Annotated in this window: 55 protein-coding genes; 34 read left to right on the top strand and 21 right to left on the bottom strand. The window is 57.6% G+C overall.

Translation table 11 applies throughout. The annotated features are described in order from the left end of the window. Positions 1-3: 3 nt before the first annotated feature. The 18 genes from BN1117_RS06920 (at position 4) to BN1117_RS06835 (ending at position 16,008) form a co-directional block, all read left to right on the top strand. Positions 4-2,223 (top strand): chemotaxis protein CheA, encoded by a 2,220-nt coding sequence (locus tag BN1117_RS06920; protein ID WP_040095992.1) that lies wholly within the window; start codon positions 4-6, stop codon positions 2,221-2,223. Between the two features lie 32 nt (positions 2,224-2,255). After that, complete coding sequence (locus tag BN1117_RS06915; protein ID WP_040095990.1) at positions 2,256-3,371, top strand: protein-glutamate methylesterase/protein-glutamine glutaminase; 1,116 nt, start codon at positions 2,256-2,258, stop codon at positions 3,369-3,371. Positions 3,372-3,373: 2 nt separating this feature from the next. Then, positions 3,374-4,111, top strand: coding sequence for a flagellar motor protein (locus BN1117_RS06910; protein WP_040095989.1), 738 nt, complete (start codon positions 3,374-3,376; stop codon positions 4,109-4,111). 2 nt (positions 4,112-4,113) lie between these two features. Further along, the gene (locus BN1117_RS06905) at positions 4,114-5,034 is read left to right on the top strand and encodes a flagellar motor protein MotB (protein ID WP_040095987.1); all 921 of its coding nucleotides are present in this window, start codon (positions 4,114-4,116) and stop codon (positions 5,032-5,034) included. Positions 5,035-5,038: 4 nt separating this feature from the next. Continuing rightward, positions 5,039-5,833 carry a ParA family protein gene (locus BN1117_RS06900; RefSeq protein ID WP_005353663.1) on the top strand — a complete coding sequence of 265 codons (795 nt, stop codon included), beginning with the start codon at positions 5,039-5,041 and terminating at the stop codon, positions 5,831-5,833. After that, on the top strand, positions 5,830-6,702 hold the full coding sequence (locus BN1117_RS06895; protein ID WP_040095985.1) for a chemotaxis protein CheW: 873 nt from the start codon (positions 5,830-5,832) through the stop codon (positions 6,700-6,702). The genes BN1117_RS06900 and BN1117_RS06895 overlap by 4 nt, the downstream gene beginning before the upstream one ends. 69 nt (positions 6,703-6,771) lie before the next feature. Continuing rightward, positions 6,772-7,260 (top strand): chemotaxis protein CheW, encoded by a 489-nt coding sequence (locus tag BN1117_RS06890; protein WP_040095983.1) that lies wholly within the window; start codon positions 6,772-6,774, stop codon positions 7,258-7,260. A gap of 28 nt (positions 7,261-7,288) precedes the next feature. Then, positions 7,289-7,666 carry a DUF2802 domain-containing protein gene (locus BN1117_RS06885; RefSeq protein WP_040096058.1) on the top strand — a complete coding sequence of 126 codons (378 nt, stop codon included), beginning with the start codon at positions 7,289-7,291 and terminating at the stop codon, positions 7,664-7,666. A gap of 197 nt (positions 7,667-7,863) precedes the next feature. Continuing rightward, positions 7,864-8,508 (top strand): cytochrome c biogenesis heme-transporting ATPase CcmA, encoded by a 645-nt coding sequence (gene ccmA, locus BN1117_RS06880; RefSeq protein ID WP_040095982.1) that lies wholly within the window; start codon positions 7,864-7,866, stop codon positions 8,506-8,508. A gap of 4 nt (positions 8,509-8,512) precedes the next feature. Continuing rightward, positions 8,513-9,181, top strand: a complete 669-nt coding sequence (gene ccmB / locus BN1117_RS06875; RefSeq protein WP_040095980.1) for a heme exporter protein CcmB — start codon at positions 8,513-8,515, stop codon at positions 9,179-9,181. A 170-nt stretch (positions 9,182-9,351) separates the two neighbouring features. After that, positions 9,352-10,092: a heme ABC transporter permease gene (locus tag BN1117_RS06870; RefSeq protein ID WP_040095979.1), complete on the top strand. Its 741-nt coding sequence runs from the start codon at positions 9,352-9,354 to the stop codon at positions 10,090-10,092. 2 nt (positions 10,093-10,094) lie between these two features. Beyond that, positions 10,095-10,301: a heme exporter protein CcmD gene (gene ccmD, locus BN1117_RS06865; protein WP_040095977.1), complete on the top strand. Its 207-nt coding sequence runs from the start codon at positions 10,095-10,097 to the stop codon at positions 10,299-10,301. Then, positions 10,298-10,789 carry a cytochrome c maturation protein CcmE gene (gene ccmE, locus BN1117_RS06860; protein WP_040095976.1) on the top strand — a complete coding sequence of 164 codons (492 nt, stop codon included), beginning with the start codon at positions 10,298-10,300 and terminating at the stop codon, positions 10,787-10,789. Before ccmD ends, ccmE begins: the two co-directional genes overlap by 4 nt. Positions 10,790-10,871: 82 nt before the next feature. Beyond that, on the top strand, positions 10,872-12,827 hold the full coding sequence (locus BN1117_RS06855; protein ID WP_040095974.1) for a heme lyase CcmF/NrfE family subunit: 1,956 nt from the start codon (positions 10,872-10,874) through the stop codon (positions 12,825-12,827). Next, positions 12,824-13,354: a DsbE family thiol:disulfide interchange protein gene (locus BN1117_RS06850; RefSeq protein WP_040095972.1), complete on the top strand. Its 531-nt coding sequence runs from the start codon at positions 12,824-12,826 to the stop codon at positions 13,352-13,354. The genes BN1117_RS06855 and BN1117_RS06850 overlap by 4 nt, the downstream gene beginning before the upstream one ends. Before the next feature lie 11 nt (positions 13,355-13,365). Beyond that, a complete protein-coding gene (locus BN1117_RS06845; protein WP_040095971.1) occupies positions 13,366-13,845 on the top strand; it encodes a cytochrome c-type biogenesis protein in 480 nt (159 codons plus the stop codon). Then, complete coding sequence (gene ccmI / locus BN1117_RS06840) at positions 13,842-15,110, top strand: c-type cytochrome biogenesis protein CcmI (protein WP_040095969.1); 1,269 nt, start codon at positions 13,842-13,844, stop codon at positions 15,108-15,110. Before BN1117_RS06845 ends, ccmI begins: the two co-directional genes overlap by 4 nt. An 85-nt stretch (positions 15,111-15,195) precedes the next feature. Next, positions 15,196-16,008, top strand: a complete 813-nt coding sequence (locus BN1117_RS06835) for an MlaA family lipoprotein (protein ID WP_040095968.1) — start codon at positions 15,196-15,198, stop codon at positions 16,006-16,008. A gap of 113 nt (positions 16,009-16,121) precedes the next feature. Here the strand turns inward: BN1117_RS06835 and sodB are convergent, their stop codons facing one another. Continuing rightward, positions 16,122-16,706 carry a superoxide dismutase [Fe] gene (gene sodB / locus BN1117_RS06830; RefSeq protein ID WP_040095966.1) on the bottom strand — a complete coding sequence of 195 codons (585 nt, stop codon included), beginning with the start codon at positions 16,704-16,706 and terminating at the stop codon, positions 16,122-16,124. Positions 16,707-16,994: 288 nt separating this feature from the next. On the opposite strand from sodB, the gene BN1117_RS06825 reads away from it, so the two are divergent. Further along, the gene (locus BN1117_RS06825; protein ID WP_040095964.1) at positions 16,995-17,339 is read left to right on the top strand and encodes a Grx4 family monothiol glutaredoxin; all 345 of its coding nucleotides are present in this window, start codon (positions 16,995-16,997) and stop codon (positions 17,337-17,339) included. A 67-nt stretch (positions 17,340-17,406) separates the two neighbouring features. On the opposite strand, the gene BN1117_RS06820 is transcribed toward BN1117_RS06825, so the two are convergent. Beyond that, complete coding sequence (locus BN1117_RS06820) at positions 17,407-18,618, bottom strand: RsmB/NOP family class I SAM-dependent RNA methyltransferase (RefSeq protein WP_040095963.1); 1,212 nt, start codon at positions 18,616-18,618, stop codon at positions 17,407-17,409. Positions 18,619-18,841: 223 nt separating this feature from the next. On the opposite strand from BN1117_RS06820, the gene BN1117_RS06815 reads away from it, so the two are divergent. The 9 genes from BN1117_RS06815 (at position 18,842) to BN1117_RS06775 (ending at position 29,747) form a co-directional block, all read left to right on the top strand. Continuing rightward, the gene (locus tag BN1117_RS06815; protein WP_040095961.1) at positions 18,842-20,824 is read left to right on the top strand and encodes a reprolysin-like metallopeptidase; all 1,983 of its coding nucleotides are present in this window, start codon (positions 18,842-18,844) and stop codon (positions 20,822-20,824) included. Further along, positions 20,821-21,150: a hypothetical protein gene (locus BN1117_RS06810; RefSeq protein WP_040095959.1), complete on the top strand. Its 330-nt coding sequence runs from the start codon at positions 20,821-20,823 to the stop codon at positions 21,148-21,150. Before BN1117_RS06815 ends, BN1117_RS06810 begins: the two co-directional genes overlap by 4 nt. A 250-nt stretch (positions 21,151-21,400) precedes the next feature. Continuing rightward, positions 21,401-23,365 (top strand): reprolysin-like metallopeptidase, encoded by a 1,965-nt coding sequence (locus BN1117_RS06805; RefSeq protein WP_040095958.1) that lies wholly within the window; start codon positions 21,401-21,403, stop codon positions 23,363-23,365. After that, positions 23,344-23,682, top strand: a complete 339-nt coding sequence (locus BN1117_RS06800) for a hypothetical protein (protein ID WP_040095956.1) — start codon at positions 23,344-23,346, stop codon at positions 23,680-23,682. The genes BN1117_RS06805 and BN1117_RS06800 overlap by 22 nt, the downstream gene beginning before the upstream one ends. Positions 23,683-23,898: 216 nt before the next feature. Beyond that, the gene (locus BN1117_RS18940) at positions 23,899-26,082 is read left to right on the top strand and encodes a reprolysin-like metallopeptidase (protein ID WP_082032556.1); all 2,184 of its coding nucleotides are present in this window, start codon (positions 23,899-23,901) and stop codon (positions 26,080-26,082) included. 177 nt (positions 26,083-26,259) lie between these two features. Further along, the gene (gene pdxH, locus BN1117_RS06790) at positions 26,260-26,898 is read left to right on the top strand and encodes a pyridoxamine 5'-phosphate oxidase (RefSeq protein WP_040095955.1); all 639 of its coding nucleotides are present in this window, start codon (positions 26,260-26,262) and stop codon (positions 26,896-26,898) included. A gap of 36 nt (positions 26,899-26,934) precedes the next feature. Further along, the gene (locus BN1117_RS06785; protein ID WP_040095953.1) at positions 26,935-27,549 is read left to right on the top strand and encodes a glutathione S-transferase family protein; all 615 of its coding nucleotides are present in this window, start codon (positions 26,935-26,937) and stop codon (positions 27,547-27,549) included. Further along, positions 27,549-29,195, top strand: coding sequence for a GNAT family N-acetyltransferase (locus tag BN1117_RS06780; RefSeq protein WP_040095951.1), 1,647 nt, complete (start codon positions 27,549-27,551; stop codon positions 29,193-29,195). The genes BN1117_RS06785 and BN1117_RS06780 overlap by 1 nt, the downstream gene beginning before the upstream one ends. Positions 29,196-29,207: 12 nt before the next feature. After that, entirely contained in the window at positions 29,208-29,747 is a 540-nt protein-coding gene (locus BN1117_RS06775) for a GNAT family N-acetyltransferase (RefSeq protein WP_040095949.1), read from the top strand. A gap of 105 nt (positions 29,748-29,852) precedes the next feature. On the opposite strand, the gene BN1117_RS06770 is transcribed toward BN1117_RS06775, so the two are convergent. The 3 genes from BN1117_RS06770 to BN1117_RS06760 are packed head-to-tail and all read right to left on the bottom strand — an operon-like array spanning position 29,853 to position 33,206. Continuing rightward, positions 29,853-30,797 (bottom strand): PfkB family carbohydrate kinase, encoded by a 945-nt coding sequence (locus BN1117_RS06770; protein WP_040095948.1) that lies wholly within the window; start codon positions 30,795-30,797, stop codon positions 29,853-29,855. 1 nt (position 30,798) lies between these two features. Continuing rightward, on the bottom strand, positions 30,799-32,181 hold the full coding sequence (locus tag BN1117_RS06765; RefSeq protein WP_040095945.1) for a purine-cytosine permease family protein: 1,383 nt from the start codon (positions 32,179-32,181) through the stop codon (positions 30,799-30,801). 2 nt (positions 32,182-32,183) lie between these two features. Further along, the gene (locus BN1117_RS06760; RefSeq protein ID WP_040095943.1) at positions 32,184-33,206 is read right to left on the bottom strand and encodes an ADP-ribosylglycohydrolase family protein; all 1,023 of its coding nucleotides are present in this window, start codon (positions 33,204-33,206) and stop codon (positions 32,184-32,186) included. 150 nt (positions 33,207-33,356) lie between these two features. Between BN1117_RS06760 and BN1117_RS06755 the strand changes: the two genes are divergently transcribed. Continuing rightward, a complete protein-coding gene (locus tag BN1117_RS06755; protein WP_052441438.1) occupies positions 33,357-34,124 on the top strand; it encodes a GntR family transcriptional regulator in 768 nt (255 codons plus the stop codon). A gap of 55 nt (positions 34,125-34,179) precedes the next feature. Here BN1117_RS06755 and BN1117_RS06750 read toward each other — a convergent pair whose 3' ends face one another. The 11 genes from BN1117_RS06750 to rimO all read right to left on the bottom strand — a co-directional run bounded on the left by BN1117_RS06750 (position 34,180) and on the right by rimO (position 47,987). After that, entirely contained in the window at positions 34,180-35,310 is a 1,131-nt protein-coding gene (locus BN1117_RS06750) for a ribosomal protein uL16 3-hydroxylase (RefSeq protein ID WP_040095941.1), read from the bottom strand. A 139-nt stretch (positions 35,311-35,449) separates the two neighbouring features. Then, positions 35,450-36,820, bottom strand: a complete 1,371-nt coding sequence (gene purB, locus BN1117_RS06745; RefSeq protein ID WP_040095940.1) for an adenylosuccinate lyase — start codon at positions 36,818-36,820, stop codon at positions 35,450-35,452. 129 nt (positions 36,821-36,949) lie between these two features. Beyond that, complete coding sequence (hflD, locus tag BN1117_RS06740; RefSeq protein ID WP_040095938.1) at positions 36,950-37,564, bottom strand: high frequency lysogenization protein HflD; 615 nt, start codon at positions 37,562-37,564, stop codon at positions 36,950-36,952. A gap of 369 nt (positions 37,565-37,933) precedes the next feature. Continuing rightward, a complete protein-coding gene (gene mnmA, locus BN1117_RS06735; RefSeq protein WP_040095937.1) occupies positions 37,934-39,040 on the bottom strand; it encodes a tRNA 2-thiouridine(34) synthase MnmA in 1,107 nt (368 codons plus the stop codon). Between the two features lie 157 nt (positions 39,041-39,197). Beyond that, positions 39,198-39,689, bottom strand: a complete 492-nt coding sequence (locus BN1117_RS06730; protein ID WP_040095935.1) for an NUDIX hydrolase — start codon at positions 39,687-39,689, stop codon at positions 39,198-39,200. Continuing rightward, entirely contained in the window at positions 39,689-40,618 is a 930-nt protein-coding gene (locus BN1117_RS06725) for a pseudouridine synthase (RefSeq protein WP_040095934.1), read from the bottom strand. Before BN1117_RS06725 ends, BN1117_RS06730 begins: the two co-directional genes overlap by 1 nt. A 104-nt stretch (positions 40,619-40,722) precedes the next feature. Beyond that, positions 40,723-41,490 (bottom strand): PTS sugar transporter subunit IIA, encoded by a 768-nt coding sequence (locus tag BN1117_RS06720; protein WP_040095932.1) that lies wholly within the window; start codon positions 41,488-41,490, stop codon positions 40,723-40,725. Then, the gene (locus tag BN1117_RS06715) at positions 41,490-41,795 is read right to left on the bottom strand and encodes a PTS fructose transporter subunit IIB (RefSeq protein WP_040095930.1); all 306 of its coding nucleotides are present in this window, start codon (positions 41,793-41,795) and stop codon (positions 41,490-41,492) included. Before BN1117_RS06715 ends, BN1117_RS06720 begins: the two co-directional genes overlap by 1 nt. Before the next feature lie 218 nt (positions 41,796-42,013). Beyond that, the gene (uhpT, locus tag BN1117_RS06710; protein ID WP_040095928.1) at positions 42,014-43,420 is read right to left on the bottom strand and encodes a hexose-6-phosphate:phosphate antiporter; all 1,407 of its coding nucleotides are present in this window, start codon (positions 43,418-43,420) and stop codon (positions 42,014-42,016) included. Between the two features lie 548 nt (positions 43,421-43,968). Further along, positions 43,969-45,879 carry a PTS fructose transporter subunit IIABC gene (locus BN1117_RS06705; protein ID WP_040095926.1) on the bottom strand — a complete coding sequence of 637 codons (1,911 nt, stop codon included), beginning with the start codon at positions 45,877-45,879 and terminating at the stop codon, positions 43,969-43,971. A gap of 779 nt (positions 45,880-46,658) precedes the next feature. Then, entirely contained in the window at positions 46,659-47,987 is a 1,329-nt protein-coding gene (gene rimO / locus BN1117_RS06700) for a 30S ribosomal protein S12 methylthiotransferase RimO (protein ID WP_040095924.1), read from the bottom strand. A 292-nt stretch (positions 47,988-48,279) separates the two neighbouring features. Between rimO and BN1117_RS06695 the strand changes: the two genes are divergently transcribed. After that, entirely contained in the window at positions 48,280-49,404 is a 1,125-nt protein-coding gene (locus BN1117_RS06695) for an HD-GYP domain-containing protein (RefSeq protein ID WP_040095922.1), read from the top strand. A gap of 163 nt (positions 49,405-49,567) precedes the next feature. On the opposite strand, the gene BN1117_RS06690 is transcribed toward BN1117_RS06695, so the two are convergent. The 5 genes from BN1117_RS06690 to BN1117_RS06670 all read right to left on the bottom strand — a co-directional run bounded on the left by BN1117_RS06690 (position 49,568) and on the right by BN1117_RS06670 (position 52,859). After that, positions 49,568-49,753, bottom strand: a complete 186-nt coding sequence (locus tag BN1117_RS06690; RefSeq protein WP_005338109.1) for a hypothetical protein — start codon at positions 49,751-49,753, stop codon at positions 49,568-49,570. Positions 49,754-49,795: 42 nt separating this feature from the next. Continuing rightward, a complete protein-coding gene (locus tag BN1117_RS06685; protein ID WP_040095920.1) occupies positions 49,796-50,377 on the bottom strand; it encodes a NifB/NifX family molybdenum-iron cluster-binding protein in 582 nt (193 codons plus the stop codon). Further along, a complete protein-coding gene (locus BN1117_RS06680; RefSeq protein ID WP_040095918.1) occupies positions 50,374-50,688 on the bottom strand; it encodes a DUF134 domain-containing protein in 315 nt (104 codons plus the stop codon). Before BN1117_RS06680 ends, BN1117_RS06685 begins: the two co-directional genes overlap by 4 nt. A 236-nt stretch (positions 50,689-50,924) precedes the next feature. Beyond that, complete coding sequence (locus tag BN1117_RS06675) at positions 50,925-52,115, bottom strand: dicarboxylate/amino acid:cation symporter (protein ID WP_040095916.1); 1,191 nt, start codon at positions 52,113-52,115, stop codon at positions 50,925-50,927. Positions 52,116-52,307: 192 nt separating this feature from the next. Next, positions 52,308-52,859 (bottom strand): hypothetical protein, encoded by a 552-nt coding sequence (locus BN1117_RS06670; RefSeq protein ID WP_040095914.1) that lies wholly within the window; start codon positions 52,857-52,859, stop codon positions 52,308-52,310. Between the two features lie 785 nt (positions 52,860-53,644). On the opposite strand from BN1117_RS06670, the gene mntA reads away from it, so the two are divergent. The 4 genes from mntA to rfbD form a co-directional block, all read left to right on the top strand. Continuing rightward, on the top strand, positions 53,645-54,037 hold the full coding sequence (gene mntA, locus BN1117_RS06665; protein ID WP_040095913.1) for a type VII toxin-antitoxin system MntA family adenylyltransferase antitoxin: 393 nt from the start codon (positions 53,645-53,647) through the stop codon (positions 54,035-54,037). Continuing rightward, positions 54,034-54,483 (top strand): type VII toxin-antitoxin system HepT family RNase toxin, encoded by a 450-nt coding sequence (gene hepT, locus BN1117_RS06660; protein ID WP_040095911.1) that lies wholly within the window; start codon positions 54,034-54,036, stop codon positions 54,481-54,483. Before mntA ends, hepT begins: the two co-directional genes overlap by 4 nt. Before the next feature lie 238 nt (positions 54,484-54,721). Beyond that, a complete protein-coding gene (gene rfbB / locus BN1117_RS06655) occupies positions 54,722-55,939 on the top strand; it encodes a dTDP-glucose 4,6-dehydratase (protein WP_040095909.1) in 1,218 nt (405 codons plus the stop codon). Then, on the top strand, positions 55,939-56,702 hold a 764-nt coding region (rfbD, locus tag BN1117_RS06650), incomplete at its 3' end, for a dTDP-4-dehydrorhamnose reductase (RefSeq protein ID WP_040095908.1). The genes rfbB and rfbD, both read left to right, overlap by 1 nt.

The following is a 56,702-nucleotide window of genomic DNA, read 5'->3' as shown; positions in this document are numbered from 1 at the left end:
CGCATGGCCTTCGAAGTTGATGAAGACATACTGCAAGACTTTCTGGTCGAAGCATCCGAAATATTGGAACAGTTGTCTGAACAACTGGTCGACTTGGAAAAGCGACCCGATGACAAGAACCTGTTGAATGCTATTTTTCGCGGTTTCCATACCGTGAAAGGTGGTGCTGGTTTTCTGTCGCTCGGTGAATTGGTTGATGTATGCCACGGCGCGGAAAACGTGTTCGACATCTTGCGAAATGGCAAGCGAACAGTTACAGCCGAGCTGATGGATGTGATCCTGCAAGCGTTGGATGCCATCAATGTCATGTTCGCCCAGGTTCAAAATCGCGAAGCGCCAAGCCCGGCTTCAGATGATTTGCTTCATGATCTCCACGAGTTGTGTAAGCCGGAAGGGGAAGAGCAACTGCGCACTGCTACCAGTGCAGCCGTGGCTGTGGAACCTGAACCAGCAGCACCAGTCGTGGAGGTTGTCCCCGAGGTGGTCGAACCCACGGCCATCGGCAACGAGCCAGCTCCAGTCAATGGTGGTGGCTCTATCGATGAGATTTCTGCGGATGAATTCGAGCGCCTGCTAGATGAGCTTCATGGCGCGGCTGGTACCCCTACCCCTACCCAAGCGACAACAACATCTCCTGTTACTGGTGGCTCAGGCGATATTACCGATGATGAGTTTGAGGCTTTGCTGGATCAGCTTCATGGTCAAGGCCAGCATATGGGCGCGCCAGAGGTTAATCCGTTGAAGTCGGTACAAAAAGAGGTGGATGAACTAATCGATGACGATGAGTTTGAGCGCCTGCTTGATGAATTGCATGGTCATGGCCAGGGACCGAAGAGTACCATGGCACCTGCCGCACCTGCCGCACCTGCCGCACCTGCCGCACCTGCCGCACCTGCCGCACCTGCCGCACCTGCCTCAGTGACGCCACCCAAGCCGGCAACCCCTGTAGCTAAGCCCACACCGGCAGCTCCCGCAAAACCCACGGAAGCAGCCAAGGCTCCTGCACCTGCAGCTAAGGCGGCCCCTGCGCCTGCCGAAAATAGTGCGGTGCAGAGTGATACGACAGTTCGTGTCGATACCAAAACTCTCGATGTCATTATGAACATGGTGGGTGAGCTGGTATTGGTGCGTAATCGCCTGGTGAGCTTGGGTGTTGCCAGTAATGATGAGGAGATGTCAAAGGCAGTTGCCAATCTGGATGTAGTCACGGCTGATCTGCAAGGGGCGGTGATGAAAACCCGCATGCAGCCAATCAAGAAGGTATTTGGTCGGTTCCCGCGCGTGGTGCGAGATCTTGCTAGAACCCTCAAGAAAGAGATTGAGCTGGTGATGGTGGGGGAAGACACGGATCTGGATAAAAACCTGGTGGAAGCGCTCGCCGATCCACTGGTTCACTTGGTTCGAAACTCTTGCGATCACGGTGTGGAAATGCCGGATGTGCGTGAGAAAGCGGGCAAACCGCGGCAAGGAACCATCACCCTGAGTGCCTCCCAGCAGGGGGACCATATTCTGCTTTGCATCGAGGATGATGGCGCCGGGATGGACCCGGAAAAGCTCAAATCGATCGCCATCAGTCGTGGGGTACTGGATGCTGATAGCGCAGCCCGCATGAGCGATAACGATGCCTACAACCTGATCTTTGCACCGGGTTTTTCTACCAAGGCCGAGATCTCTGATATTTCCGGTCGTGGTGTCGGGATGGATGTGGTGAAAACCAGTATCGTGAGTTTGAACGGTTCTGTGTATATCGATTCCACCTGGGGTAAAGGTACCCGCCTCGAAATCAAGGTTCCGTTGACGCTGGCCATTCTGCCGACCCTGATGGTGGAAGTGGGTGAGCAGACCTTCGCATTGCCTCTTGGTTGTGTGAACGAGATTTTCCATCTGGATCTGAAAAAGGCCAACATGGTAGATGGTCAGCTTACCATCATAGTGCGCGAGAAGGCGATCCCGCTCTTCTACCTACATAAATGGTTGATTCGTGGCGCCAACAAACGTTCACGCCAGGATACTGGGCATGTAGTGATCGTGCAGATTGGTACTCAACAAATCGGATTTGTGGTAGACAGCCTGATTGGTCAGGAAGAGGTTGTGATCAAACCACTCGATAACCTGCTGCAAGGTACGCCAGGGATGGCTGGGGCAACGATTACCAGCGATGGCGGAATTGCTCTTATTTTGGATGTGCCGAGTCTGCTCAAAGCATATGCGCGTAGACATTAATCGCTCAGGCCCAAGGAGTTAGAAAAATAACAATGGCAGTTAAGGTATTAGTTGTCGACGATTCGAGCTTCTTTCGCCGTCGGGTGAGCGAGATCATCAATCAGGATCCCATGCTGACAGTGATCGATACGGCCCAGAATGGACGTGAAGCGGTAGACAAGGCGATATCGCTGCGCCCTGATGTAATCACCATGGACATCGAGATGCCCGTGATGGATGGCATCAGTGCTGTGCGTGAGATAATGGCCAAGTGCCCAACCCCCATTCTGATGTTCTCCTCCCTGACGCACGAGGGGGCCAAGGCGACGCTGGATGCACTTGACGCCGGCGCTCTCGACTTTTTGCCCAAAAAGTTTGAGGACATTGCCAGAGACAAGGACGAAGCGGTCAGATTGTTGCAACAGCGGGTGAAGGAAATCTCTCGCAAACGCTTCCTGATGACATCAGCTGCCCGTCCGAAAGCCCCAGAGCCGGTTGTTCGATCGCCTCTGGGCAGCACAGTGCCCAGAACGCCAGATCGCCAGTCGGATCTGCAGCGTTCTATTCCAAGTGCTTCCTTCAAGCGAAGTGGCAAGAGTTATCAGTTGGTGGCAATCGGCACATCTACCGGTGGGCCTGTGGCTCTGCAAAATGTGCTGACCAAGTTGCCGGGGGATTTTCCCCATCCCATCCTGCTTATTCAGCATATGCCCGCGACCTTTACTGCAGCATTTGCAGCCCGTCTCAACGGGTTATGCCAGATTGGCGTCAAGGAAGCAGAAGATGGCGATGTGCTCAAGCCGGGGCATGCCTATCTGGCACCAGGCGGTAAACAGATGCTGCTGGAAGGTCGTGGTGCAGGTGCCCGTATTCGGATCGTTGATGGCAACGACAAGGTAAATTACAAGCCTTGCGTGGACATCACGTTTGCCTCGGCGGCCAAGACCTATGCTGACAAGGTATTGGCGATTGTACTGACCGGTATGGGGGCAGATGGCCGTGATGGCGCCAGACTGCTGAAAGAGCAGGGCTCAACCATCTGGGCTCAGGATGAGGCTTCCTGCGTGGTATATGGTATGCCCCAAGCGGTAGCCAAAGCGGGAATTGCCAGCGAATCACTCCCTCTGGATAAGGTGGCCCAGCGTATTCTGGTTGAGTTGGGGCGCTAATCATGGGTCTGCTCGGTCTGCTCCTGGCATTGGGGGCGATTGCTATTGCCCAACTGTGGCATGGCGCCTCCCTGTTGACGCTGGTGGATGGACCCGCTTTTGTGATCGTGTTGGGCGGTACAGTCGGTGCCGTGATATTGCAAACCCCAGCCAAGTACATTCTGCTAGCGTTGCGTCAGTTGTTATGGTTTCTGACCCCTCCTCGGCAAGATCTCTTGACGCAAGCTGAACGGTTGCAATCATGGGCCGTTTTTGCGCGTCAGCAAGGGCTGCTGGCTCTTGAAAATCAGGCAGAGCAGGAGGAGGACAGCTTTACCCGCCAAGGGCTCGGGATGATTGTCGATGGGGTATCTATAGAGGATATCCGGATGCTGCTGGAAGCAGACATCGATATCGAGCAGGAGCGCAATGAACATGCAGCTCGGGTGTTCGAAGCGATGGGGGGATACAGTCCGACCATCGGGATCATCGGTGCAGTACTGGGCCTCATCCAAGCTATGTTTAATCTTGAAGATCCATCGGCGCTAGGGACAGGCATAGCCGTTGCATTTGTGGCGACTATCTATGGGGTGGGTTTTGCCAACCTCATCTACTTGCCGATCGCCAACCGACTGCGCGCATTTCACTATCACTATACACTCTTTCAGGCGATGACCCTGGAAGGGCTATTAGCTATCGCTCATGGTGAAAATGGAGTGCAGGTTGAGCGTCGACTCAGGGCCTATTTGAAAGGAGAGTAGCCATGCGCAAGCGCTATGGGTTGCACTTGCAGGGTCGCGAGCATCTTGACCGCTGGCTGGTCTCCTATGCTGATTATATGACACTGATCTTTGCCCTGTTTGTGGTGCTCTACTCAGTTGCTCTTGTAAACAAAGATAAGTACCAGGCAGTGATCGCTGGTATGAGTCAGGCGTTCAGTGTCATGCAGGCTGGCAGCAATGGCTTGCTGGAAGGGCAGGGTCATTTCCTGCTGGACAATGCGGTCTCTGCGTCACCATCCTTGCTGGAAAGTGCAGCATCCCCTTCCCCTTCACTTGCTCCCATATCTGGTGTGCCAGTGCTGCAAGATGGCACGACACTTGCTGAACTCGATACGCAGTTACAACAGAGCATGGGATCGCTGGTGGATACCGGCATCGTCAAATTGACGCAAGATGAGAACTGGCTGACGGTTGAACTCAGTTCTGGTTTGTTGTTTGGCAGCGGCAGCGCCTTTTTGGGGCCAAATGCAGCGCCGATTATTAATACTCTTTCAAGTATTCTCAAACCGGTCGATAACTACGTAAGGATTCGGGGGTATACCGATAACCAGCAGATAAATAATGAAATTTATCGTTCTAACTGGGCGCTCTCTGCCGCTCGTGCCGAGGCGGTACTCAATGGTTTGATTGCCGATGGTATCGCCCCCCAGCGTCTGGCGTTTGAAGCATATGGCGAGTTTTCCCCCTTTGCTGACAACAGCAGTGAACAGGGCAGATTGCAGAATCGCAAGGTCGTGGTAGCTATCTCCAAGTTTGCCTGGGTGCCACCGCCCCCTGTAGTTGCATCGCCCCCGGTGGTTGCCGAGTCGGCACCTGCTGTGCAGCAGGCGGCGGATGCAGGAGAAATAAAGGTGATCACCTTGCCAGGTGGTGGCATACGCATAACAACAAGGCAGGATTGAAACAGTGATTGTTTGGACGGTTGCCAACCAGAAAGGTGGTGTGGGTAAAACCACCACAGTGGTCTCGCTTGCGGGGATCCTGGCCCAGCGTGGTCAGCGGGTGCTGTTGATTGATACCGACCCCCATGCTTCGCTGACTGCATATCTTGATTTTGATTCAGATCGTCTGGATGGAACCCTTTATGAGCTGTTTCAAGCGGTCAAACCGACCGCTGAACTAGTCAATAAACTGACGCTAAAGACAAAGTTCGAGAATATCAATTTATTGCCAGCGTCTATTACCCTGGCGACCCTTGATCGAGTCATGGGCAATCGTGAAGGGATGGGCTTGGTACTGAAGCGGGCACTACTGCGGATTCAGGAGCAATATGATTATGTGCTGATCGATTGTCCGCCAGTGCTGGGGGTGATGATGGTCAATGCACTGGCAGCCTGTGATCGCATTCTGGTGCCTGTCCAGACCGAATTTCTGGCCCTCAAGGGGTTGGAGCGGATGATGAAAACATTCGAGATAATGCAGCGTTCCAAGCGTGACAAGTTCCGTTATACCGTGATCCCGACCATGTTCGACAAACGCACCCGTGCTTCTCTGATGACCTTGAAATCGATCAAGGATCAATATGGTGATTCGGTATGGAATGCGGTGATCCCTATTGATACCAAGTTCCGGGATGCCAGCTTGCTGCATATCCCCCCGTCTATTTATTCTCCCGGGAGTCGTGGAACCTATGCATACGAAACGCTGCTCAACCATCTTGATGCCCTTGAGCGGCAACGGGTTCATGAGGTGACGGCATGAGAGATACCATTCAAGTTCGGGCGATGGATGACTATTTCCACTCCCTGCTGCTCGATGAGCCGCTGGTGCTGGATGAGGTGGAGGAAGTCCAAGCTGCGCCAGTTTTAGAGTTGCAACGTCAACCCCAGAGTATCCCCGATGTGGTCGCGGCCCCTTACCTTGAACGCGATTCGCGGCTTGCCCAGCTGGGTGAGCTGCTGGCTCAGGTAGGGCAGGTCCAGTTTGAAAATGACGCCTTCACCCAGGAGGTGACCCTTACTGTTCCGTTGGAGATTGTGGCAGAAGAGTCACTGTTGCCGGTGGAGCCTGAATGGCCTGCGGAAGTTTTGCTGCCTGATGTTGCAGAGCCCCATACTACCATCCTGACCGAGACGGCGCTGGAGGTTGCTCCGCTAGAAGCCAGTGAACCTGCCGCTTGGGAAAATATCGATACCGACAAAGAGTTTCAGGCCCTCTTTTTTGAAGTTGCCGGCGTCACTTTCGCCGTGCCGTTGACCGAGCTTGGTGGCATTCATCAACTGGGCGAGATCACCTCCCTGTTTGGCCAGCCGGGCTGGTACAAGGGGATCATGACTTCCCGCGAGCAGAAGATGAATGTGGTTGATACTGCCCAATGGGTCATGCCGGGTCAACATCTAGAGATGGATGATTATAAGTATCTGATTATGCTTGGTGAATCACCCTGGGGATTAGCTTGCCATCATCTCAAAGGGACTGAATTGTTACACCGGGACCAAGTGAAATGGCGCCATCAAGAGGGCAAGCGTCCCTGGTTGGCGGGTATGGTTAAAGAAAAAATGTGTGCCCTGTTACATGTTCGCGAACTGCTCCTGTTGCTGGAGCGTGGGGTTAACATAGAAGGTCGCTGATAACTTCTGCAATCGAGCTGTTTTATTGCTAGTTTTAGCAGTAGACGTTTTTATAAAAGGAATAAAAGCATGACAGAAAAGCGCAATATCGCACAGAATCTGGCCGAAGATGAAGTGCTGCAATGGGTAACCTTCCAACTGGAAAACGAAACCTATGGCATCAATGTGATGCAGGTTCAGGAGGTGTTGCGCTACACCGAAATTGCGCCGGTGCCGGGGGCGCCAGAATACGTGTTGGGCATCATCAACCTGCGTGGCAATGTGGTGACTGTTATCGATACCCGTTCCCGTTTCGGTCTGCCTTCCGGTGAGGTGAGTGAAAACTCCCGCATCGTGATCATTGAGGCCGAAAAGCAGGTGATTGGCATCATGGTTGACAGTGTGGCAGAGGTGGTTTACCTGCGCTCTTCCGAGATTGATGCAGCACCTGCAGTCGGCACTGAAGAGAGTGCCAAGTTTATTCAGGGGGTGAGTAACCGCGATGGGCAACTGCTGATCCTGGTTGACTTGAACAAGTTGCTCTCTGATGAAGAGTGGGAAGATATCGGTTCCCTCTGATAAGTAAGGTGATGGTTTGATAATCGAGATGGTTGCCTTGGGGGTGTCCCTGGTTGCCTTGGCGTTTGCCTCTTATATCTGGTTCAAGAGCAAGCGCAATAAGCAGGAGTCCGAGGCTAGTGTGGTAACGCTGCAAAGTCAGCTTGAGAGCCTGCGCAAGCAGATGATGGAACTCCATACCGGTGCCATTGGCATGGGGCAGCGTCTGCAGTCGGTTGAAGGGGCGATGCAGCAGGTGAATGATCGCCAGCAAGAGCTGACCATGCAGGATCCCGAACGCAGGCTCTACAGCCGAGCGGCCAAGATGGTCGAACTGGGCGCCGATCTTGATGAGGTCATGAGTGAGTGCGAGTTGCCAAAGGCAGAAGCCGAGCTTTTGATATCATTGCGAAAAGGCCGCTCTTGATGATTCAGGAAGGCAATTGCCTTCCTGAATGTTATGGCGAAGCTGCTTTTCCCCCAATTGCGTTGAGCGGGGTATTTCCACCACATTTTTCTTTGTGATCCCGGTCGCCAGTCCGTTCAATTGTTGCCTCTTTGAAAAGACGTATTCCAATACTGTGTTAAGATGCAGACCGCTTCATTTTCTCTGAAAACATCCCCATGCTGCTTCAAGTTAACAATCTGAGCTGCGTGCGCGAAGATCGCACTCTGTTTGAATACCTCTCTTTCTCCGTAGAACCCGGCGAACTGGTGCAAATTGAAGGGCCCAACGGGGTCGGCAAGACCAGTTTGTTGCGGTTGTTGACCGGGTTGTCGCAGCCATTTGCCGGTGAGGTGTACTGGAATGGGGAGAATATTCGTCACTGCCGTGATGAGTATCATGCTCATCTGCTCTATCTCGGTCATCAGCCCGGCGTCAAAGCGGCACTGACCCCTTTGGAAAACCTGAAGTTCTACCAGCAGTTGCATCACCCGCAGCAGGCAGAGAGCGATTTGTGGCAGATATTGGCCAAGGTAGGGCTGGCCGGCTTTGAAGAGAACCCGGCCGGACAACTCTCCGCCGGTCAACAACGCCGCGTGGCTCTGGCCAGACTCTGGCTGTCACAAAAACCGGCGCTCTGGATCCTCGATGAGCCCTTTACGGCCATCGACAAGCAGGGGGTCAAGGTGCTCGAGCAGCTCTTTCTGGCCCACGCCGAGCGGGGGGGCATGGTGATCCTCACCACCCATCAGGATCTGACCCTGATGCAGGGAAAACTGAAGACCATTTCGTTGACCCCCGTTAGCTCGACATTGCAGGAGTAACTTCATGTTGCGCGCTGTTATGCATCTTATTCACCGTGAACTGCTGATAGCCCTGCGTCAGCGTTCCGATATTCTCAATCCGCTCTGGTTTTTCCTCATCGTCATCACTCTGTTTCCGTTAGGCATTGGCCCGGAGCCCAAACTGCTGGCCCGTATTGCTCCGGGGATTATCTGGGTGGCGGCGCTATTGGCGGCCATGCTGTCGCTGGAGCGACTATTTCGCGACGACTTTACCGATGGCGCGCTGGAGCAGATGATGCTGATGCCGTATCCGCTGGGATTGCTGGCGCTGGCGAAAGTGGTTGCTCACTGGCTGCTGACAGGATTACCGCTGCTGCTTATCTCTCCCTTGCTGGCGATTTTGCTATCGCTGGATATGAGCACCTATCTGGCCGTTGTCGCGACACTGGCCCTTGGCACACCGGTGCTGAGCTTGCTTGGCGCGGTCGGGGTTGCGTTGACGGTAGGGCTGCGTAAAGGGGGAGTGCTGCTCAGTCTGCTGATCCTGCCGCTCTATATTCCGGTACTGATTTTTGCCACATCCGCCATTGATGCGGCAGGGATGAGCTTGCCCTATGACGGCCAGCTTGCCATTCTGGCAGCCATGCTGGTGGGGGCCCTGACATTGACACCGCTGGCTGTAGCGGCGGCGTTGCGAGTCAGCCTCAACTGATGGCGGTGAGTTGAATTAGGTTTGGCTCCGAACGGAGTCTTTTTATAAAAAATAATGTTGCGATGGATCAAGGAGAGCGCCGCTTATTGCTTTCGGGGTATTTGATGCAGCCCCGTGGTCGGTATGGTAGGCCTCGCCAAACGATTAATAACAAAAAGGTTTTGTGAGCTATGTGGAAATGGTTGCACCCTTATGCCAAACCGGAGCGTGCCTATCAACTGGCCGGTAACTTGTTACCCTGGTTTGCGGTGATTAGTCTGCTGTCGTTTGTGATCGGTACTGTCTGGGGCCTCGCGTTTGCGCCGGCGGATTATCAACAGGGGGATTCGTTCCGGATAATCTATATCCATGTGCCTTCCGCCATTCTCTCCATGGGGGCTTACTCCACCATGGCGGTGGCTGCCTTTATCGGATTGGTGTGGCAGCTGCGGATGGCGGACATGACGGTTGCAGCCATTGCACCGGTGGGCGCCGTATTTACCTTTATCGCCCTCTTTACCGGTGCGGCCTGGGGTAAGCCGATGTGGGGTACCTGGTGGGTGTGGGATGCGCGGCTCACTTCGGAACTGATCCTGTTGTTTCTCTACCTTGGCGTGATTGCCCTTTACAACGCCTTTAGCGACAAGGTAGTGGCAGGCCGTGCTGCAGGTATTCTGGCACTGGTGGGGGTGATTAATCTGCCGATCATTCACTACTCGGTGGAGTGGTGGAACACCCTGCATCAAGGTGCCACCATCACCAAATTTGCTAAACCCTCCATTTCCCCCGAGATGCTCTGGCCACTGCTTATCATGCTCCTGGCGTTTGCCGCGTTTCTCGGGGCACTGACTCTGATGCGTTTTCGCAATGAACTTTTGCTGCGGGAGTGGCATCGTCCCTGGGTCATCGCTCTTGCCGAGCAGGAGAAGTAAGCATGCACTTTGCCTCTTTCAGTGATTTTATGGCGATGGGCGGTTACGCCTTCTATGTCTGGCTCTCTTTTGGCATGACACTGGTGTGTCTGGTCGGCATTGTCATTTCTACCCGTATGAAAACCCGTAGCTTGCTTGGCGAGTTGCGCAGAAAACAGGCTCGTGAGGCCCGTCGCAAGGCGGCCCGGCAGATGGAGAACACCCTATGAACCCGAGACGTAAAAAACGCCTCACCATCATTCTGGCCATCACCCTGGGTCTGGCCACCGTCAGCGGGCTAGTGCTCTACGCCCTCAGTCAGAATATTGACCTCTTCTATACCCCGAGTGAGTTAGTGGAGGGGAAAGGGCCGGACAAGATTAAGCCGGAAGAGGGTCAACGTCTGCGGATCGGTGGCCTGGTTGTGCCTGGTACGGTCCAGCGTGACCCGACCAGCCTCAAGGTCTCCTTCAATCTGATCGACAATGGTGGCCATCAGGTGGTCGTCCAATTCGATGGCATCCTGCCGGATCTGTTCCGTGAAGGGCAGGGAATTGTCGCTCAGGGCACCCTCAAGGATGCCACCACCGTCGAGGCGTTCGAAGTGCTGGCCAAGCATGATGAGAACTACATGCCACCGGAAGTGGCCGACGCGACCAAGGGGATGCATTTCAAGCCTGAGTATACCGAGGCACAGTTGAAGGGCGCCAAGCAGTGAGCCCTGTAGCGTTTGCCTTTTCTGCTTTGCTTGCCGTGTGTGATGCGGCTGTTGCCATCGTTCAATTGAAAGGAATTTCTTCATGATCCCGGAATTAGGCCAATTTGCGCTGATCCTGGCCTTTGCCACCGCCTTGCTGCTGGGTAGCTACCCGTTGCTGGGTGCCAGTTGGGGGCGCCTTGGCATGATGTCGACAGCCCGTCCACTCGCCTATGCCCAGTTTTTGTTGCTGCTGCTGTCGTTTCTTTGCCTGACCTGGGCCTTTATCGACAACGACTTCACCGTGCAGTATGTGGCCACCAACTCCAACAGCTTGTTGCCGCTCGCCTATCGCATCTCGGCGGTGTGGGGGGCTCACGAAGGTTCCCTGCTGCTGTGGGTCCTGACCCTGGGTGGCTGGACTGCGGCGGTAGCCCTGTTCAGTCGCAGTTTGCCACTTGATGCCGTCGCGCGGGTACTCGGCGTGTTGGGCTTGATCTCGGTTGGCTTTACCGCCTTCGTGCTGTTCACCTCTGATCCTTTTACCCGCACGCTGCCCTACTTTCCGGTCGATGGCCGTGACCTCAATCCACTGCTGCAGGACCCGGGTCTTATCTTCCATCCACCGATGCTCTACATGGGTTATGTGGGTTTCTCGGTGGCCTTTGCCTTTGCCATTGCCTCGCTGATGACCGGCCGTCTCGATGCGACCTGGGCCCGCTGGTCGCGCCCCTGGACCATGGCAGCCTGGGTATTCCTGACCCTTGGCATCGTGCTCGGCTCCTGGTGGGCCTACTACGAGCTCGGCTGGGGTGGCTGGTGGTTCTGGGACCCGGTAGAGAACGCCTCTTTCATGCCCTGGCTGGCGGGTACCGCTCTGCTGCACTCGTTGGCGGTGAGCGAGAAGCGCGCCACCTTCAAGGCGTGGACCGTGTTGCTGGCTCTCTCTGCCTTCTCGCTCAGCCTGCTGGGTACCTTCCTGGTGCGCTCCGGCGTATTGGTATCGGTCCATGCATTTGCCTCTGACCCGACCCGTGGCCTGTTTATTCTCGGTTTCCTGCTGGCGGTGATCGGCTCATCCTTGCTGCTGTTTGCCTTTAAAGGCTCGCAGGTGAAGAGCCACGGCAAACACGAGTTATGGAGCCGTGAGACCCTGTTGCTGGCCAATAACGTCATGCTGGTGGCGGGCCTGTTGACCGTTCTGCTCGGCACCTTGTTGCCCTTGGTGCACAAGGAGCTGGGGCTTGGCAGCATCTCTATCGGTACCCCTTTCTTCAACCAGATCTACAGCTGGCTGATCATCCCGTTTGCGCTGTTGTTGGGGGTTGGCCCGCTGTTTCGCTGGCGTCGCCAGGATCTTGGCGAACTCAAAAGCAAGGTGATAGTGGCACTGGTGCTGAGCCTGGCTGCAGCCCTGCTATTGCCGCTGCTTTTTGCCGAAACCTTCAAACCGTGGGCGGCGGTAGGGATTGGTCTGGGGGCCTGGATCATCGTTACCAGCGTTCAGGAAACCTGGGTGCGTGCCACCCACAAACACCCCTTTGTCATCGGTGTGCGCAAGCTTGGCAACAGCCACTGGGCCATGATCCTCGGTCATGTGGGCCTTGCCGTGAGTATTATCGGCATCGCTTGTACCCAGAACTACAGCATCGAGAAGGATCTGCGGATGCAGGCGGGTGATCGGGTGCACTTTGCCGATTACGAATTTGTCTTTGCCGGGATCAAAGAGCATAACGGCCCCAACTACGATGGCTTCAAGGGGGTGCTGGAAGTGCATCGGGATGGCAAGCAAGTCGCCCTGCTCAAGCCAGAGAAGCGGATGTACAAGGTGACCCGGATGCCGATGACCGAAGCGGCTATCGATGCCGGTATCACCCGCGACCTCTATGCGGCGCTCGGGGAACAGCTCGACAATGGGGCCTGGGCGGTGCGGATCTACTACAAGCCGTTCGTGCGCTGGATCTGGTTTGGGGGTGCCTTTATGGCTATCGGTGGCGTGCTGGCAATGCTGGACAAGCGTTACCGTTTCGGCCGTCGTGAGGAGGAGGCCAAGCCATGAACAGAAAGACCTGGTTGTTTTTAATCCCCTTTATGGTCTTCTTGCTGGGGGCGGTGTTCCTGTTCAAGGGGCTCTACTCCGACCCTACCAAGCTTGAGTCCGTGATGGTGGGCAAAGAGGTACCGGTGTTCACCCTGCAGGATATTTATGATTTGGGTAAACAGCATGACCGCACCATCCTGACCGGTCGTCCCATGTTGCTCAACGTCTGGGCCACCTGGTGCCCGACCTGCTATGGCGAGCACACCTACCTCAAACAACTGGCGGGGCAGGGCATTCCCATCATCGGCATGAATTACAAGGATGAGCGTGACAAGGCGATCAAATGGCTGGCGGAGCTGGGCAACCCCTATCAGGTCAACCTCTATGATCCGGACGGCATGCTGGGGCTGGATCTGGGGGTGTACGGCGCCCCGGAAACCTTCTTTATCGACAGCGAGGGGATCATCCGTTATCGCCACGTGGGGGATATCAACCCCGAGAACTGGGCATCGACCCTCAAACCTATCTTTGATGCCATGAAGTGAGGGGAAGCCTGATGAAACTGTTTATTGCATCCCTGTTGTTGTTGCTGGGATGGGGGGTACAAGCGCCAGCTATGGCCGCCATCGATGTCTACACCTTCGACAACGATAATCAGGAGCAGATCTTTCGCGAACTGACCAAGGAGCTGCGTTGCCCCAAATGTCAGAACCAGGATATCGCCGACTCCAATGCCGGGCTGGCCAAGGACTTGCGCGACAAGACCTACCAGATGGTGCGCGAGGGCAAGGATAAAGGGGAGATTGTGGATTACATGGTGGCCCGTTATGGCAACTTTATCCTCTATAACCCGCCCCTGATGGCTTCCACCCTGATCCTCTGGCTCGGCCCGCTGCTGGTGATCCTGATCGGTGGCACCGTGGTCGTGATGCGAAGCCGCCGGCCCCCTGCGGTAAAAGAACAACGGGATAACGCCCTGAGCGAGGAGGAGCGCCGCCGTTTGGCCGAGCTGCTCAAAGAGGAAGAGAAACAATGACCGCTTTTTGGATAGTGATTGCGGGCTTGCTGGTGCTGGTGAGTCTGGTGTTGGTTGTGCCGCTTTGGCGTGGTGAAGGCAAGCAGAGCATCAGTCGCTCGGATCTCAACAAGCAGCTCTATCGCCAGCGGCTGCTGGAGATTGGTGAAGAGCGCGAGCAGGGGGTATTGGCTGAGGAGTCCGATTCGCTGGTCGAGCTGCAGCGCAGCCTGTTGGATGATATTCCCGATGTGGAGCAGACCGCCCGCAGTGGCAAGAGTCTGGTCTGGATCCCGGGGGCCCTGCTGCTGGTGGTGGTGAGTCTGGGGCTCTACTACAAGCTGGGCTCCTGGCAAGAGGTGGCTCGCTGGCAAGATGCCAGCAGCCGTCTCGGTGAGCTGAGTAACCGCATTTTGGTAGAACGTGATGCCGAGGTGACCGAACAGGACCTGCTGGATTTCATGCTGGCACTGCGCACCCGCCTCAAGGATGAACCGAACGACTACCGTGGCTGGCTGTTGTTGGGACGCTTGGCGCTGGATGGCAATGATCCCGGGATGGCCAGTGAGGCGCTGGAGCGGGCTTACGCGCTTGCCCCCCAGAAATCGCTGGTGGCGGTGCCTTACGCCCAGGCACTGATGATGACGGGGGATGAAGCGCAAGCAGATGCCCTGTTGCAGGCCGCCATTGCACAAGCGCCGGACAATATCGAAGCGCGCTCAGTCTATGCCTTTATGGCGTTGCAGAAAGAGGATTTCCAGACCGCTCTGGATCGCTGGCAGGCGATGTTGCCCTTGATGGAGAAAGGCTCTCCCCGTTATGTGATGGTTGAGCGCTCCATGGAATATGCCCGTGCGCAGCTCAAGCAGCGTGGTATCGAGGTGACGAATTCAGGCATTGCCAAAGCAGGTGAAGTGGAGGGGAAACCGCTGGCGGTGAAGGAGGGAGAGTTCCCCATCCACGTCACCTTGGCGGCAGGCATCCAGATGCCGGAAGATGCCCACCTCTTCGTCTTTGCTGTGGTGCCCAACGGGCCGCCCATGCCCATCGCCGTGAAGCGTATCGCAGGGCCAACCTTGCCTGTTACCCTCTCACTCGGAGATGGCGATGCCATGATGGAAGGCAGCAAGCTGGCGGCCTATCCGGAGCTGCAGTTCAAGGCGCGTCTCGCGCGCGGTGGCAATGTGATGAACAAGGAAGGAGCCTTCGAAGGGGTATCCGTGCCGGTCAAGACGACCGAGATCCCTGCTGTCCCGATTGACATCCGCATCGATCACGCCCTCTAATATGGCTTTGGATAACCCGGCCCCTGGATAGGGGCCGGGTTATCTATACTTCTGATAAATCGAAATAAAACCTCAGGACAATCATATGTATCTTCGTTCAGGGGCCATACTGGCAGCCCTCTTGCTGGCTGGCTGTGCCGGTGGTCCACCCAAGCCTGGCCCAGAGAGTCTGGATCTCAATCCCGGCATAAATAATCCGGGTGCCACCAGTACGGCGGCCGATCCCCGTGACCCCTTCCAAGGGCCAAACCGGGCCATGTGGGCGGTCAACTATGATGTGCTGGAACCCTATGTGGCACGTCCGGTAGTACATGGCTATGCCCGTTATGTGCCAGTGAGTGTGAAGGATGGCATAGCCAACTTTGTCGCCAACTTTGATGAACCGAGCAGCATGGTGAATCACCTGATCACCGGTGATTTAAAAGGGGCTGGCACTAACCTGGGGCGCTTTACCCTCAACACCACAGTCGGTCTGTTGGGGATTTTCGATGTGGCCCAGCATGCAGGCCTTGAGCGCAACAAGCTGGAGATGGATACCGTGCTGGGCCGCGCCGATATCGGTGAAGGTGCCTATATCATGGTGCCCGTCTATGGCCCGACCACCACCCGAGAGCTGGTTGGCGATGCGATTGACAGCCTCTACTTCCCCTATGCCTTGTTGACCTTCCCGATGAAGTTCGCACACTGGGCGCTGGATGGACTGGGCACACGCGCCAAGCTGATCGATCAGGAGCGGATCATTGACAACGCCCTCGACCCGTATGCGTTGACCAAGGACTTCTATCTGCAGCACAACCAGAACAAGGTGACGGGCAAGCAGAGCGAGCAGAAAGCGTCGCAGCAAGAGCAGGCTGACGATGTCAATCTGGATGAATATATGGACGAATTGGACCAGTAAGCGAGTCATCCCGATATGTAAAAGAGGCGCCTGTGGGCGCCTTTTCACTTTCTTTGCTATCAGGAGCTAAAAAAACGCCCCGCAGTGCGGGGCGTTTTGGCAAGCGAGGCTGATTAGGCAGCCAGGTTCTTGGCCACGAATTCCCAGTTAACCAGAGCCCAGAAGGTTTCCATGTACTTCGGACGCAAGTTGCGGAAATCGATGTAGTAGGCGTGCTCCCACAGGTCAACAGTCAGCAGCGGGGTGGTACCGGCTTCAGTCAGCGGGCAGCCGGCGTTGGAGGTGTTGACGATAGCTAGAGAGCCGTCAGCTTTCTTCACCAGCCAGGTCCAGCTGGAGCCGAAGTTGCCGATGGCAGACTTGGTGAAGGCATCCTTGAACTCGGCGAAGGAGCCGAATGCTTGGTTGATGGCATCAGCCAGGGCGCCAGTCGGCTCGCCACCACCATTCGGGGAGAGGCAGTGCCAGTAGAAGGTGTGGTTCCAGATCTGGGCGGCGTTATTGAAGATGCCGCCGTTGGAGGTCTTGATGATCTCTTCCAGAGACTTGCCTTCAAACTCGGTACCCGGCACCAGATTGTTCAGGTTGACCACGTAGGTGTTGTGGTGCTTGCCGTGGTGATATTCCAGAGTTTCCTGGGAGATGTGCGGTTCCAGAGCGTTGATTGCATAGGGCAGAGCGGGAAGTTCGAATGCCATTTTCTACTCTCCATTGGCTGGACCGTGCGAAGGCGACGGTTGCAAGACATTGCGTACTCTTTTCTATATGTGAAAAGAGTTGTTTTTAAAATGATGGGGCTGGGTAGCCCAAAGCCAAGGGATTGTAGCAGTATCAAAGATGGCCTAACAACTCTTGATTGGCGCCATGATCGCGATCAATCCTGTGTGGGTTCTTTGCGCAATTCTAACCGTGTCACCCCTTTGTCAGTTTGTGCTCTGGCCAGATTGCAGTAGAATGGCCGCCGAAATCGCTCTAGTGAGGCACCTATGGAAACTATTGAAAAGATCAAGCAGCAGCTGGCTGACAACCCCATCATCCTCTACATGAAGGGCTCCCCCAAGCTACCCAGCTGTGGCTTCTCTGCCCAGGCCTCCCAGGCTCTGATGTCCTGCGGCGAGCCGTTTGCATACGTTGATATCCTGCAAAATCCGGATATCCGCGCCGAATTGCCAAAATTCGCCAACTGGCCGACCTTCCCCCAGCTGTGGGTTGAGGGTGAGCTGATCGGTGGCTGTGACATCATGATCGAGATGTTCCAGGCTGGCGAGTTGCAGTCTCTGATTAAAGAAACTGCCACCAAGTACAAGCAGGATGACGCGGCAGCTGAATAATAAAGGCCGTAGTCAAAATACAAAAAGGGGAGCCAGCGGCTCCCCTTTTCTATGCTGGACACGATGATCAGGCAATCCGTTCGATACGGGCCATGTAGAAACCGTCGAAGCCGGTCTCGGACGGGCTCACGGTGTGATCGTCACGCAGACGGAAGTGCTCGTTGGCCGCGAGGAACTTGTCCACCTGCTGACGGTTCTCCTCGGGCAGGATGGAGCAGGTTGCATAGACCAGCAGACCACCTACCTTCACCATCTGGCTGTAGCGCTGCAGGATCTCTTCTTGCAGCGCGACCAGTACCGGTAGGCGCTCGGCGGTGTCACGCCATTTGGCATCCGGATTGCGCTTGAGTACGCCCAGACCGGAGCAGGGCACGTCCAGCAGCAGGCGATCCGCGCTCTCTTTGAGGCGCTTGACGGTCTTGCTGCTGGTGATGACCCGGGTTTCCACGTTGTGGGCACCGGCGCGACGAGCGCGCTGCTTGAGGTTTTCCAGCTTCCACTCTTCTACATCCATTGCCAGCAGGCGGCCTTTGCCTTTCATCATGGCGGCCAGATGCAGGGTCTTGCCACCGGCACCGGCGCAGGCGTCGATCACCCGCATGCCGGGCGCGACGTCGAGCGCGGCAGCGATGTGCTGGGAACCTGCATCCTGCTGTTCGAAGCAGCCATCGGCGAAGGCCTTGGTGCGAAACAGGGCCGCATCGGAGGTGACCTGCAGGGCTGTTTCCACACCTTCCACTGCAATGGTGGTGACCTGCTCTTTGGCCAGCATGGCTTGCAGTTCATCACGGGTGCACTTGAGGGTGTTGACTCGCAGGTAACGCTTGGGCATCCAGGCCAGGGCGGCGCGTTCGGCAGGCCAGGCTTCGCCCAACTGCTCGCTGCCCAGTTTCTCCAGCCAGCTCGGGCAGCCATCCATCAATACCGGGTTCTTCTTCGCCTCGGTCAGGCGGCGGCGGAAGGCCTCTTCATTGAAGCGATCCAGGGTCGGGTTGTTGGGCTGGGCAACTTTGTGGAAGGCATGCCAGCTGTGCAACAGCGGCCAGACGTTCTTTTCGGCCTGACGCACCTGAATGCCGGTGAGGAAGCAATAGAGGCTGAGACGGCGCAGCAGGTCGCCGGTGACCAGGGCAATCCTTGCCTGTTCTTGCGGTTTGAGTTCGATGCCGGAGAAGTGACGGGCATAGGCGCGGTCGAGGGTAAGACCCTGACCGAGCACATCGTCAACAATGGCAACGACCAGATCCCCGAAACGGGGCAACAGTGGGGATTTGAGCATGAGATTAACCTTGGCCAGATAAAGATGAACCGCACCTTTGTGAAGAGGGGCAGTTCTAAAATTGACAAATCCGCGCAATGATAGGGGGTAGACGGGGTTGACGCAACACTCCCCACGCGGGAATGGTGGAAAGGGTTGCTTCAGTTTCGTATTGATGTGGCCGAATAAAAATAAAGTACAGGCCGCAATTCAGGCGATTGCATTAATACAGGGACTAAAAACAATGCATATGACGAAGTACTCTAAGTTGGCCTTGCTGGTGGCCGGTTTGTTGGGCTCAACCGGCCTGATGGCTAACGAGTGGGGCACTGTGGCCGCCCGTGCCACGGCAGCCGATGGCTATGAGGTACGGGCCCATCAGTTTCGGGTCGTTAAGGTGCCGCTCGACTATTTTGCTGGGCTGCAAGGGGGAGCAAGCAAGTTGACTCTGCCGTTGCCCGACGGCGGAGACGTGACCTTCACCCTGCAGCCCTATGATCTGCTGCCGGCCGATCAGGCGGCCAAATTTCCCGAGATCCTGACCTTCAAGGGCTATAATCCGGCAGCACCGGTAGAGACCGGGCGTTTTGATCTGGGGCCATTGGGCTTTCACGCCATGTTTACCCATCGTGGCAAGACGGTATTTGTCGACCCGTTGCGCGATGCCGATGGTTATGCCGTCTACTACCAGCAGGATGCCTATAGCCGGTTGGAGGAGGAAGCGGACAAGGTGATCGGTACCCGGCCTGATAAGCTGGCCCGCCAGGTGCTGGTTAACGGTAACGAGCGTAAGCGTTATGTCATCGCCATCTCGGCTGCGGGAGAGTACACCGAGTTCCACGGTGGATCCAAAGTACTGGCCACCGCAGCCATCGCCACTCTGCTTAACCGGGTGAACGAGGTTTATCGGCGCGACCTGGGGGTGGAGTTTCAGCTGGCCAGCGGCAACGACACCATCATTTTTACCGATAAAGGTACAGATCCTTTCCAGAATGATGACAGGGATATCGACATCAATATCGTCGTGCAGCAATCTGCCCAGACCCAAGACGGCCCCAAACTGGGTGCCTTTGACATCGGTCATGTGGTCAACACCGGGGGCGGTGGTCTGGCGGGATTGGGCGTGCTCTGTACCGCGGACAAATCAGCCGGGATGACGGGCTCCGATAAGCCGGTGGGGGATGCCTTCTTTATCGACTATGTGGCCCATGAGATTGGTCACCAGTTTGGTGCCGAACATACCTTCAACGGTACCACCGGCAGCTGCGGCGGCGGTAACCGCGAGGAACGCCAGGCGTGGGAACCGGGCAGCGGCAGCTCCATCATGGCCTATGCCGGGATCTGCGGTGAAGAGAATATCCAGCCAAACAGCGATCCCTATTTTCACAGCAAGTCCATCGAGCAGATGCGAGCGCATATGGCGACCGTATCGAGCTGCGGAACCACACTCCCGTTGAGCAATAATGCCCCGCAGGCCGCGGCCGGCAACGATTATGTGATCCCGGCCAATACGCCCTTTGTCCTCAAGGGCGCGGGCTCGGATCTGGACGGTAACCCTCTGCTCTATACCTGGGAACAGATCGATCTGGGCACAGCATCGAGTAGTGCAGCCACCATGATTGACGATGGCTCCCGGCCGCTGTTCCGTTTTGTCTCTCCCACGGCATCGCCGGAGCGGATCCTGCCAAGTTTGCCTTCCTTGCTCTCCGGCAATCTTGCCAAAGGGGAGGCCTGGCCGACCACCAATCGGGATCTCAATTTCAGATTGACGGTGCGAGATGGTCAGGGGGGGGTCGCCAGCGATGATATGAAGGTGCAAGTGGTCAATACCGGCGCGGCATTTCGCATTACCAGCCCCATTTCCGGGGTCTCTCTCACGCCGGGGGGCAGTCAGTCACTGACATGGGACGTGGCTGGCACCACAGTGGCCCCCATCAGTTGCAGCAAGGTGGATATCTCGGTGACCCAGAACGAGGGCTCAAGCTGGGCGACCCTGGCCACCAGCCAGCCTAACAGCGGCTCGGCCACTGTGACGCTGCCGGGCAATCTCACCAGCAGCGTCAGATTGAAAGTGGCTTGCAGCGACAATATCTTCTTTGCCATCAGCCCCCTCAAACTGCCTCTGGTACAAGGTGGCTCGACTTCAGGTGGCGGCGGCGGTGGTGGGGCGCTCGGGGTGTGGACTCTGGCGCTGGCGCTGCTCGGCTGGCAACGGAGGCGCAGATGAGGGGGATAGCTGTGTTGCTGCTTGCCATGCTCGGCGGCTGTCAGGTTGATGCCGGCACGCTGGAACAGGAGCTGAGTGCGAATCTCGCCAGGCAGGATTATCGTCTTATCGTGATTGCTGGGCGGGGAGAGTTTGCCCCCGGTATTGCAGCCGAGCAGCAAGCTGAGGCCAAAGCGCGCTGTGGGGTCCGCTATCTGGATGGCTTGGGTGATGTGATAAGACCCGAGCAGAAAGAGGCTCATGCCAAGCTGCGTGCCTATGCCAGCGAGTATAACCAGCTCATGGTGATTCATTGCCCGGTAGCATCGGGTGCAGACAAGCAGTAATACATTAATATACCCACCCAGATGAGGGGCACTTCTGCCCCTGGTTATCCGTGAAGGCGCCAATGGCGCCTTCATTTTTTCCGCTTTTGAATGGAGTCCGCTTGTTTCACCGGAGGTGTGTAGATCGGTAGTAGCAGGATTTTTAAGCGTGACAGAAGTTTTGTGCGAATTTTCTTTTCTGTCTGTCACGCAGATCATCAATTGACGCTGCACCATACTTGTTGTCACCAAGATAGGGCAAGGAGGCTCTATGAAGCATGGCATTGCGGTGATTATCACCAGTTTGTCTATTGAGGTTGCGGCAGAACCACAGTGGACCTTCATGGATGAGGAATTGGAAAGGGGAGGGACCTATGATGTGCGAGCTGAAAAGGTCAGAGTGGTGGTTCCGGACAAGCCTTTTGAACCCGGGAAGCTTGCCAGCGTGTTGACCTTGCCATTGCCGGATGGCACTACGGTGCAGTTTGATGTTCATCCCAATGCTTTGCTCCCGGAGCCGTTGGCCCAGCGTTATCCATCTATCAATACGTACAGTGGAAAGGCTATCAATCGGGCGGCGGATACAGGCCGATTTGATGTCACCATACATGGTTTTCACGGTATGTTTACCCATCAGGGGAGTACCTTTTATATCGATCCGCTGCAGGACGGTTTCTCCTATGCCGTTTATGAGCAGCAGGATGCCTGGCGGCGACAGGATGTGGATCAGGTTATTGATCCTCATGGTATCGAGCGTGAACGAGCTGTGCTGGTCGATGGCAATTTGCGCAAGCGCTACACCATCGCCATCTCGGCAACCGGGGAATATACCCAGTATCATGGTGGTACCAAGGTTGCTGCACTCTCGGCCATTGCAACACTGCTTAATCGGGTCAATGAAGTCTATAGCCGTGATGTGGGGGCCGAGTTTCAGCTTGCAGCCGATACAGACAAGGTGATTTTCACTGATCCTGCGACGGATCCTTTCACCAACTCGACTCAGGATATCGCCATCAATCAGACCCAACAGGGATTGTTGCTCAATCCTTCTTTTGATCTGGGCCATCTGCTGGCGACATCCGGCGGCGGGGTGGCGACCCTGAGATCACTGTGCAATTCTTTCAGCCGTTCACGGGGTATGACCGGAGTCTCACCGCCTGTCGGTGATGCATTCTTTATTGATTATGTGGCTCACGAATTGGGGCACCAGTTGGGGGCTGAGCACTCCTTCAATGGCATGGCCGACAATTGTGCGACGGGTCGTCAGGCTAGTTCTGCTTGGGAGCCGGGCAGCGGCTCGACCATCATGGCCTATGCCGGGATCTGTGGTGAGGAGAATCTGCAGGTTAACAGTACACCTTTCTTTCACAGCAAGTCGATCGAGCAGATGCGGGCCCTGATGGCCTCTCGGCCCTCCTGTGGCACCGACCTGGCGCTTACCAATAACGCGCCGGTTGTGGATGCGGGGGGGGATAGGGTGATCCCCGCCAATACGCCTTTCACTCTTGTCGGTAGTGCACAGGATCTGGATGGTAATCCCCTCAGTTACACCTGGGAGCAGGTTGATCTTGGCACTGCATCTTACAGTGTGGCAACCATGGTGGATGATGGAACCCGCCCGCTGTTTCGCTTTGTTTCTCCGACATCGGATCCCCGCAGAACATTGCCCGCCATGAGCTCTCTGATATCGGGTGTCTTGGCCAAAGGAGAGGCATGGCCTGCGACCAATCGCAATCTCCACTTCCGCCTTACCGTACGTGATGGTCAGGGCGCGGTCAGCAGTGATGAAATGGTGGTTCAGGTGATCAATACCGGTGCGGCATTTGCTATCACAGCTCCGCAGATCGGCGCCATGACAGCGGGAAGCACTCAGCTAGTGACATGGAATGTTGCTGGAACCGATCAGCCTCCTATCAATTGTCCCAGCGTGGATTTGGCACTGACACAGAATGGCGGTTCTAGCTGGACGACGCTGGCAAGCGGGCTTGCTAATAACGGGTCGGCCAGTGTGGTGTTGCCAGCACCGTTGACCAGCACGGCCAGGCTGAAGCTGGCTTGCAGCAATAATATTTTTTTCTCTATCAATGGGATAAGAGGTAATGCGTCTGCCACTACGGAAAGTGCAAATGTCATTACCGACAACAATGCGGGTGGCGGCGGTGGTGGTGGCGCGGTGAGTATCATTGTGATCATCCTGATGGGAGGTGCAGCTGGATGGCGCAGGTATTACGGTTAGTCGTCAGTTTGCTGTTTCTGCATATCTGCACAGCGCCTGTTGTGGCCGCATCACTGACCGAGGCAATAGATGAGAGTCTTGCCGCTCAGGATTATCGGCTCATCGTGCGCGGCGGGCGTGGCGGTATGGCTCCCGGGGTTGTGGAGTCATTGCAAGCAGAAGCGAGAACCCGGTGCGGAGTCCGTTATCTGAAAGGGTTCGGTGATGTGATTGAGATGGGCAAGGAGGCGGAGTTTGAGCAACGGATTGACTATGCCACCCGATATAACCGACAGATGCTGGAAAAGTGCATGCCGGAGGCGATTTCAAGGCCATAGTGGCGGTTGAACAACGGTGTGTAAACCGACATGATTGGAGTTTTAACTCTATTAAAAAGAACTGCTGAAAATGCTAGAAAAATGAGTTATTTATAAACTTTAATTCGCTAAGCTCATGATTTAAAAAAGATTAAATTCTTTTAATTTTTATTAAAAATGTTGAATTGTGACTTGTGTCACATTATCATCGCCGGCTGTTCAGTCAGGTGATTAATAATGATGAAGTTCACAATAAATGCAATCTCAGTTGTCATCGCAATGTCAGCCAATATCGCGCTGGCATCTCCATGGCATATGGTCGAAAAACGTAGCAAGCAGGCCGATGAACCTGTAAGGGCTCGCGCATACAATATCTTTGAGGTAGAACCGGATTTTTTAGAAAATCTGCGCTTGGGCCAAACCGTGATTACGCTACCATTGCCTGATGGCAAGATGGTGCAATATGAATTGGAAGCCTACTCCGTATTACCGCCTGCGCTGGCAGCAAAATACCCAGATATCATGACCTATAAAGGACATGAAGTGGGCACCCCCAGCAATACCGGTCGTTTTGATATTTCTCCGCGTGGTTTTAACGGCATGTTTATGCATGCCGGTGAGCAGATATTTGTCGATATTCAGCGTAATGGTGCCTACGCTGTCTATTACAAAAAAGATGCACATTCAATGAATGGCAAGAATATCAAGGAGATCATTGAAAAATCCGAGCTGAAAAAAAAGTTAGCATACAAAACTGAAGCGGCTCGCAACGAGGCTGGCTATGCTGCGTCTATGCTCAAGGAATATAGAATTGCATTCTCAACTACTGGGGAATATACCGAGTATTTTAAGGGGAAGGCTCAAGCGTTGGCTTCACTGACAACGTTGGTTAACCGACTTAATGACGTATATGAACGTGATCTTGGTGCTCGTTTTGTATTGGCAGATGGCAGTGATACTATCATCTATACAAAAAATGACAGCCCCTTCTACAATGGTGTAAATAAAAAATATGTAGCCGGTGTCAGTCCTTGGTATGAGGAGAATGACAGTAAAAAAAACGCATATGTACAGGGGGAGAAAGTCAAGAATAAGGAACTGGGTTATTTCGATATAGGTCATGTACTGACAACCGCAGATAAAACGGGGGCCGTTACCTCGGGATCTTTATGCGGCATGGTTGTACAAGATACGACTATTCCATCAAAACCGGTTATTTCCTTAAGATCGATGGGGCGAACAGGAAATACAATACCAGAAAGTGATTCATTCTTTATTGATTTTGTTGCTCATGAAATAGGTCATCAATTTGGGGCCAATCATACCTATAATGCAGGCGTAGGGCAAAGAGTTAAGGATATGGCTTTTGAGCCTGGCAGTGGTAGCACCATTATGGGTTATGCCGGCCTGATAGCGAACCAAGACTTGCAGCCCAATAGCGAAGCCTATTTTCACAGTAAGTCAATTGAACAGATGTTAGCGCATATTGCCACGCGTGAAAAAAAAGCGAGTGATGCTGCGAAAAAAATTGCTAACAATCCGAGTTTAGCTCCTTATATTGCACCGTATATGGAGCCTCGTTGTGGCATGCCTATTCCGAGAGAAAATGGCGATAATCATGCGCCAGAAATTACCGATGTGCCAGCAGAACATGTGATCCCCAAAGGGGTGGCATTTAGCCTGAGTGGCAAGGGTAATGATATTGACGGCGATACCCTTACCTATACCTGGGAGCAGGTCGATTTGGGGGATGGAACGAAGAGTGGCGATCAATTGAGCTCCGGTCGCCTTGCAACCGGCCCCCTGTATCGTTACGCCGCGCCGACATCCTCCCCGGTTCGCCACTTCCCTTCGCTGGCTACCCAGTTAAAAGGGGAAGCTGAGAAAGGGGATGTCTGGGTCAATGTAGCGCGCACCCTTAACTTCCGTCTGGTGGCCCGTGATGGCAAAGGCGGTGGTGCCTATGGTGAGACCTCGGTCGAGGTGGTCGATACAGGTTCACAAACCTTCAAGATATTGCCTGCCCCTGACCAGCGTATTCTGGTTGGCAGCCCGACCACAGTGAATTGGCAAGTAGCTGGCACGGACCGTCATCCTGTCAACTGTCAGCGGGTCGATATCAGTTATAGCAACGATGAAGGCAAGAGCTGGCAGCCGCTGGTCAATGGCGTGAACAACGATGGCGCCCATGAGGTGACCATTCCGGCCAATGCTGGCAGCGCTGTTCGCCTCAAGCTGGCCTGTAGCGACAATATTTTTTATGCCATTACGCCAAAGCTGGCGACCAAGAGCAGTAATACACCGGCTCCCCAGCCTGAAAGCAATGGCGGCGGCGGTGGCGGTGGTTCGACCGGTCTGTTCGCGCTGCTGGGCCTTGGTATCGCTGCACTGCTGCGTCGTCGTGAGACCATGAGCAACTAAACCAGATAACCCAAGGGTGAGATTACCCATCTTTGGTAAATTGATTAACCAAGCGAAGAGGCGTGAGCCTCTTCGCTTTTTTTGTATGGTTTACAAGGTTCCTTTATCGAGCGCACAATGCCTGCAATCACTCTCTTGATGGTCGTGGAACCATTATTTATTTGAAGGAAAATCAAGATGATGGATGTTGCTGATCTGCGCCGTGAATACTCCCGTGGCGGGCTGCACCGGGCCGATTTGCCAGCCGACCCCCTGGCGCTGTTCGAGAAGTGGTTGGCGCAGGCCTGTGAGGCCAAACTGACCGATCCCACCGCCATGGTGGTGGCGACGGTGGATGCCGATGGTCAGCCCTGGCAGCGCACCGTGCTGCTCAAGCACTACGATGCCCAGGGGATGGTCTTTTACACCAACATGGGCAGCCGCAAGGCGCAGCAGCTGGAAGGCAACCCCCGTATCAGCCTGCTCTTCCCCTGGCACACCCTCGACCGTCAGGTTCATGTGACCGGCCGGGTGGAGAAGATGAGCACCTTAGAGGTGATGAAGTATTTCCACAGCCGTCCCAAGGACAGCCAGATCGCCGCCTGGGTCTCCAAGCAGTCCACCCGCATCTCGGCCCGCGGCGTGCTGGAGGCCAAGTTCCTCGAGCTAAAGCAGAAGTTTGCCAATGGCGAGGTGCCGCTGCCAAGTTTCTGGGGCGGTTACCGGGTGGTGATCGAGACGGTGGAGTTCTGGCAGGGGGGCGAGCACCGGCTGCACGACCGCTTCTACTACACCCGCGACGGGGATGGCTGGCATATCGAGCGCCTGGCTCCCTGATCGCGCTGTTCAAATCTGTTTTCACAAGGAGTGTGTATGCGTCTGTATGGTGACCTGCGTTCCGGCAACTGTTACAAGGTGTGGCTGCTGGCCCGCTGGCTGGAGCTGCCCCTGGAGTGGGTAGAGGTGGATATTCAGGCGGGGGATACCCGTACCCCCGCATTTCTGGCCATGAACCCCAACGGCAAGATCCCGGTGCTGGAGCTTGGCCAGGGCGATGCGCTGGCGGAATCCAATGCCATCCTCTTCTATCTGGCGCAAGGGAGTGCCTTGTGGCCAACCGATCCGCGTCAGCAGGCCGAGGTGCTCAAATGGATGTTCTTCGAGCAGTACAGCCATGAGCCCTATATCGCAGTAGCCCGCTTTATTGTTCACTATCTCGGCCGCCCCGAGTCACAGGAGGCGCGGCTCGACGGGCTGAAAGTCGGTGGCGAGAAGGCGCTGGCGGTGATGGAGCAGCAACTGAAACAGAGCCCCTACCTGTGCGGTGATGCGCCGACCATCGCCGATATCGCCCTTTATGCCTACACCCATGTGGCAGAGGAGGGGATCTTCTCCCTGCAGGGGTGGCCAGCTATCCGCAGCTGGATCGCCCGTATCGAAGCCCATCCCCGTCACCTGACGCTGCCAGCAGCCTGTCAAACCCGCTGATGGAGCTGCTGATCGAGGCCAGTCTGTGGCAACCGCAGTGGGCTGCGCTGTTGCAGCACTGGCAGCTGCAGGGTCATCGCTGGCAGCTGCTGCTGGGCAAAGAGGCGGCGGCTGCTCTCGATCAAACCGATGCTCCCTGGGCGAGCAGCCCTCCTGACGGGGTGCTCTGCCCGGGAGCCTTGCTGGCTGCCTGGCTCGATGGGGATCTGCTGACGGATTTTCATGTTGATCCCAGCCGCCAGATCCTGATCAGTGCCTCCACTTCGCTGCTGACCCTCGCCAGGGAGCAGGGACTGCTCACCCTTGGCCCTGTGGGGGCCGATCTGCCGCTCACCCCCGAGGCCGATTTGGGCGCCGTGCTCAATCGCCTGCTGGCGCGCCGCGTGACGGTGCCGACCCTGGCTGAGGGGCATTCGCTAGCAGGCGTCGTGCTGCGACCACTGCAGGCCGCCGATGAGTGCGAGGATGAGCGCGAGATAGTGCGCTACTGCAGCGACGAGGCGCTGGCCCGCTACACCCTCAATATTCCTCACCCCTATCCGCCGGAGGGGGCCCGCGACTGGCTGGCCCTTTGCTGGCGCAGAGCGGCACTTGGGCTTGGCTGGAGCTGGGCCATCACCTTGCCAGAGGAGCAAGGTGCGGCGCTGGTCGGGGTGATCTCCCTGCACTGGAATGGCGAGCTCGCCTGGTGGGTGGGCGTACCCTGGCAAAATCGCGGTCTGGCGACCCGGGCAGCCAGCTTGGTCAAGGGGTTCGCCTTTGACCAACTGCTACTGCCTGCGCTGACGGCTCGCCATATGCCAGACAATCTCGCCTCCGGCCGGGTGATGGCAAAACTGGGCATGCACTATCGCGGGCGGCGCCATATCAGTGGTCGCCAGCCGTGCGAGGTGAGTTACTGGCGGCTGGATCGTGCTCCCTCCTTACCCAACCCCTTGCCCGAGGAAATTGCCCGCTGGCTTGCTAATGAGCGGATTGCCGTGGTGATCCTGTGGGATCCCGCAACGACCAATCGGCAGAGTACCAACGGCAAGCTGGCTATCTCGCTCTTTGTGGATGAGAGGGGCGCGGGGGAGAAGCCCTGTTTTCTGCGCTGCCCGCCGCATCTTGAGAGGTTGCTGGCGCTGCACTGTTATCCTGTTGAGCTGCTGGAGCAGGCAGATCCGGATCAGCTTCATCATCTGGGGGGCGTGCTGCTCAAGGATCGGGATGAGCAGGGGCTGGCATGGCTGCTGCAACTGGCCGCCCTGCAGCGTCAGGGGCCAGAGCTGCTCAGCCGCGAGGAGCGTGTATCACGGCTCCACTGGTTCAACCAATTGATGGCGCAGGCGCTGGGAGGCAACGGTGACTCGTCGCAGATACGCTATCAACAGTTACGGCTGCTGGTGGAGCTGCCGGAGCTGGTCGATGAGCTGGATGGCTGCTGGCATCAAACGCCCGAGCTGACCTTTGCGCGGCTGGCGCAGGAGGCTCCCACCCTCTGGCTGGCCTACCGCGAGGCGATGAACAGGGTCACCCCTGCGACGCTAACCGCCTTGCAGCAGCAGTTTGCAGCTCGTTTTCCTGAGTGCACCCTCCCATTTTTGGACAAAGGTACTCAGAATGACCAGCCGTTGTGTGGAATAATGCCCGCTCTGCTGTACTAGGAGTAATACCTGATGTTGAGAACCGAGCGCCCCGGTGACATGCTGCCGGTCTATGAGCTGGTGAGTGCCGCCTTCGGTCGTTCCGATGAGGCCGAACTGGTCAACCGCCTGCGCGAATGTGGTGCTGCCGTGGTGACCATGGTCGAAGAGGAAGAGTACGAGTTCATGGGGCACCTGATGCTAAGCCCGATCACCATTAACGGTGTCGAGGGGCCCTGGCTTGGTCTGGCGCCGGTCGCGGTTCACCCCGACTGGCAAGGTCAGGGGATTGGCTCTGATCTCATCCGTGAAGGGCTTGATACGGCGCTCGAGATGGACTGGAAAGGAGTGGTGGTACTCGGGGATCCGCTCTATTACAGCCGTTTCGGCTTCCGCCCGGCCAGCGAGTTTGGCCTGCACTGCATCTATGAGGTGCCTGCCGACTGCTTTATGGCGATGGAGCTGCAGGAGCATGGTTTTGCGAGTGTGCAGGGTGAGGTGCTCTACCACCCCCTGTTTGACGAGCAGTTTGATGCACAGCCAGATGAGTTGACGGAAGAGCCTCACTCATAGCAAAAAGCCCTCATCGAGGGCTTTTTCATTTATCTGCGAACCCACCAGAGGTCGTTCAGGCAAGGTGACCTTTGTGATAATTATCCCCTGGCATCTGCGGGCTCCTTACGCCGCGGTTATTGCAGGTAAGTAGTGGCTGACCAGCTCAGCACGGGTAGGGGGATTATCGGCGCCGGGGCGACTGACCACGATGGCCGCCACCAGATTGCCGAGGCGCACTGCTTCTGCCAACGGCAGGCCGCTGGCGAGCCCCATCAGGGTGCCGCCGCCATGGGCATCGCCCGCTCCGACGGTATCGCAGAGGGTGATCGCCACGGGATGTACCCGCAGGCATTGCCCATCCGGTGTGCCAACCAGTGCCCCATCTTTGTCTTCCCGCACGATCAGTGACGCTCGGTGTTGCTGACAGAAGCTGGCCACGGTCGCTGCCGTGGCGGGGGCATCCAGTAGCACGGCGGCCTCTTGGCGATTGAGGGAGAAGATAGCGCCACGGCCCAACAGGGCTGCAATCTTCTCTGCGCCCAGCTCGCTGATCCGGGGACCCGGATCGATGAACGGGGTGATGTGGTCAGGCAACTGGCGTAGCCAAGCCAGTAGCTGTGCCCCCTGGGTGCCTGTCAGCTCGTAGCCGGAAGCATAGAGCCAGCCAGCTTCTGTGGGTAACAAACGGCTTAGGGCATGGGTATCCCAGTACTGCTCGCACCCTTCCACCGTGATGAAGGTTCGCTCGCCATCTGGCTCGACCAGCGCCAGACACCAGCCATTGTCGTGAGCCGGGTCGCGCAACTGGACTGGCAGCGACTCCTCTAGCATGGCGGCTTCCACAGCCGTTCCCCAGCTGCCCTGACCGACGGTAATGCCGTTGATTACCGGGGCGCCGAGCCGGGCGAGGGCGCGGGCCACGTTGAAAGCGCAGCCACCAATCTGGCGGCCACTCTCGCGGGCAACTTCATCGCCGCCCGAGACGGGGAGGCGGTTCATCTCCAGTATCAGGTCGCCAAAGGCGGCGCCAATCACCATGACTGGCATGGTCGGGATGGGGGGGGACATCTCAGACACTCCTCATCCGGGGCAGCAGCAGGGCATAGAGCACCAGACTGACGGCAAAGGAGACAAACAGACCGAGGCTGGAGTCGGCAAAGAGACCGATAGCCAGCGGGCCATCGATAAAGCCGGTCTTGGTCACCATCAGACCGCTGATAGAACCCGCGAGCCAGCAAAACAGTGGCCCTTTACGTACCCCGGTATCGCCGTAGAGGGCGAGATAGTCATAGCCCTGCTGACGACGCAGCGCCAGATAGTCGAGGGTAAAAATGGCAGCCCAGGAGGCCAGAAAGAGGCCGCAGAAGATCAGAAATGCGATAAAGGGGCCAAGGAAATCGCCGGAGACAAACAGCACGTAGAGGGCAACACCGACCACCAGCAGGGCATCCAGTATCACAGCGTGGGACTGGCGCAGCTTGACCCCCATGCTCAGCAAGTTGAGGCTGGCGGAGTAGAGGCTCAGCACGGCGATGGTGACGATACCTGCGACTGCGGCCGCCAGATAGGGGATCGCCATCCAGGCAGGCAGCAGCTTGCCGATGGCCGCGATGGGATTGTCGGTAGAGGCGAGATCGGGGATCTGGGCGGTGAGCAGAATACCGGCAAACATCAGCAGGACAAGGGGCAGGGAGGCGCCGACCACGACCGATGAAAAGATGGCGCCAGTGCACGATTTTTCACTCTGATCCCGGCTATAGTCGGCGCCAGCGATGGCCCAGCTGATGCCGGTACCCGCCGCGATGACCGACACGGCGGGCAAGAAACCGGTCAGCCAGTCACCAGAGGGGAGCGTCATGATCCCCTGCCAGTTGGCATTGGCCATCAGATAGAGCACCACAATCAGCGTCATCACCCCGAAGGTGCGGGTGATCCACTTCTGCATCATCAGCACGGTGTTTTGCCCCAGCAGCGAGACTACCACGGTCAGGCCGCCAAAGAGCAGCAGGGAGAGGGCGGTGACCCAGTGGGACTCTGCCATCCCCATGGCGGCAAACAGGGCAGCCAGGGTCAGGGTGCCGGTGACCAGATTGACCGCTTCCCAGCCCATCAGGTTGATCCAGCAGAAGGCGGTGGGGGCGATATTGCCCTGTTTGCCAAAGCAGATGCGGGAGAGGGTGAGGGTAGTGGTGCGGCCGCGCTTGCCCGCCATGCTGGTGATCCCCACCAGCGCGAAGGAGGCGACCCCGGTGACCGCCGCCAGCAGCGATTGCCAGAAGGAGAGGCCAAAGGAGACCACCACTGCGCCGTAGACGACCCCCAGAATGCCGATATTCGCGGCACACCAGACGAAGAAGAGCTCCGCCGGTTGCTTGGTGCGTTGCTGGGGAGGGATAAGATCGATGCCGCTGGAGGGCTGTTCCGGCTGCATCTCGGTTGCTTGCTGGCTCATGGTCATACGTCCTGTTGCCGATAGTGAGCAAGGGCTTCGGCATAGGGGCCGAAGTCAATCCGGTTTGCGTGATTAATCAGTTGGCGCGCTGCCAGCGGCAGGGCCGAGATGCCGCAGAGGGCACCGCAGATGGCGGTGGCCATGGCACCTATGGTGTCGGTATCGCCGCCGAGGTTGGCGCACAGCTGGGCGCAGAGCATGGGGTCTCCTTCCGAGAGCTCCACTATACCTAGCGCGGCGGGGATAGATTCAATGACATCCATGCCAGAACCGATCAGGTCATAGATCTCGTCGAGGCCTGACTCGATGGTCGGTGCCTTGTCGATGCAGGTGAAAGCGAGCTCGATGCGGCGGCCAAGGGAGGCGCTGAAGGTGGAGGCGAAACGGCGCTGCACCTCTTGTGCGAGGGGGGGCAGTTCGGTACGAATGGTTGCCCACTGGGCCCCTTCGATGGCGCGGCTGATGGCCCAGGCGATCACGACGGAACCGGCGATAGCGATATCCGACTTGTGGGTCGGCACGCAGGCTAGGCGCACGGCCTCGATAAAGGCCTCCTTGTCGCTGGTCGGCATCAGGCAGCCGATGGGGGCGATGCGCATCGGAGCGCCGTTGGTCACGCCGTTGGCCTGGATCTCCTCAAGAGGGATCCCTTGCTGCAGGGCGATAAGGGCTCCTTTGGAAGTCGGCCCCAGAATATTTTTGCTAAAGGCATCGATCCCCTCGGCCCACTTCATGATGTGGCGGGCGATGGTCAGTGGTTTGATCGCCCCCTGCTCCTCGATGATGGCATCCATGAGGGCAACCATCTGGCTGGTGTCATCGGTAAACTGACCGCGCACGAATTCGTTGGCAGCGATGTTCTCCTCGGGGCCGTCGAGGAAGTCATGGATCCAGCCGAAGAAGGCACGCACCTTCTCGCGGGACCAGAGTTCCGATGGCATGCCAAAGGCATCGCCCACCGCTTGTCCATAGAGACACCCCAGAATACGTTGCTGTTGAAGTGAGGCAGAGCTTGAGGGGGGCATGACGAGATTGATCACCTTTACATAGTCCAGTTGCAGTCCAGTTGGTATTATACACATCCAGTGCCAGTCCAGTGTGAACCATCACGCATTTTAAAGTAAAGTGGGCTGGACCCATTTGTTGATGTTTTTGCATCTTGAGACGAGATCGCCATGCAGAGAGATTGTGCTGAACGTCTGTTCAACGAGCTGAGACAGCGGCTGGCCAGCGCAGGGGATGAGCCGCTTTATCTCATTCTGGCGCAGGGACTACAGCAAGCGATCGACCGTAAACAGCTACCTCACGGCTGCGTGCTCCCCTCAGAGCGTCAGCTCTCCGATACGCTTGCCCTCTCTCGAGCCACTGTGGTCAAGGGGCTCTCCCTGCTGGCGGAGCAGGGGCGGGTTATTAAGCAGCAGGGCAAAGGGACCGTTGTGCATGCCCCCTTTATCTACAACCTGAGTGGCGGCAGTTTTACCGCCCAGCTGAGCCAGCTCGGGGTACTGAGCGATCGCTGGCTGGCGCGGGAGTTGGTGTTGGCCAGTGCCGAGCAGGCCGCACTGATGGGGTTGGTGGAGGGCACCGAGATCGCCAAGATCCGCCGGGTGCGTTGTGTCAACAATGACCCCACCTCTATTGAGACCACTTATATTCCTCGCCAGTTTCTGCCCCGTCCCGATCTGCTGGAAGGCTCGCTCTACGCTCATTGGCGTGAAGAGGGGATTGAACCTGTTGCCCAGCAATATCAGATCTGCCAGCAGCTGCCGAGCCAGAGCGAGAGCGCTATGCTGGGGTTGCCAGTGGGCATGCCGGTGTTGGTTGTGCTGCAGCGCAGCTATACCGCACAAGGGGAGTTGCTCGAGGTGAGCCAGAGTTTATGTCGCGGTGATAGCTACAGCTTTACCTTCAACAGTGGCACCATCCCTGGCGGAGTCAGGTGAAAATGTTGCAATAAAAAGGCGCCAAAGGGCGCCTTTTTACTTTGTGAGAGCCGGATTAGTTGAAGAACCAGTAACCGCGATTGACCAGCCGGGTCAGCAGTTGCAGGAAGCCAGCCTGATCGGCGAGTTCCACCATATCGGCCTGAGTGACCATATCCTTGTCGCACAACAGGGAAATGGCGGCCGGATCGATGCTCTGCAGGGTCCAGGCTTCGCCATCGATGAAACACTGCTGGCTCTCGCCGCTGAACCAGACGGTGCGCAGACCCGGTACCTTGATGGCGGGCTCGCCCTGGGTCAGCAGGTCGGCCACCTCTTCGGCGCTGTAGTCCGGCTCCACCGGATTGACGTCGAGATCGTGCTTGGCCTCGGAGATCATGGTGCCGAACCACTCCTTGAACAGGGTCTCGTCATCGAGGGCCTGCTGCATCAGCTCGCGCAGACGGTGCAGCTCGTGGGGCTGGATCTCGCCGTGACGGGCGCGGGGCTTGAGATCGGCATCGCCGTAACGCTCGGTACGCACCTCGTTGTCGATCAGATGATCGGCAAAGGAGGAGATAAGCGCCTTGGCATCCGGTGCGCGAAAACCCACCGAGAAGTTCAGGGAGGGCTCGATGGCGTAGCCCTCATGGGGGAATCCCGGCGGGATGTAGAGAATGTCACCCGGCTCCATGATGACGTCGATGATCGCCTCGAACGGCTCGCAGTGCAGCAGGGCCGCGTGGGCGGCGAACTCGCTCCTGGGCTTGGCATCGCCGACGCGCCAGTGGCGTTTGCCCTGGCCCTGGGTGATGAAGACGTCGTAGTTGTCGATATGGGGACCGACACCACCATGGGGGGTGGAGAAGCTCACCATCACATCGTCAAAGCGCCAGCCCGGAATGAACTGGAACGGCAGCGCCAGCTCGTGCACCTCGGGGGCCCAGTGGTTACAGGCCTGCACCAGCACGGTCCAGTTCTCTTCCCCCAGATGGTCGTAGGATTCGAAGGGGCCGTGGGCCGCCTCCCACTTGTTGTTGAAGCGGGTAACGAGACGGGACTCTACCACCTCTTCCATGGCCAGACCCGCCAGCTCATCCGGGCTGATGGGATCCTGAAAGTCGGTGAAGCCGCCCTTGATAAGGAGCGGGCGCTTCTGCCAGTAGTGCTCGAGGAAGTGAGCGATATCCAGATTGAGTTGGTACATGGTCTTCTCGTGTCTTTGTGAGAGAGGAGTTGCCTAAAACGGGCTTGGGCAACGCCACTCATGGTCCTGTCTTGGCAGGGAAATAACAGGGGCCCTGTTGCAGATCATGCACAGGGCCCCGGTGGTGTCACTTATCCGCTTATTTCAGCAGATCGACCAGACGCTGGGCGTCACCGATGTAGTTGGCCGGGGTCAGCTTCTTCAGCTCAACCTTGACCGCTTCCGGCAACGCCAGGGTGTCGATAAAGGTACGCATCCCTTCGGCATCGACGCGGCGACCACGGGTCAGCTCCTTGAGCTTCTCGTAGGGCTTCTCGATACCGTAGCGGCGCATCACGGTCTGGATCGGCTCGGCCAGCACTTCCCAGTTGGCATCCAGATCGGCGGCCATGGCGGCGTCGTTGGCTTCCAGCTTGGAGATACCCTTGAGGGTCGCCTGATAGGCAATCAGGGAGTAACCCACCGCCACACCCAGGTTGCGCAGCACGGTAGAGTCGGTCAGATCACGCTGCCAGCGGGAGATAGGCAGCTTGCTCGCCAGATGCTGGAACACAGCGTTGGCCAGACCCAGATTGCCTTCGGAGTTCTCGAAGTCGATGGGGTTGACCTTGTGCGGCATGGTGGAGGAGCCGATCTCGCCCGCGATGGTGCGCTGCTTGAAGTGACCTAGGGAGATGTAACCCCACACATCGCGGTCGAAGTCGATCAGGATGGTGTTGAAGCGGGCCATGGCGTCGAACAGCTCGGCGATATAGTCGTGCGGCTCGATCTGGGTGGTGTAGGGGTTCCAGGTCAGGCCCAGGGAGGTAACAAACTCCTCGGAGAACTGGTGCCAGTCCACATCCGGGTAGGCGCTGAGGTGGGCGTTGTAGTTACCGACCGCACCGTTGATCTTGCCGAGGATCTCCACCGCCATGATCTGCTTGTACTGGCGCTCCAGGCGGTAGGCGACGTTGGCCATCTCCTTGCCCATGGTGCTCGGGGTAGCCGGCTGACCGTGGGTGCGGGAGAGCAGCGGCATGTCACGGTACTCAACGGCCAGGCGCTTGATCTCGCTGATCAGCTTTTCGCAATAAGGCTTGATGACCTCTTCGCGGGCGGTTTTCAGCATCAGACCGTGGGAGTTGTTGTTGATGTCTTCCGAGGTGCAGGCGAAGTGGATGAACTCGCTGACAGCCGCCAGCTCCGGGTTCACTTCGACTTTCTCTTTGAGGAAGTACTCCACCGCTTTCACATCATGGTTGGTGGTGCGCTCGATCTGTTTGATGCGGGCGGCATCCTGCTCGTTGAAGCTCTGGACTATGCCGTCGAGCAGGGCGTTGGCGGCCGCGCTCAGGGCAGGGACTTCCGGGATCCCGGCGTGGCTGGCCAGTTTTTGCAACCAGCGCACCTCGACTTCGACGCGAAAACGCAGCAGGCCGAATTCGGAGAAGATAGGGCGCAGGGCATCGGCCTTGTCGCCATAACGACCGTCAATCGGGGAAACAGCAGTCAGCGCGGACAGCTCCATGGGGTGAACTCCTGATGATTTGTGTGGGGGATCCGTATCCACTCGCGCGTGGGCCGGTGTCGTCATCAAGGCGGATGTGCGGCTGTTCACCCTGATGTCGACCTCGCTTGCCCGCGCGCGAGCCGATGATTAGTAACGTTTGGCCAGCTCCACCATCTTCTTGCGAGCGAAGATGATCTGGGTCCGGCTGCCACCGAGCTGACGCCACAGCACGCAGGCACGAATGCCTGCCAGCAGCAGGGCGCGCACCTTGTGCTGCACCAGCGGTTGCTGCAGGAACAGCGGGGTACCCGCCACCTGGATGCGCGGCCCGATGGGGCTGATAAGATCGCTGTAGATGCTCGCCATGTTGGCCAAAATCTGCTCGTCGAGCAGATCGAAGTGCTGTTGCTGGCGACCAATCTGGCTGATCCGCTCACCCAGCATATTGAGAATGTCCTTGCGCTTGGCCAGCTTGCGCTCCAGCGCGATCAGGCTCACCACGTAGCGGGTCAGTTCGGCATTCTTCTGGGTGCCATCGGCGCCCAGCTGCTCGACCAGCGCGCGGTAACCGTCGCGAATGGCCAGATGGGTGTTGTTGAACACCTCGAGCGGCTGGTTCGGGTTGGTCACCAGAATGCTGGAGAGGCTCTCGCGCAGGGCGGCCTCGTCACAGCTGCCGTCCCGGGCCACCTTCTGCACCAGATAGGCGGCCTGGCAGATGCCGGCAAAGGCCATGGTTCTGTCTTGGAATTTATCGCTCATATCTTCACAGCCCTGTTGTGTTCATTCTCTGGCTGATGCCGCAGCAGGCCATGATCCGACCTGGAATGTATCGGTCATCTTTCACAGCCCTGTTGTGTTCATTCTCTCTCTGGCTGATGCCGCAGCAGGCCATGATCCGACCTGGAATCTATCGGCCATCTTTCACAGCCCGGTTATGTTCTTGCTCCGGCCGACGCCATGATCCGGCCTGGACGTTGCCCATCATGTATCGCTGCCTTGTACTGTATTTTCTTTGTCCCCTCTCCCTCAGGGAGAGGGTCAGGGTGAGGGTGGTTACCCCCTCATCCCAACCCTTCTTCCGCGAAGGGAGAAGGGAGTAGCGCGCGGACGCAGATGAGCGCCCAGCCCTTAGACCGGATGGCTGAAACGCTGTTCGATGATGCCCCCCCCCAGACACACGTCCCCGTCGTAGAAGACGGCGGATTGGCCCGGGGTCACCGCAGCCTGTTTCTCGTCGAAGATGACCCGGATGGTCTCGTCGTCGATGGGCTGGATCAGGCAGGGGATATCCTGCTGACGGTAGCGGGTCTTGACGGTGCAGCGACGCGGCTCGCGAATGGGAGTGCGATCCACCCAGTGCAGTTGGCTGGCGATGAGGCCGTCGGAGTAGAGGCGGGGATGCTCGCCCTGCGCCACCACCAGCACGTTGCGCTCGACCTCTTTGTCGACCACATACCAGGCCTCTTCGGTGGCATCTTTGCGACCACCGATGCCGAGCCCCTTGCGCTGGCCCAGGGTGTGATACATCAGACCCTGATGCTCGCCGATCACCTTGCCATCCACGGTCTCGATTTTACCGGGCTGGGCGGGCAGGAACTTGGCCAGGAAGTCCTTGAACTTGCGCTCACCGATAAAGCAGATGCCGGTGGAGTCTTTCTTCTTGGCGGTGATGAGATCCAGCTGCTCGGCGATGCGGCGCACCTCCGGCTTCTCCAGATCGCCAACCGGGAACAGGCTCTGACCTACCTGCTTTTCGCTCAGGGTATAGAGGAAGTAGCTCTGATCCTTGTTGGTATCGAGACCGCGCAGCAGGCGCGGGCGGCCGGTGCTGTCGTCACGGCGCACATAGTGGCCGGTGGCGATGTAGGTGGCACCCAGCTCTTCGGCGGCAAATTCGAGGAACGCCTTGAACTTGATCTCCTTGTTGCACAGGATATCCGGGTTCGGGGTGCGGCCGGCTTTGTACTCTTCGAGGAAGTGCTCGAACACATTGTCCCAGTACTCGGCCGCGAAGTTGATGGTGTGGAGTTTCATCCCCAGCTTGTCGCAGACGGCCTTGGCATCAGCCAAATCCTGGGCGGCAGAGCAGTACTCGTCCGTGTCGTCTTCTTCCCAGTTCTTCATGAACAAGCCTTCGACCTGATAGCCCTGCTGCTGGAGCAGGTAGGCCGAGACGGAAGAATCCACGCCGCCGGACATGCCGACGATCACCTTGATTTGGCTGTTGTCTGTCATTAGTCGAAGTTACCAGTTCGTTTAAACGGGGCGTATTCTACCAGAGTTTTGCGCCCCCGGTCACATATCCATGCCGCAGTTCCCATCAGGAGCTCGATAGCAGGAAATCGTTTTTCTGCTGTTGGCCTTTGTCACCGAAAAAGAGTTTCAAATGGCCTCATATAAAGGCCTTGAGGGCCGACAGCGGCAGCCGTGTCCCCGCCAGATAATCCTGAATGCACTGCCATACCAAGGGGCTGCGCAGGGCCGGTTTGCATTCCGCTATTTCTTCCAGGGTGAGCCAGTGGCAAGCCAGCACATCGCCGTCAGGATCCTCTGGATGGTGCTGACCCGGCGCTTTTTCAAGGTCGAAGATGATGGCGGTGCGCACATAGGTGGCCTCGCTGTCGGCCGGTTTGAACAGATAGGTGCCAAGCCAGGCGGTCGGCGTGGCGGTCAGACCCGTCTCCTCTTTCAGCTCGCGGCAAGCCGCTTCAAGCAGGTTTTCCCCCGGCTCCACATGGCCGGCGGGTTGGTTGAAGCGGCGCTGGCCTTTAATCTCCTCTTCCACCACCAGAAAGCGCCCCTGCCACTGCACCAGGGCGGCGACCGTCAGGCGCGCCTCCATGGGGGCGTGGCTGGTGGTCGATTGCTCTACCTGATTGCTCATCATGACTCCTTGTCGCTGCTATTGGGGTTGCCCGCACGGGCGGGTCTGCGTGCCGTTCCTCGGCCGCTGCTGCGGGGTTTGCCGCCAGTCGGGCTTGGGGTTGCACCCTCGGTTGGGTGAGTGTTGCGGGGACGCTCGTCCCGTCTCGGCTGGCTGGCCCGCCGTGGCGTATCCCCTGCCGGTTTGGCGGTATGAGCGCCTGAACGGGATGAGGAGGGACGCGGGCGGCTGCTGGAGCTCGGCGCCAGCTCGGGGGCGGGCAGGGCGCGGCTCTCGCCGGGTGCCAGCCCATCTTCTTGCCAGTTACCCAAGGTCCAGTCACCGATGGCGTAGCGAATAAGGCGCAGGGTGGGGTGGCCGATATGGGCGGTCATTCGCCGTACCTGCCGGTTGCGCCCCTCCACGATTTTGATCTCAAGCCAGCTGGTGGGGATCTCCTTGCGCTCGCGAATGGGCGGATTACGCGGCCACACCGCAGGTTCATCCATAATGCGCGCCCCGGCGGGCAGGGTCATGCCGTCATTGAGCGCCACCCCGGCGCGCAGAGCGGCCAGTTTCTCTTCGCTCGGCACGCCTTCCACCTGCACCCAGTAGGTCTTGGGGGTCTTCTCCCCCGGCTGGGTGAGGCGCGCCTGCAGCTTGCCATCGTTGGTGAGCAGCAATAGCCCCTCGCTGTCGCGATCGAGCCGCCCTGCGGCGTAGATGCCGGGCTCTTTGATGTAATCCTTGAGGGTCTCCCGGCCCGCCTCGTCGGTGAACTGGCAGAGCACCATATAGGGCTTGTTCAATAGCAGCAGCTTGCGATCCGCTGGGGCCAGCTCCGGTTTGCGGGTGGCGGCATGGCGGGGGGCAGCTGGTTTGGCCGCCGAGCGCGGGGCGTTATCGCGCGGCGCACGGTTGACAGAGAGACGGGAGCGGGGAGATTTCATCGGATACACACTTCAGACAGACGATGGCAGCGAGTGTACCACAGGGTGCTGAGGGCAGGATGAATGGCTGGCGTCAGAACCAGCCGCGCCCGGAGCCAATTCGCCTAGCTCAGCAGGCTCTCGATGACGATAGCCTGACGGGCGGGGTCCGAGCCTGCCTGCAACAGGGCGTGGCTGACCACATCGTTGATCATCGCCTGCGCCAGTCGGGTAAGGGGGCGCAGGGTCTCCCGTCCGCTGCCAACTGGCACCGCCAGCAGAATAATGGTCTGCACCGGCCCGATTTGAGAGCCCCACTCGATGGCCTTCTTGCAGCTAAGCAGGGTCAGCGCCGGCTGGCTGATCCCTTCGCTCAATACATGAGGCATGGCTAGACCGGGGCGGATGATGGTGGCCGAGACCTGCTCGCGCCGCTCTACCGCAGCGGTCAGTGTGGCGCGGTCGGTGATCAGCTCGGCGGGCAGCAGATCGATCAGATGCTCGAGGGCCTCGGCCTTGGTCAGCTGTTCGGGGCTGTGGGCCAGTTGGCGCAGGGCAAACTGGTAGTCGGACAGGGCGTTGGCCAGTCGCAACTCCGCCAGCGCGGCGGTGCGCGGGCGCACCAGCGGTTGACCCAGTTCGCCGCACCAGCAGGTGAAGGCCATGTGGGCCAGTTCGGCATCGTCCCCTTCGATCTGCAACTGGCAGAGATCGCCGGGCTGGGTGGCGAGGGTCAACAGGGAGAGCTGGTTGCTGGCGGCGACGGTCTGGCGCCGGGTGAGGTTGGCGCAGCGGATGGTGGATGTGAACATCCCCGCCAGCCGGTTCAACTGCTTGGCCTGGGTGATGCTCAACCCCTGCTGGCAGTAGAAGGTGATTTCGCGGGTCAGCATCAGGCCGGGATCGGCAGGGCCTTGAGTACGGCGTTGGCATCCAGCAGCACGGTTTCCAGTCTCACCTGATGGATGGTGCAGCCAAGAAAGCGCTCTTTCTGCTCAATCTCGATATCGGAGGCAATCAGCACCAGATCGGCGCTGGCAATATCGCGGGCGGTCAGCATGTTCTCCATGCCCATGGCGCCCTGAGTCTCGACCTTGATCTTGAGCCCCAACACGGTGGCGGCTTTTTGCAGGGCATCGGCAGCCATATAGGTATGGGCAATACCGGTTGGGCAAGCTGTGACGGCAACGATCTTCATCTGCTCTCTGTGATACTGACAAGGGGGATGACAAGATAGCGCCAGCGGTGGGAATTTACCAAAAGCGCATATGAAAAGTGGGATCTTGATGGGGATATCGCTGCCCCTTGCGCGGCAGCACGGGCTGATGCCTGGCTAATCGGGTGTCTGGTTGCTCCAAACAACAAGGGCCACCCCTGTGGGTGGCCCTGAACAATCTGCGTTTGTTGCTATGGCTATCAGGCGGTCTGGGTCGCCAGCTCGGCGGCTTTCAGTTCGCGCTTGATGCGGCGGATCTTGCGCTCTTCGGCGACGGCAACGCAGGCCATCAGCACCAGACAGGCAGCGGCGGCCATATCCAGCGCCGCGAAGGTGCCACTCCATCCGGTCAGACCGAAGATGGGGGTGCCATCGGCGATCATGCCCAGACCCAGTTTGGCAAAGCTGTCACCAATCAGGTAAGCGAAGGTGCCCTTGACGCCATCGGCCACGCTGATGCCCTGCTTGGGTACGAAGCCCACGGCGGCCACACCGATCAGCAGTTGCGGACCGAACACCAGGAAGCCGAGCAGGAACAGAGAGCCCAGGAACATAAACTGGGTAGTCGCATGCTGGTAGAGACCCAGGGTGGCGATAATCAGCGCCAGCGCCACGCAAGCCACCAGACCACGACGGCCATTGGCCAGGTCAGAGAGGTAGCCCCACATCAGGGTGCCGACCAGAGCACCCACTTCGAAGAAGGTAAAGCCCTGAATAGCCACGTCTTTGGAGAAGCCGAGCTCCTGGTGGGCGTAGACGGTGGACCACTGGTCGATACCGATACGCACCACATAGAGGAAGATGTTGGCAAAGCAGAGCAGCCAGATCACCTTGTTGAGCAGCACGTACTTCACGAAGATCTGCCACTTGGTCAGCTGCTGCTCTTCGGTGGCGATATCCTCTTCGCTCGCCACTTCGTCAAACAGCTCTTCCACCTTGCCAAGGCCATAGGCTTCCGGTGAATCGCTACCAAAGCGCAGGCCGATAAAGCCGACGATCAGCGCGATGATGGAGGGGAAGATAAACATGCCAAGCACGTTGCCATCAAACAGGTAGTTGGCACCGAACAGCGCCACACCGGCTGCACCGGCCCCGCCCACGTTGTGGGAGAGGTTCCACATACCCAGATAGGTGCCGCGCTTGTTGCGAGGGGTCCACTTGGTGATGGTGGAGTAGCTGCACGAACCGCCGCAGCTCTGGAAGAAACCGCTCAGGGCATAGAAGAAGATCATGAAGTAGAGGCTGAAACTTGTGCCGCCCATGCTGGCACTGAAGCCCAGCATGCAGAGCGCGGAGAGGATCAGCATCAGCGGCAGGAACTGCTTGGTGTTCTTGCCATCGGCATAGTAGGAGACGATGGTCTTGCCCACCCCGTAGGTGATGGAGAAGCCAAGGCCGATCATGCCAAGCTCGGTCATGGAGAGACCGTACTCCTGGATCATGTCATTCTGCGCAATGTTGAAGTTCTTGCGGATCAGATACATGGTCAGGTAACCGATGAACACAACCAGATAGGATTGCATAAACGGTTTGAACCAGAGCTTGCGCCGGGCTTCGACCGGCAGGTTCAGGGTGGGGACCCGGACCTGTTCGAGCAGTTTAAACATCTTCGTTCATCCTCTGCGAGATAGACGCTGTTTCCGTCGCGTTCCTCACTTTTTGATTGGGGTTGGAGGTCACGCTACGGAAGGGGGAACGGAACGTCGGGGCCGTCAGCCGTTGCTGCGCACGACGCTCCATCCATATAAACCCGGGCCCGACACGGGATGACGGGGCACATTGCCCGTCGCGGTGCGGGTCACGACATCAGGTGAGGTGACTCTAATAAGAGAGGCAAAAAATGGCTTGAGAGCCATCCCTAGCAGGGGTAGGAAATATTCCTAGTTTTTACGCTTTCGCAGACAAAGCGTGAGAAGCATCACACCACTGATGCCGGAGTGCGGCCACTTCAGTCCGTTTATTGTGGCGAATGAGACCTTGGTGGGATGAGAAGCGGCCAGCAGGGATCCAGAGAGATGAGGGGGGAGGGGTTATCGACCACCATGTCGAGTGTGTCGATATTGGGGAAAGCGGCTCGCCAGCCATCACAAAAACAAGAGGCCACCCCGGGGGTGGCCTCTTTTTATGCTCTACGAGCCGACATGGCGAGGGGAACTCAGGCCGCCTTGGCCAGGGTTACCTCGTCACTCTTTTTGACCCGCAGCTTTTTCAGGGCAACCGCCACCACGCCGGTAACGATGGCACCGCAGATCATGCAGAGCAGGGCCAGCAGCGGCTTGTTGACCGCACCCAGCAGGGCGACGATGGGGCCACCGTGGGCAACGCTGTTGGTGATACCCAGCAGGAAGGCCATCACAGCAGCGGTCATGCTGCCCAGCACGTTGGCCGGGATCACGGCCAGCGGGTCGCGGGCGGCGAACGGGATCGCCCCTTCGGAGATACCCACCAGACCCATGGCACCGGCGGCTTTGCCCGCTTCGATCTCGGACTCGTCGAAGATACCCAGCTTGCGACCGAGCACGGTCGCAAGCGACATGCCGAGCGGTGCGGCCGGGATGGCGCAGGCCATGGCGCCCATAAACTGGGTCTGGCCGGAGGCGATCATGCCGACCGAGAACAGGAACGCCACCTTGTTAACCGGGCCACCCATATCAAAGCCGGCCATACCACCGAGCACGATACCCAGCAGCACCAGACTGCCACCGCTCATGGAGAGCAGCATGGCGTTGAGGCCAGTCATCATGTCGGCAATCGGGGCGCCGATGATGAAGATGAATACCGCAGCGATAAACAGGGAACCGACGATGGGAGCGATCAGGATCGGCACCAGCGGTTGCACCATCTTGTGGTACTGGCGGGTGGCAATCCAGCGCACCAGATAGCCGACCAAGAGGCCCGCAATGATGGCACCGATAAAGCCGGTACCGGCATCAGCGCCGTAGAAGCTGCCGTTATTGGCGATCCAGCCGCCGATAAAGCCCGGTGCCAGTGCCGGACGATCACCGATGGCGTAGGCGATATAGCCCGCCAGAATGGGGATCATCAGGGTGAAGGCGGCCACGCCCACGTTGAGGATCTGGTTCCACATGCTCCCTTCCGGGATCTGCATGCCGCTCGGGGTCGGGTTGCCGCCGATGGCCAGTGACAGGGCGATAAGCAGACCACCGGTCACCACGAACGGGATCATGTGGGAGACACCGTTCATCAGGTAGCGATAGAGATCCGAGCTGCCGCCGCTGGCGCGCTTCTCGTCCCCCTTCTTCTCATCCTTGTCCGCCACATAGGCGGGGGCTTTCAGCGCCTGCTCGATCAGACCCTTGCCATCCTTGATGGGGGCCTTGACGCCGGTCTTGATGAGGGGTTTGCCGTTGAAGCGGGCCATATCCACCTGCTTGTCGCAGGCCACCACGATGGCGGCGGCACGGGCGATCTCGTCAGCGGTCGGGCTGTTCTTGACGCCGATGGAGCCGTTGGTCTCCACCTTCACCTCATAACCCAGCTCCTTGGCGGCGCGCTCCAGCGACTCGGCCGCCAGATAGGTGTGGGCGATACCGGCCGGGCAGCCGGTGACACCTATGATAAAGCCCTTGCTGGTGGTCGGGGCCGCGCTCTGCTCCTCTTTCTTGGCCAGCAGCAGCGCCAGCGCATCGGCCGGGGTGTTGGCCGCCAGCAGCTTGGCGATAAAGCCCTCTTCGATCAGCTTGCCGGAGAGCTCGGCCAGCACTTCGATATGGTGGTTGGCGCCACCGGCCGGGGAGGCGATCATAAAGAAAATGTGGGATGGCTTGCCATCTTCGGCGCCATACTCGATGCCGTTGCGGCTGATGCCGATGGCGACCGCCGGGTTGCACACCGCCGCACTCTTGGCGTGAGGCAGGGCCACGCCCTCTTCAAAGCCGGTGTTGCCCAGCTCTTCGCGGGCCCACAGATCCTTGATAAAGGCCTGCTCGTCGCTGACCTTGCTTTGCGACGCCAGCAGGCGGGCCATCTCGGTGAAGACCTCTTCCTTACGCGTCGCTTTCAAATCGAGGTTGATCAGATGTTCATTGATCAAGGTGGTGATCATGGCGCTCTCCCCGCTTCCGGTAACGGAAGCTATGCGTGAGTACGTATCGACGTACTGGATAAAAATGACCTGACCATTATCGCGGCTCGCCCGCCCTCTCCCTATCGGACAAATGTGCTAATCACTGGATTTTTGTGCGCAGTAAAACACGATGTGATGAAGATCCCGTTTTCAGGCAGGACTCGCCATGATCAGGTCGTTATTAATTTTTTCTTTAAAAACAGATGAATGTCTCGGTGTCTGGCTCTCCGACAGGTTGGTGATGCGTCATATCAACAAATAAATCATTATCTGGATCTGGATTTATATGTGGTTTAAAGGTGCGGCAGGATGTGATGTTTCTCACAAAAGACCGATATTTCGCCGGGCGGATTAGGATTTTTATGCGCCTGATGGTGGAGGCCAATTGCATTTGCTGGGGGAGTAGAGAGGGGGGGCAGGGGCAAGAATCGAAGTGACTTGCACCACCTGATTTGGTGGTAGTGAACGTGGCGACAGACCGGCATCGCGAGTTTGGGGCAGCACCCGGTATGGCTTTGATCGTCACAGCGAGCGCCACAGCGGGCCTCTCTCCGCGTCGCTTCTGGCTGCTGACCCGGCTGGCCGATGGCCGCTGTTTGCAATACTCCACCGATAGCAAGGTGTGGCTGCTGCGCTTCACCCCGTTCTTGCCAAGCAAGCGCTGCGTTATCGGGGGAATGTGCTGCACGCCGGAGCGGCATTCAACCAGTAAAAAAGCGCCCGCAGGCGCTTTCTTCATTTGGCTGGTAAGGCCTGAATTAGCTGATCAGGCTGGCCCACAGGTCATATTCGTCGGATTCGTCGATCCGTACCTTGACCATGTCCCCCGGCTTGAGGCCGGTCTCGCCGTTGAGGTAGACCAGACCGTCGATCTCCGGCGCATCGGCGAAGGAGCGGCCAGTGGCGCCCTCTTCGTCCACCTCGTCGATGATGACGGTCAGCACCTGACCCACTTTGCGGGCCAGCTTGCGGATGGAGACCTGCTGCTGCAGCTCCATAAAACGCTGGAAGCGCTCTTCCTGAATCTCTTCCGGCACCGGATCCGGCAGCTCGTTGGCCTTAGCACCTTCGACCGGGCTGTATTTGAAGCAGCCGACCCGATCCAGCTCCGCTTTGTCGATAAAGTCGAGCAGCATCTGGAACTCTTCCTCGGTCTCGCCCGGGAAGCCGACGATAAAGGTGGAGCGCAGGGTGATCTGCGGGCAGATCTCGCGCCACTTCTGGATCCGCTCCAGGGTGCGCTCGACCGTACCCGGGCGCTTCATCAGTTTGAGGATGCGCGGGCTGGCGTGCTGCAACGGAATATCGAGGTAGGGCAGTACCTTGCCATCGCGCATCAGCGGGATGACGTCATCCACGTGCGGGTAGGGGTAGACGTAGTGCAGGCGCACCCAGATATCGAGCTTGGCCAGCTCTTCGCACAGGGCGACCATGCTGGTCTTGACCGGCATGCCATCGTAGAAACCGGTGCGGTGCTTCACATCGACACCGTAGGCGGAGGTGTCCTGGGAGATCACCAGCAGCTCCTTCACCCCGGCCTCTTTCAGGCGCTTGGCTTCGGCCAGCACGTCGCCGATGGGGCGGCTCACCAGATCCCCGCGCATGGAGGGAATGATGCAGAAGGTGCAGCGGTGGTTGCACCCTTCGGAAATCTTCAGATAGGCGTAGTGGCGCGGGGTCAGCTTGACGCCGTGGGCCGGTACCAGACTGGTGAAGGGGTTATGCTGCGGCTTCTCCACATATTTGTGGACGTGGCCCAGCACCTCTTCGTAGGCGTGGGGGCCGGTGATCTCGAGCACCTTGGGGTGGATCTCGCGGATCTGATTCTCTTTGGCACCGAGGCAGCCGGTGACGATCACCTTGCCATTCTCGGTCAGCGCTTCGCCGATCGCTTCCAGCGACTCTTGCACCGCGCTGTCGATAAAGCCGCAGGTGTTGACGACGACCAGCTCGGCATCGTCATAGCTGGGCACCACATCGTACCCTTCGGTACGCAGCTGGGTCAGGATGCGTTCGGAATCGACCAGGTTTTTGGGGCAACCCAAGGAGACGAATCCTACTTTGGGGGCCTGTTTTGTGTTGGACATCGCTCAATCACTCTTAGGTGGCTCTTCTTTAAGGGCGCGGATTTTACCGGAATGGTTAACCAAAAACTATACAGCCAGCATGGCAGAACCGAACAATATCTCCGAGTAGGCAGGATTGGGTCACACCCACAATCGGTGATGATGCGCCCTTGGTAGGGCTATTGCCTCTGCTGTGCAGGTTGGTTGTGGGGACGCTGCTTTGTTGATTTTTCTGTCAATTTTGACGCCGTGGCGGGGAGAGCGTCAAAGGGAGTCACTATACTTCCATCACGGGGTCCCGTTGGAGAAGGCGATGGAAAGTTCATTTGGCGAAAAAATGCAGAGCGTACATGCCACGCTCAGGCAGCGCTTTGACAAGCTGAGCCGGGTGGCCATCGCGATTTACGATCCCCATACCGATCAGCTCAAGACCTTTGCCCACAGCACCGAGGGGCCCTCGCCACTGGTGCAGTATGAGGTGAAGCTGAGCGATGTTCCCTCCCTGAGTTATCTGGCGGAGCACAAGCTGCCCCGGGTACTCGGTAATCTCGATGCCCTGCGTGGCTCTGCGTCGGAGCACAGCCGCAAGGTACTGGAGGCGGGTTATGCCTCCAGCTATACCGAGCCGCTGCTGTTCAACAGCAAACTGTTTGGCTTTCTGTTTTGTGATGCTATGGAGCCGGGATATTTCGGGGAGCCGATCCGCAGCGAGCTGTCGGCCTATGCCCAGGCGCTCTCGGCCATCATTGCGGTGGAGTTTTTCTCGATCCAGACCCTCGGCGGCGCGCTGACCACGGCGCGGGAGTTTAGCCGCTATCGGGATGAGGAGACCGCCAACCATCTGCACCGGATGTCGGCCTACTCCCGACTGATCGCCAAGACGCTGGCCCCGACTTGCGGGCTGAGCGATGAGGAGGTGGAGTTTATCTACCTCTTCTCCGAGCTGCACGACATCGGCAAGATCGCGGTGCCGGATGCTATTTTGCTCAAGCCGGGCAAGCTGACGCCGGAAGAGTTCGAGATCATGAAGATCCACCCAAGCAAGGGGCGGGAGATGATTGCCCTGATGATGAGTACATTTGGTCTGGAAGGCATTCACCATACCGACATGCTGATTGATATCGTAGCCCATCATCACGAGCGTTTTGATGGCCAAGGTTATCCGGATGGGCTGGCGGGGGAGGCGATCCCGCTTGCTGCGCGCATCGTGACGGTGGCCGATGTGTTTGATGCCCTGACTAGCGAGCGCCCCTATAAGAAGGGCTGGCCGTTCGAGACGGCATTTGCCTATCTGGAGGAGCATGCCGGCAGCCAGTTTGATCCCGCCTGCGTCGCTGCAGCCCTGCACAACAAGGCCGAGTTTTATGCCCTCTATCAGCAGTATCAGGATCCGGCCTGCACTCCGAGTGTGGCGCCCAGCGGCGCAGAGCCGGGTTGAGCGCGAGTGTTGAGCTTAAGGGGCAAAGAGGCGGTTCAAGTATGATGAGGAGTAAATAGAGAGGGGGCACCAGCAGGTGCCCCCTCTCTTTTATGCGCCTTTCTATTCCATGCGCACTTATTTTGTCGACCTTGTAACTGCGGCTATGGCGTTTGCGATCAGGTTACTTTTTGGGCGTCGGCTCGCTGATCTGGTAGAGGTGATCCGCGCAGGCGCTGGAGCAGCCACAGGGGCGCACCTCTTTATCTTCCCGCTTCTGGGCAAGCTGGTATTGGCGCCACCAGATGATGGTGCCCATGGCCAGGATCAACACGAACGAGGCGAGCAGGCTCAACAACCAGATGGACATGATCTCTTCTCCTTGATGGTGATGACATGCACGGCGATGGCATCAGTGATGATGGCAGCAACCGCCCTGCTGGTTGGCGCCTTCACTGCCGTGGCAACAAGTATGGCCTTGTCGTGAGCTCTCTGCCTGATTGCCACTACTGGCGCAACAGTGATCGGAGCCACTGTTGCAACCACCGTGACAATTCGCATGGCTGTGGCCTGCGCCGACGGGCTGGATGGCACGGATAGCCGATTTGCTCTGATGACGGCGAGACGGGCGGCCCTGACTTGCTTCAGTGAGAGTGTGCAGATTGGCAGGAGCCAGCAGCGCGGGCAACGGCAGGCGGGCAGAGCGACACTGCAGTACCCGGATATTGGCCGCCAGCAGGCGACTGAGCATCCGCTCGCCGATATTGCGTACCACCACCTGACCCACTTGATGATGTGCGAGGGTATCGAGCAGCGCTTGCTTGCCGTGGCAGCCTTCGGCGCAGGCCGGGTTGGCCAGGGTGGCGATAACGTTCCCTTCGGGATTAAGAATTTGCAACTGCTCGGCACGGGTAAAGTGGCCAGCCAGCATTCCCTGACTCAGCATCAGGGCGCTGTTGCTTGGGGTGGTTGTCATGGTTGTGACAGCATTCATCTCGGCTCTTCTCCACTGGTTTGGGGGTCGGGCTCGGCGGCTTGCATCATCAATGCCTTGCCCAGACTCAGACACTCCACCACCTTGTAACGCCCTTTTTTCAGGATATTGGCCAGGGTCTGACGGGAGACCCCCATCACCAGGGCGGCCTGCTGCTGCTGCATGCCTTGAAGGTCGACGAGGCGCAATGCCTCGAACTCGTCAGGGGCAAGGGTGACCTGCTCCAGCTGATGCATGGGGCGGCCGTTGGGTTTGAAGCAGCTGTTGGCAGGGCGGCCACAGATCTGGCGGGCAATCTTGGGTCTCGGCATGGTGGCTCCTTATTGGCATACGCTACTTATACGCCTGTATATTGCATATGCCAATAACTTTATCGAAAAGAGGGGTAATGGGGGAAGATGGGTGGCAGAGAGAGTGGAAAGAGGGAATAGAGAGACAAAGAGAGCAGAGCCGGGAAGATGAGAGGAAAATGCAGAAACGACGCAGGCCCGAACATGGTTCGGGCCTGCGGTTTTTACCAAGGATGGCGGGAGCCTTCCTGGCGCGCTTACGCCTGTTCGGTCTCGACCACAGGGGAGGCAACGCCTGCACTTTCGCTGCCGTTGGCGAAGCGATCCGCCCACAGGGCAATCACGCCGTCACCGGTGACGTTGCAGGCGGTGCCGAAGCTGTCCTGTGCCAGATAGAGAGCGATCATCAGGGCGATGGAGGCTTCACCAAAGCCGAGCATGGAGGTGAGCAGACCCAGCGCCGACATCACGCCACCCCCCGGCGCGCCCGGGGCGGCGATCATGATCACCCCCAGCATCATGATAAAGGGGAGCATGGTGCCATAACCGGGAATAGCCAGATGTTCGGAGAGGAACATAACCGCAGTGGCACAGGTCACCAGGGTAATGGTAGAGCCGCAGAGGTGAATGGTGGCGCACAGCGGCACGGTAAAGTTGGCGATGCCGGCGCTCACCCCGTTGTTTTTGCTCGATTGCAGGGCAACCGGAATGGTGGCCGCGCTCGACATAGTCCCCAACGCGGTGAAGTAGGCGGGCAGCATGTTCTTGATAAGCTGGGTTGGTGAGCGGCCAAGGGCCAGACCGGTACCAACGAACAGCACAGAGAGCCAGATCCAGTGCATCAGGATCGCCATCACCAGCACCACGCCGAAGGTTTTCAGAGTGGCGAATACGGTGCCTTCTACCGTCATCTCGACAAAGACGCCGGCGATATAGAGCGGCAGCAGCGGAATGATCACCTTGGCCAGCAGGCGGTCGATGATGTCACGGCCCTGATCGGCGACCCGGCGCAGATCGGTAGCCTGAGTGGCGCTGATACCGATGCCGAACACGAAGGCGGCGGCCAATGCCGACATCACGCCAAACAGCGGCGGGATCTCCAGTTTGATATAGGAGGCGAGCTTGACTGCCTCGGTCGAGGCGGGCTCGGCAGCGGTGGTGAGTTGCGGGATCAGATGGCTTGCCACGGTAAAGGCGAACAGCCCCGCCAGAATGGTGGAGCAGTAGGAGAGGGCCACGGTTTTACCCAGCAGCTTGCCGGAGTTTTTCGGCAGGCTGGCGATGCCGCTCATGATAAAGAACAGAATGATGAGCGGAATGGTGAAGGTGATCAGCTGACCTATCACTGTCTTGGCCGTAAACAGCACGCGCGCCACCCACTCAGGGGCGTAGAGACCGAGCAAGAGACCGGCAAGGATGCCAGCAATGAGTTTGAGGACAAGTTTCATAAGGAAATCCGGAGTTGGTTGTATTGTCTGTTTTGTTATTAAATTTTGATATTAATCACACTTTCTAACACGTAAGCCGTGTTATGTCTGCCTTTTATGCGTTAATGCCGAGTTAAATATTGTCGATAGCCAAGATCACCGACTAGCTGTCGGCTTGGCGTTGAACTGAAAAATCCGTGATGAATTAGCCCGTTAGGTGGCCTGCTGAGTGCCACGCAGCAACATGACGTACTGGCTGGCGTGTTGACTTGCGGAATCTGACGTGTCGGCTGACACGGCTTCCATCGGCGCCAGTTGTAGCGCGCTCCCGGATGAGGTGACCAGTTGCTTTAGCTGAGCGTGACTTATCTTGCCGTTTTGCGGCAGGGGGAAGCAGATCGGAGCGCCCGCTTTGAGCAGGGTCGTCAGCAGTTGCAACAGGGGGATAAGGGTGGCCGCGTCGCTATCAAGCGGGCGACTCAGCCAGATGCCATCGTAAGGGAGCACCGAGTGCATCTTCGCCAGCGGGCAGACCCGCACTGCTTGGCCGGATTGCTGCGAGGCAACTCTGGCGTCGGCCAGCACCGCCTCACAGGCGGTGACCACATACCCTTCTGCACGCAGCCAGCAGAGATCCTCCCCCCTACCGCACTGACCATTGAGCAGGTGAGCGCCCGGTGTGAGGCGCGCCACAAAGGCCGCCCGAGCGCGGGCATGCTGGTCGTTCAAGGGCCGGGAAGTGGGGATGGCGTCAGAGTGTGGCACAGGGGTTACCTCCAGCAGGGGGCGCACAGAGTAACAAATCGGGGCCTGACTGCCAAAGCGGGCGGTCAGGTCCCGCTTGACAGGAATGTGTGGGAGTTGCCGGAGCCTGTTAGCGGCCGCAGGCAGGCCCGTGGGGCGAGGCTGGCATGGTGAACATGCTCTCTATCAGGAAGGTTGATGCGCTACTTCATCAAATACAGTGGTTTGGCTGCGATTGGGTCTTCTTGCTGCCGGTTTCACCAGGTGCTCAAAGGATAAGCAAGATGGCGCTGAGCTATACACAGTCTCAAGTAACACTCTGCATGGCGTCTTTGGGTTAGTCATATTGACAAAGAATGAGATATAATCGCGCCTTGAAATCGAATAGTGTGGGGTGTCACCCCATGGGTGATGGGTTATCGCAGCGTTAATCGCGCAGACAAATACACCGGAAAGCTGGAGGACATCATGACCAACAGCGCGAGTCATCTGGTTAAAAACAGCAATCTGGGAGCTGCAACCCAGTGCGGTAGCCATCTCATTTTTCTGAGTTTGGATAGAAAATGACCCGAAAGTCAGCGTAAGAAAGTGCGATTTTGTGTAGCTGGCGGATAATTTTCTTGGAGCAAATCTTGGTAGCAGGATCCAAGCTTTTGGCTAAATCCCAGCCATGCATATGGGGGCTCTGACGTTCTGAAGTGGTAGGTGGCAAACGTCATAATGACAGAACTGAATCGGATTTCTGTAGCGCAAAGCGAAAGACCTGCCCCCTGCTTTTCAAACCTTGAACCTTGAAGTCAATACCCATGACTAATCCTGATGACGTATTTGCCCATATTCAACAACTCGCCGAGCAACACGCAGACATTGCCGCCGTTTGGTTGTATGGTTCACGCGCGCAAGGCCGAGCGCGGCAAGATAGCGATTATGACTTGGCGATTGCATTTAATGACTTCTCGCTCGATGCCTTAGCCCGTTATGTGCGGCCACATAGTTTGGCGCTGGATTGGGCTGGTGCATTGCAGTTACCAGAGTCGCAAGTCTCAGTGGTCGATATTAACCAGGCACCCATCTATCTGGCGTATCAAATTATCGATACGGGAAAGCTGATTTATAGCGATGGTAGTGCAAGACCGTGGCAAGAAATCACCCGTATTAATAGCTTATTTGAATATCAGCAGCGCGAGGCTCAGCGATGAAACATGAAAAATCCACAGGATTGCAGCTGTATTTAACCGAAGCGTTCAAACATCAGCAAGATTATTGCCAGCAGCTTGACGAGTTACGCGCTGATTTGGCGAAAGGTGAACTACGCCGGCGCGATTATTTAGCGATGGAGCGCCTGTTGCAGGTATTGACCGGGCTCTGTATCGGGCTGGCCAAACACTGTTTAAAGCATTACCAAAATAACGCGGCTGCCGATGCCTATCAAACCTTTAGCCAACTCCATCTGCATGGATTTATCAGCGCCAATGAGTTAGGACAATGGCGGCAGATTATTGGGATGCGCAATGGTTTAGTACACGATTACTTAAATATTGATATCAACATCATTCGTCAAGTTGTCGCTCAAGGTCACTACCAAACCTTAGGTGCATTTTGCAACAAAGCGATAGGCTTTTTACGTGGAAACTCAGCAGATTAAGCCAGATCTTGCGGCTTTCTATGGGGAAGAATGAAGTAAAATAGCTGGAAAAAAGTAAAGCTTAGACTTTAAAAAGATGGCGCTGACATGAAATAAAAGCAGCCATCTCAAAATGGACAAAAGTTGTCTCAGTGGAAAACGCTCAGTGGAAAAGAGCACTGAGATAGAAAAATTTGAAATTAGGCACTCTTCAGCGACCGTTATCGATGGTTACGCTCAATCAATGCGGAAGTAAATAATGAAAATCCTCGTGACCGGCGGTGCCGGCTTTATCGGCTCTGCCGTTGTGCGCCATATCATCCGTGATACCCAAGATGCCGTGATCAATCTCGATAAACTCACCTATGCCGGCAATCTGGAATCCCTGGCCGATGTCTCGTCAAGCGATCGCTATGCGTTTGAGCAAGTGGATATCTGCAACCGGGCCGAGCTGGATCGGGTGTTTGCCCAGCACCAGCCGGATGCCGTGATGCATCTGGCCGCCGAGAGCCATGTTGACCGTTCCATCACAGGCCCGGCTGACTTTATCGAGACCAATATCGTCGGTACCTATATGTTGCTGGAAGCAGCTCGCGCTTACTGGAACGGCCTGGATGAGGTACGCAAGGCGGCCTTCCGCTTCCACCATATCTCCACCGACGAGGTGTATGGGGATCTGCCCCATCCGGATGAATTGATGCGTAACGCGGGACTCGTGACTGGTGACTCGAATCCCGAATCCCGGATCCCGAATCCCGACCTACCACTATTTACTGAAACCACCCCCTACGCCCCCAGCAGCCCCTATTCCGCCTCCAAGGCTTCCAGCGACCATCTGGTGCGCGCCTGGCGCCGTACTTACGGCCTGCCGACCATCGTCACCAACTGCTCCAACAACTACGGCCCGTACCACTTCCCCGAGAAGCTGATCCCGCTGGTCATTCTTAACGCGCTGGATTGCAAACCTCTGCCGGTCTATGGCAAGGGCGACCAGATCCGTGACTGGCTCTATGTGGAAGACCATGCGCGCGCGCTCTACAAGGTGGTGACCACGGGCGTGGTCGGGGAGACCTACAACATCGGCGGTCATAATGAGAAGCAGAATCTGGAGGTGGTACACACCATCTGCGATCTGCTGGACGAGATGGTGCCGCTTGCAGGTACCGCGGGACTTGTGACTCGGGAATCGGGACTTGAATCCCAAACCACGAATCCCGGATGCCCAATCCCTAATACCGGATCGCGAAGCTACCGCGATCAAATCACTTACGTGGCTGACCGCCCCGGCCACGATCGCCGCTATGCCATCGATGCGACCAAGATGAGCAGTGAGCTTGCTTGGCAACCGCAAGAGACCTTTGAATCCGGTATTCGCAAAACCGTGCAGTGGTATCTGGATAACCAGCAGTGGGTGAATAACGTCAAAAGCGGTGCCTACCAGTCTTGGATTGAGCAGAACTACGGGGAGCGTGCCTGATGCATATTCTGCTGTTTGGCAAAAACGGCCAGGTAGGCTGGGAGCTGCAACGGGCACTGGCGCCGCTCGGGCGTATCACGGCCGTTGATTTTGACTCGACCGATTATTGCGGTGATTTCAGCAACCCGGCCGGGGTGGCCGACACGGTACGTCTGGTCAAGCCGGACGTGATAGTCAACGCCGCAGCCCACACCGCAGTCGACAAGGCCGAAAGCGAGCGGGAGTTTGCCGAGCAGCTCAACGCGACCAGCGTGGCAGCGATAGCTAAAGAAGCGGAAGCATTGGGGGCCTGGTTGGTGCATTACTCCACCGACTATGTGTTCGATGGCAGCGGTGAGCGCCCCTGGGTGGAAACCGATGCAACCGCCCCGCTCAACGTCTATGGCGAAACCAAGCTGGCGGGTGAGCAAGGGGCCGCGCTTTGTTCCCGTCACCTGATCTTCCGCACCAGCTGGGTTTACGCCGCTCGAGGGGCCAACTTTGCCAAGACCATGCTGCGCTTTGGCAAAGAGCGTAGCGAGATGTCGGTCATCAATGATCAGTTTGGTGCCCCGACCGGGGCCGAGTTGCTGGCCGATTGTACTGCCCATGCTCTCCGCGTGGCGCAGAGCAAACCCGAGGTCGCCGGGCTATACCATCTTATTGCCTCCGGTACCACTACCTGGTTTGACTACGCCCAGCTGGTGTTTGCCAAAGCCAGAGAGGCCGGGGTTGAACTGGCGGTCACGAAACTCCATGCGGTGCCGACCAGTGCCTTCCCGAC

Source organism: Aeromonas australiensis, from assembly GCF_000819725.1.
GTDB classification, from domain to species: domain Bacteria; phylum Pseudomonadota; class Gammaproteobacteria; order Enterobacterales; family Aeromonadaceae; genus Aeromonas; species Aeromonas australiensis.
This window is presented reverse-complemented; position numbering and strand designations above follow the sequence as displayed.

Coding starts and splice junctions, on each gene's coding strand:
- BN1117_RS06920 (WP_040095992.1), top strand. CDS start 4: ATGGCCTTCGAAGTTGATGAAGACATACTGCAAGACTTTCTGGTCGAA.
- BN1117_RS06915 (WP_040095990.1), top strand. CDS start 2,256: ATGGCAGTTAAGGTATTAGTTGTCGACGATTCGAGCTTCTTTCGCCGT.
- BN1117_RS06910 (WP_040095989.1), top strand. CDS start 3,374: ATGGGTCTGCTCGGTCTGCTCCTGGCATTGGGGGCGATTGCTATTGCC.
- BN1117_RS06905 (WP_040095987.1), top strand. CDS start 4,114: ATGCGCAAGCGCTATGGGTTGCACTTGCAGGGTCGCGAGCATCTTGAC.
- BN1117_RS06895 (WP_040095985.1), top strand. CDS start 5,830: ATGAGAGATACCATTCAAGTTCGGGCGATGGATGACTATTTCCACTCC.
- BN1117_RS06890 (WP_040095983.1), top strand. CDS start 6,772: ATGACAGAAAAGCGCAATATCGCACAGAATCTGGCCGAAGATGAAGTG.
- BN1117_RS06885 (WP_040096058.1), top strand. CDS start 7,289: ATGGTTGCCTTGGGGGTGTCCCTGGTTGCCTTGGCGTTTGCCTCTTAT.
- ccmA (WP_040095982.1), top strand. CDS start 7,864: ATGCTGCTTCAAGTTAACAATCTGAGCTGCGTGCGCGAAGATCGCACT.
- ccmB (WP_040095980.1), top strand. CDS start 8,513: ATGTTGCGCGCTGTTATGCATCTTATTCACCGTGAACTGCTGATAGCC.
- BN1117_RS06870 (WP_040095979.1), top strand. CDS start 9,352: ATGTGGAAATGGTTGCACCCTTATGCCAAACCGGAGCGTGCCTATCAA.
- ccmD (WP_040095977.1), top strand. CDS start 10,095: ATGCACTTTGCCTCTTTCAGTGATTTTATGGCGATGGGCGGTTACGCC.
- ccmE (WP_040095976.1), top strand. CDS start 10,298: ATGAACCCGAGACGTAAAAAACGCCTCACCATCATTCTGGCCATCACC.
- BN1117_RS06855 (WP_040095974.1), top strand. CDS start 10,872: ATGATCCCGGAATTAGGCCAATTTGCGCTGATCCTGGCCTTTGCCACC.
- BN1117_RS06850 (WP_040095972.1), top strand. CDS start 12,824: ATGAACAGAAAGACCTGGTTGTTTTTAATCCCCTTTATGGTCTTCTTG.
- BN1117_RS06845 (WP_040095971.1), top strand. CDS start 13,366: ATGAAACTGTTTATTGCATCCCTGTTGTTGTTGCTGGGATGGGGGGTA.
- ccmI (WP_040095969.1), top strand. CDS start 13,842: ATGACCGCTTTTTGGATAGTGATTGCGGGCTTGCTGGTGCTGGTGAGT.
- BN1117_RS06835 (WP_040095968.1), top strand. CDS start 15,196: ATGTATCTTCGTTCAGGGGCCATACTGGCAGCCCTCTTGCTGGCTGGC.
- sodB (WP_040095966.1), bottom strand. CDS start 16,706: ATGGCATTCGAACTTCCCGCTCTGCCCTATGCAATCAACGCTCTGGAA.
- BN1117_RS06825 (WP_040095964.1), top strand. CDS start 16,995: ATGGAAACTATTGAAAAGATCAAGCAGCAGCTGGCTGACAACCCCATC.
- BN1117_RS06820 (WP_040095963.1), bottom strand. CDS start 18,618: ATGCTCAAATCCCCACTGTTGCCCCGTTTCGGGGATCTGGTCGTTGCC.
- BN1117_RS06815 (WP_040095961.1), top strand. CDS start 18,842: ATGCATATGACGAAGTACTCTAAGTTGGCCTTGCTGGTGGCCGGTTTG.
- BN1117_RS06810 (WP_040095959.1), top strand. CDS start 20,821: ATGAGGGGGATAGCTGTGTTGCTGCTTGCCATGCTCGGCGGCTGTCAG.
- BN1117_RS06805 (WP_040095958.1), top strand. CDS start 21,401: ATGAAGCATGGCATTGCGGTGATTATCACCAGTTTGTCTATTGAGGTT.
- BN1117_RS06800 (WP_040095956.1), top strand. CDS start 23,344: ATGGCGCAGGTATTACGGTTAGTCGTCAGTTTGCTGTTTCTGCATATC.
- BN1117_RS18940 (WP_082032556.1), top strand. CDS start 23,899: ATGATGAAGTTCACAATAAATGCAATCTCAGTTGTCATCGCAATGTCA.
- pdxH (WP_040095955.1), top strand. CDS start 26,260: ATGATGGATGTTGCTGATCTGCGCCGTGAATACTCCCGTGGCGGGCTG.
- BN1117_RS06785 (WP_040095953.1), top strand. CDS start 26,935: ATGCGTCTGTATGGTGACCTGCGTTCCGGCAACTGTTACAAGGTGTGG.
- BN1117_RS06780 (WP_040095951.1), top strand. CDS start 27,549: ATGGAGCTGCTGATCGAGGCCAGTCTGTGGCAACCGCAGTGGGCTGCG.
- BN1117_RS06775 (WP_040095949.1), top strand. CDS start 29,208: ATGTTGAGAACCGAGCGCCCCGGTGACATGCTGCCGGTCTATGAGCTG.
- BN1117_RS06770 (WP_040095948.1), bottom strand. CDS start 30,797: ATGTCCCCCCCCATCCCGACCATGCCAGTCATGGTGATTGGCGCCGCC.
- BN1117_RS06765 (WP_040095945.1), bottom strand. CDS start 32,181: ATGAGCCAGCAAGCAACCGAGATGCAGCCGGAACAGCCCTCCAGCGGC.
- BN1117_RS06760 (WP_040095943.1), bottom strand. CDS start 33,206: ATGCCCCCCTCAAGCTCTGCCTCACTTCAACAGCAACGTATTCTGGGG.
- BN1117_RS06755 (WP_052441438.1), top strand. CDS start 33,357: ATGCAGAGAGATTGTGCTGAACGTCTGTTCAACGAGCTGAGACAGCGG.
- BN1117_RS06750 (WP_040095941.1), bottom strand. CDS start 35,310: ATGTACCAACTCAATCTGGATATCGCTCACTTCCTCGAGCACTACTGG.
- purB (WP_040095940.1), bottom strand. CDS start 36,820: ATGGAGCTGTCCGCGCTGACTGCTGTTTCCCCGATTGACGGTCGTTAT.
- hflD (WP_040095938.1), bottom strand. CDS start 37,564: ATGAGCGATAAATTCCAAGACAGAACCATGGCCTTTGCCGGCATCTGC.
- mnmA (WP_040095937.1), bottom strand. CDS start 39,040: ATGACAGACAACAGCCAAATCAAGGTGATCGTCGGCATGTCCGGCGGC.
- BN1117_RS06730 (WP_040095935.1), bottom strand. CDS start 39,689: ATGAGCAATCAGGTAGAGCAATCGACCACCAGCCACGCCCCCATGGAG.
- BN1117_RS06725 (WP_040095934.1), bottom strand. CDS start 40,618: ATGAAATCTCCCCGCTCCCGTCTCTCTGTCAACCGTGCGCCGCGCGAT.
- BN1117_RS06720 (WP_040095932.1), bottom strand. CDS start 41,490: ATGCTGACCCGCGAAATCACCTTCTACTGCCAGCAGGGGTTGAGCATC.
- BN1117_RS06715 (WP_040095930.1), bottom strand. CDS start 41,795: ATGAAGATCGTTGCCGTCACAGCTTGCCCAACCGGTATTGCCCATACC.
- uhpT (WP_040095928.1), bottom strand. CDS start 43,420: ATGTTTAAACTGCTCGAACAGGTCCGGGTCCCCACCCTGAACCTGCCG.
- BN1117_RS06705 (WP_040095926.1), bottom strand. CDS start 45,879: ATGATCACCACCTTGATCAATGAACATCTGATCAACCTCGATTTGAAA.
- rimO (WP_040095924.1), bottom strand. CDS start 47,987: ATGTCCAACACAAAACAGGCCCCCAAAGTAGGATTCGTCTCCTTGGGT.
- BN1117_RS06695 (WP_040095922.1), top strand. CDS start 48,280: ATGGAAAGTTCATTTGGCGAAAAAATGCAGAGCGTACATGCCACGCTC.
- BN1117_RS06690 (WP_005338109.1), bottom strand. CDS start 49,753: ATGTCCATCTGGTTGTTGAGCCTGCTCGCCTCGTTCGTGTTGATCCTG.
- BN1117_RS06685 (WP_040095920.1), bottom strand. CDS start 50,377: ATGAATGCTGTCACAACCATGACAACCACCCCAAGCAACAGCGCCCTG.
- BN1117_RS06680 (WP_040095918.1), bottom strand. CDS start 50,688: ATGCCGAGACCCAAGATTGCCCGCCAGATCTGTGGCCGCCCTGCCAAC.
- BN1117_RS06675 (WP_040095916.1), bottom strand. CDS start 52,115: ATGAAACTTGTCCTCAAACTCATTGCTGGCATCCTTGCCGGTCTCTTG.
- mntA (WP_040095913.1), top strand. CDS start 53,645: ATGACTAATCCTGATGACGTATTTGCCCATATTCAACAACTCGCCGAG.
- hepT (WP_040095911.1), top strand. CDS start 54,034: ATGAAACATGAAAAATCCACAGGATTGCAGCTGTATTTAACCGAAGCG.
- rfbB (WP_040095909.1), top strand. CDS start 54,722: ATGAAAATCCTCGTGACCGGCGGTGCCGGCTTTATCGGCTCTGCCGTT.